Here is a 56,491-nt window from a genome sequence, read left to right as displayed (position 1 = left end):
GGTCGCTCAGCTGGGTAAGTTCTGTCAGCAGCTTGCGCAGGGATTTCAATGTCAGCAACCGCGCGAAATTCTGCTTCACAGTCTCTAGCAGGTGGGTTGCCAGTATTTCTGGCGGCGTCACGATCGTTGCCCCAATCAGCGCGGCCGTTTCCTGATCTCGCGGAGATATCCATCGTGCGGGTGCCCCATAGACCGGTTCGGTGACATCCGTTCCGTCAGGCAGTGTTACCTGATCGTCCTGCATCAACGCCAGCACAAGATCCGGGTGGAGCGTACCTCGAGTGTGTTCAACGCCCTGAACCTTGATCACATAGCATCCGCGTTCAAGTGCAGGTTCATCGGTCAGGCGGATCTCTGGGAGGATGACCCCATAAACCGAAGCGACATGTGTTCGCATGTTGTTGATCCGTGCATCCAGTCCGGTGCCAGGATCGAGGACCATGTTTACCAGATCCGGTGCGAACTGAATGTGAAGATCGTCGAGATCAAGAATATCCCCGAGTGGTTGTGACACTGGAAGCGCTGGATCGTCGCCAATTTCCGAAACGTCAGTTGTTGGGGCTTTTTTCCGCCGGCTAAGAAAATATGCTGCTGTGCCCAGAACGCCGCCCCCAAACATGAAGGGCAGGAAGGGCAAGCCCGGTACCAGTGCAAAGAGCACCATTAGAACGGCAACTGTTCCCAAGGCAGCAGGGTGTTTCCCAAGTTGATCGAATAGGGCATTGTCGGTCGATCCAGCGGCCCCGCCGCGCGCCAGAAGCAGTGCCGAAGCGATCGATATGATGACTGCAGGAAATTGAGAAACGAGTCCGTCGCCCACGGTTAAGATTGCATAGGTTTCGAAAGCTGATGCGGCAGGCATACCCTGAACGAAGATCCCCATAACCAACCCCATCACCAGATTCAGCAATGTGATGAGCAATCCGGCAACGGCGTCGCCTTTTACGAATTTTGATGCTCCGTCGAGGGATCCGAAGAATGTGGTTTCCAGCTGCTCCGTTTCTCTTCTTTCTTTGGCCTGATCATGGTCGATGGCGCCGGCCGACATGTCGCTGTCGATGGCAAGTTGTTTGCCCGGCATTCCATCGAGAGCGAAACGTGCTCCCACTTCGGCCATACGCGCGGCGCCTTTGGTGATCACCATGAAATTCACGATGAGCAACACGCCAAAAACCACGAGACCGAGGAACACTGATCCACCCATAATGAACTGGGCAAATCCCTCAATTACGTTACCCGCGGCATCTGTTCCGGAATGGCCTTGTCCAATTATGAGCTTGGTGGAGGAGACGTTCAGCGACAGCCGGAGCATCAACGAGGCAAGCAGGATGGTTGGAAAGGACGAGAAATCCAGTGGCCGTTCGATAAAGAGCGTGATCGTAAAGATTAGGATCGCCAGCGCAAAGGATGTAGCCAGCCCGACGTCAAGAACCCAGGCCGGCATGGGCAGAATCATCATGACAATGATCGCCATAAGCGCCAGAGCCAAAAGAACAGTTGGGCTGAACAGGCTCTCTGCTGACAATTTCGGCACGGTTCGGTTCCCTCAATTCAAAGCGATGAGCGAATTGCCGGGTGAGCTGTCCATCGGGACAAGGGAACCCAACGACGCGCTCGATCCTGTATTGGAGAACAGAGGTGCACGCGCGACCAGCAAGGGCTGGGGCGAGTGTCTGGGACTGTCAGACTCCTGCGCTGGTAGCGCGGGAAGGTCATTCAATCGACTGCGGATCCTATCAAATCTAGCAACGTATCGGTCGGCGTATTTCTTGGTCCGTGAATGGTAGGCGCCCGCCGCAGACGACCAATCACCGAGCTCTCTATGAAGATCACTCAGGAACCTTGCCGCATAGTCGGCGTTCTGTGCGGGATCGAACATTTCCTCGATCGAGCGGAAGGCTGAGCCGTGCCATTTGTAGTTGATCTGGAAGCAACCCACATCAAAGCTCCGTGCGCCGCGCTTGTAGTGGCGAAACACATAGGAACGCGCCTCATCCTCTGTTCCGAACCAGCGCCCGGTTCCCTCCATGTTGACTGTCCAGGGCCAGGGTTGAAGGCGACCGTCTTTGTTGCGCCCGGTTTCGGTGCGGGTGATTGCCCGCAGCACGTCCAGCGGTACCCCATACCGGGCAGCCGCATCCTGAGCCGCGCGATCGCAGACGTCCGAAGTCGAAGCATGTCCTTGAATTGCGGAGCCCAATCCGGCGCAGATTGCCAGCGTCAGTATTGCCCTTCGGCAGATAATCCCAATTCGCGGCATTCTGCCAGCACCCCAGAGTCGTCACGGTTCTCGACGAAACTACGGGCGGTCCATTTACAAAACGTTATGCGGGACCCTATTCTGCGGCCCTTTGTGTTTCGGGCGCGGGGCTGAGTACAAGAGTACCATCATCAAGCGTTGCGCTGGGCAGGATCTTGCGCTCTTTGTAATAGTCGACTTCAAAGGTCCAAGGTGCTCTGTCACCCTGCTTTGGAAGGAGATGGGCGCTGCGCTTAATGTATCCCGGATTGAACTCGTCCTCGGAGAATAGTGGCAGGCCGGGCATATCGTCATCTGTGGTTCGAAATGTAGGTGTCACCTGAATCGAAGAGTGGGAACGCACATGCCTCAAAATTCGAATCACATAGTCGGAAACCAGATCCACGCGCATGGTCCAGCTGGTTCTCAGATAGCCAAAAACGTAGAAAAAGTTGGGTACTCCGGAGAGCATAACCCCCCTATGCACTGTGGCTTTCGAAAAATCCACGGGCGCGCCGTCAATGTCAAAATGTATGCCGCCCATGACGCTGAGGTCGAACCCCGTGGCCGTGACGATGATATCGGCCTCCAGAACGTCACCTTGGCCGGTGACAACACCGGATTCCACAAATCGGTCGGTACAGTCGGTGACGATCGAGACATTGCCACCCCGGATAGAGGCAAACAGGTCGCCTTCGGGAAGAAAGGCCAGTCTTTGCTGCCAGGGCCGGTAGCTCGGTCCGAAATGCGTTTCCACGTCAAACCCTTCAGGAAGTCGGGCGCGTGCTTCGTCGAGGATACGCTTCCGGACTTTTTCGGGTGTATGGCGGGACTTGTCCTGAATCATGCGGGCGATCGTTAGATTGAACTTTCGCACCAGTTGGTGAACCCACATGTCTGGCAGTTTCAGGCCGCGCAGGATGTCTGCGAACAGGTTTCGGTTCGGAGCCGACCAGAAATAGGTTGGGGACCGCTGCAGCATGGTGACATGAGCGGCGGTCTCGGCAAGCTTTGGGATCAGTGTCGCGGCTGTGGCACCGGAACCGATGACGAGAACTCGTTTGTCGGCCACGTCCAGATCATTTGGCCAATTCTGGGGATGAACGATCCGGCCGCGAAAGGCTTCGAGTCCCTTGAATGTCGGAGTGTAGCCTTTGTCCTGCTTGTAATAGCCCGGACAATTCCACAGAAACCGCGTGGTGATTGTTTTGGGCTCTCTACCTGCATCGGTTTGCACCAGCAGGCGCCAAACCTGTAATTCATTTGACCATGATGCATTGACCAACCGGTGGTGGAATCGGATCTTTGACCGCAACCCGTCTTCGTCGACGACCTCGTTGAGGTATTCCAAAATAAGGTGAGCTTCTGCAATGGGCTTGTCGGTCCAAGGTTTGAAGCGGAAGCCGAACGTGTAGAGATCGCTGTCAGACCGGATACCAGGATAGGTGTGGATCCTCCAGGTGCCGCCTATCCCTTCGCTGGCCTCGAGAATGGCAAATCGCATGTCGGGCAATTGTTCCTGCAGGTGATGCGCTGCACCAATGCCGGACAATCCAGCGCCTACGATAACCATATCCAGATCAGGCTGCTTCATTTCAGTCCCTCCAGTGACGAGCATCTGTCGCCCCGGCGACGACTGTCAAACACTTCCACCAGAGTGGCGGTGTGAGAGACGACGGCAGGCCGGGTTACTGGGCAAGAGTTGAGTTTGTCTGCCAAACCTCATATCTCAGCACAAATCATTTCAATGGCTTTCCCAGAAAAGGACGATCACTTGGCCAATCACCTATACAAACACGACCTGCCCGATGGGCTGGATCTGGGGCCGGTGGTGGCCATTGATTGCGAGACCATGGGTCTGAATCCGCATCGCGACCGTTTGTGTGTCATTCAGATGTCCGGCGGTGACGGAAACGCACATATTGTGCAGGTTGCAAAAGACCAAACCGACGCGCCCAACCTGTGCGCCATGTTGGAGAATCCGGACGTTTTGAAACTGTTCCATTTCGGTCGTTTCGACATCGCTGCAATGTATCACACCTTTGGCACTCTGGCGGCGCCGGTATACTGCACAAAAATCGCAAGCCGACTGGTGCGAACCTATACTGATCGGCATGGACTGAAGAATCTGACGCAAGAACTGATCGGGGTCGATATCTCGAAACAGCAGCAAATGAGCGACTGGGGTGCTGAAACCCTTACCGAGGCGCAGTTGGAATACGCCGCCTCGGACGTCCTCCATCTGCACAGGCTGCGCGAGGCACTGAATGTTCGGCTTGCGCGAGAAGGCCGGACTGAAATGGCCCAAGCCTGCTTCGACTTCCTTCCGATGCGTGCAAAGCTGGATCTGGCCGGTTGGCCCGAGACTGACATTTTCGCGCATTCTTGACCGCTGAGGCCGATCTGGTTTCGGCCCGGTAACCGGAGACGCAGTTGGACTTCTACTCTCGCATGGTCGCTTTGCTCAAGGTGTTGCTGCCACTGGCGGCTTTGGCCTTGCTGTCGACGCTGTTTCTCCTGTCACGCGGAGTGGACCCGAACGCGACCATTCCGTTTGCGGAACAGGATATCGCAGAGCGGATGCGGGATCAGCAGGTGACTGCCCCGTTCTTTTCCGGAACCACACCCAAGGGCGAGGAAATCGTGGTCACAGCCACGATTGCACGACCGGGAGGGTACGGCGCCCCGGCCGAAGCGGAAGATCTCGATGCGCAGATTCGATTGGAAAACGGAGAGCGTATCAACCTCACCTCGGATACCGGTCAGGTGGCCGTAGACAGGGATCTGGCCACATTCGAAGGGAATGTCAGGATCATCACGTCTACGGGATACACCGTCGATACCGATCTGTTGGAAACGGCTCTGAGCGGAATTCGCGGGTTCTCGCCCGGGCCGGTTGAGGCAACCGGCCCTCTGGGAGATTTCACGGCAGGTCAGATGCAAATCGAGGCAAAAAAGGAAGGCGGGCCAATCCATATGCTTTTCAAAAACGACGTGAAGCTGATATACGTCCCGCAAGCCTCAGAAAGATAAACTGTGATCCCATTTCGTGCCCTCATTTTGAGCTTTTGTTTTGTTCTGGTGACAGAACAGGTGTCCGCTCAGGGGGCTCAGCTGGCGTTCGGGGCGATCAAGGCTGATCCAAAGCTGCCGGTCGAGGTGACATCGGATACGCTGGATGTAAATCAGGCAGATGGTTCGGCGGAGTTTCTCGGCAACGTTTTGGTAGCACAAGGTGAAATGCGCCTTTCTGCCAAGCGTGTTCTGGTGGTTTACAACGAACAGAAATCCGGAATCGAACGGATGGAGGCAACCGGCGATGTTGTCTTGGTCAATGGTCCGGATGCAGCCGAGGCTGACCGGGCCGATTACTCTATAGACACCGGAGTTATCGTGATGACCGGCAACGTCCTTTTGACGCAAGGTGCAAATGCTCTGACTTCCAATAAGATGACCGTGAACCTGACCACAGGTACGGCGCAGATGGTTGGGCGAGTAAAGACGATTCTCCAGGCGGACGAGGATTGATGCCGAAACCCGAACTCACTTTGACCGAAGGGTCGTCTGGTCTTCGGATCGAAAAGCTTCGCAAATCCTACCGGAAGAAGGTGGTGATTCGTGAAGTTACGATGGAGCTCGACCGGTCCGAGGTTGTGGCTCTTCTTGGCCCAAACGGTTCTGGCAAGACAACCACGTTCTACGCCGTAGCGGGGCTGGTGTTTCCAGAGGCGGGAAAAGTCACGATTGACGGGCAAAACGTCACGACGCTGCCGATGTATCGACGCGCTCGATTGGGTATTGGTTACCTGCCGCAGGAGATGTCGATTTTCCGCGGATTGAGTGTCGAGGACAACATTTCTGCGGTTCTCGACGTTGCCGTCCCGCACGCGCACAAGCGCAAGGAACGGCTTGAGGAATTGCTTTCGGATTTTTCTATCGAACATCTGCGGCGTGCGCCGGCTCTGGCATTGTCGGGTGGCGAACGGCGGCGCGTTGAAATTGCGCGCTGCCTCGCAGCAGATCCAAAGTATCTGTTACTGGATGAACCCTTTGCCGGCGTGGACCCCATCAGTGTTGGCGATATCCGGCACCTGGTTGCGGATCTCAAGAAACGTGGAATCGGCGTTCTGATAACCGACCACAATGTCAGAGAAACCCTTGAGATTGTGGATCGTGCCTACATCCTGCATGATGGTCAGGTCTTGATGTCCGGTACGCCGGAAGAGGTTGTCGAAAACGAGAATGTGCGCCGCGTCTATCTGGGTGAGAATTTCCGGATATCCTGACCTGCGGCGATTGAGCGCCGAAACTTTCGCCGGTTTTGGCAAGATTTTCTCGCCGCCGGAATTGACTCTCCGTTCATCTCGGTTCTCAATTGGCTCATGGCAAATGTGCGCTTCGATGCAGTTTTCGGTCAGGCCTTCTGTGAAGGGCCCGAACGAAATCAACCAGCCGCACTGCCAGTCCCAGCCACCCGCCAATAACCAAGATGCCGGATTTGCCGGCTGAAAAACCGGGTGCGAATTGTGAAGGAGAACACATGCGTTACCAAATCAGCGGAAAACAGATTGATATCGGTGAAGCTCTGCAGACCCATGTTCAAACGGAACTTGGAGAAGTTGTCGGCAAGTATGCCCAGCGTCCAACCGATGCAAATATCGTCTTTTCCCGTTCGGCGCATGAATATGTTTGCGAGGCCACAGTCCATCTGTCTACAGGACTGACCGCACAAGCAAAGGCGCATGCCACTGAAATATATGCAGCTTTCGAAGCATGTTGCGACAAGATGGAGACCCAGTTGCGCCGCTACAAACGGCGTCTGAAGGATCATCACAAAGACCGGAGCGAGCCAGTTGAACTCTTCGGAGCGTCGTCGTATATCCTCGCCTCGGAAGAGCAGCACGAAGATTCTGAACCGGAATCCTTGCAGCCGATGATCGTCGCAGAGATGGAAACCAAGATTCCGTCACTGTCGGTGGGTGAGGCCGTGATGCAGATGGAGCTGGCAGGGGCGCCGGTTCTGGTCTTCCGAAACGAAGGCAAAGACGGGTTGAATGTCGTGTATCGCCGAGATGACGGCAATATCGGCTGGATCGATCCGTAAGATATTAGGCAAGAGACATCTGTGCCCCTCCGGTTCTGCCGGGGGTGCATGAGCGGAGCAAACACCCATGGAGCTTTCCAGCATCCTCAAGCCTGAGGCGGTCAAGGTATTCTCGGCCGCTTCGAGCAAGAAACGCCTGTTTCAGGAGGTGGCTGACGTCGCTTTCGGGGCGTATGGGCTTGATGCCCAGTCCACCGTCGAGGCGCTTCTGGAGCGTGAGAGCCTTGGGCCGACCGGAGTTGGCCACGGTGTTGCATTGCCTCATGCAAGGATCGCGGATCTTGATTCGGTCGTTGGTGTGTTTGTTCTTTTGGAGAAGCCGATCGACTACGGAGCAGTAGACCGTCAGCCGGTGGACCTTGCCTTTACGCTTTTTGCGCCCGAGGAGGCAGGCGTGGAACACCTCAAGGCACTGGCGTTAGTTTCCCGCACCCTTCGGGAGCCGACGCTCTGCGCAAAGCTGCGTGCCAATCACGATGCCACGACACTGCACACGATTTTGACAGAAACGCATCCGGTGCAAGCAGCCTGAATTCGACTGTCAGAATAAAAAAGGGGCAGCCCAAGCTGCCCTTTGTACTGACCGGATCCAGTATTCCTGTTCAGGATCCCATATCCAGCGTCCACCAGATCTTGCCGCTTGATTCCTGATACCAGGCAAACCCCATGCTGGTTGCTTTCGGATCAAGAATGACGCTGCGAGATCCTGGATCATCCATCCAGGCAGCTAGGGTTTCCACTTCGGATTCGTAGGTTTCCGAAATCGCCTCGCCCAGCAAAGCTCCTGCAAATCCTGCGCGTTGTGCCCGGTCCAGGGGTGATGATCCGTCAGACCCAAAGTGCCAGGGGCGGTTCTGAACCGACATGTCGCGGGCATGTGTCGCTGCTGCGGCATTGAGCTGAGCATTGAGCTGAACAGGCTGCGCGCCTGACGCCGACCGGAGCGAGTTTACCGAATCAAGCATGCGAAATTGAATTTTCGACGTGTCGCTTTTGCGGATCTTGTAGGGCGTCGGCAGCGGTTTCCCGTCCGACCCCAAGGTTGTTGTCTGTGGCGTACAGGCGCTCAGCGCCACGAAAGCTGCAATCAACAAAGAAAAAATGCGCGTCATGTTCAGCCCTGATATGGTTTCCGACCTTGCAAATAGCGCGGCAAATCGTTGGGCGCAAATGGTAGTCGTCCGGGAATCGGAGCGATCTCGCCGGTTTGATTTGCGACTGCGGCTTTCGGGCCATATATTCCGGATGATTCACTGAAACCCTGAGACCAGAGCTGATCCGATGAGCAAATCGCCGTTTCAAACTCCAAATCGTCGTGGCTTCCTGATTGGCGGGGCCGCTCTGCTGAGCTCCCCGGCGTTGGCGCAATCGACTGATTCGACCGAAGAACAGGCCTACGACCCGCTACGACCCCCGCCGGAGCCGGAACCACCGGTCCGCCGGAACATTTCAAGCTTCAAGGCGCAAAGCTGGCAACCCTATTTCAGCAACACCAGAAACGGGGCGATTCTCGTGGATACTCAATCCCGGGTGCTGCACTACTGGAGTGAGGACCAATCGGTCTACAGACTGTTCCCTTCGTCAGTGCCGTTGACCGAGGATATGACACGCCGTGGCCGCACCAGCGTTATCCGCAAGGTTGAAGGTCCAAGTTGGTCGCCTACACCCTCGATGAAAAAGCGCAACCCAGAGTGGCCAGATCACATCCCTCCGGGTCCTGACAACCCGCTGGGATCCCACGCGCTCTACCTGAGTTGGAAGTACTATCGCATTCACGGAACTCACGATACGCGCAAGATCGGGCGTAAATCATCCAATGGATGCATCGGCCTTTACAACGAACATATTTCCGAACTGTTTTCGATGACGAAAATCGGCACTCAAGTGTTGCTAATTTGACGACATCTGCACCCGGAACTGTCAATTCAGGCAAACAAGCATTTGCAATCTATACGCAATGCTGCTTAGAAAAAGGCACGAGGTAAGTCTTGGGTGCATGGTTCATTTGGTGAACCGTGCGTATTCTGGAGGTTAATATGAAGAAACTCGTTCTCGCCGCTGCTCTGACCGCCGCTGCATCGACCGCTTCGGCGGGCAACCTGGCTGAGCCGGTTGTTGAAGCACCGGTAATTGTCGAAGAAACTCAGGGTTCGTCGAGCGGCATCTGGCTGCCGCTGATCCTGCTGGTTCTGGTCGGCGCAGCTGTCGCAGCTTCCTAAGCTTCGACTGGCACGACAAAAGAGAGGCGGTGGTTTTCCACCGCCTTTTCTTGTTTTAGGCACCTCAGTTCTTCGTTGCTCATCAACTGCAAGTAGCAGTCAGAGTGGACTGAGCCACCCTTTCAGGTTTTCTTCCACTACCGTCGACAAGGCCTGAATATGGGCCGCGTCGTCGTTGAGGCACGGGATGTAGGCGAACTCTTCTCCACCCGCTTCCTCAAAGCTCTCCCGAATCTCTTCGTTGATCTCTTCGAGTGTCTCGATGCAATCGGCTGAAAAGGCTGGCGCGATCACCGCGACGTTCTTTTTCCCTTCCTTCGCCAGCTCTGCGACGTGATCCACCGTGTAGGGTTTCAACCATTCTTCCGGGCCGAACCGCGATTGGAATGTTGAAGTGATCTCGCTTTCGTTCCAACCCAAACGTTCGCGCAGCAGGCGAGTCGTCTTGATACATTGGCAGTGGTACGGGTCGCCCTGCTGAAGGTAGCGTTCAGGCATGCCATGGTAAGAACAAACCAGAATGTCGGGACGGGTCCGGAACCCGCCATAGGCCCGCTCGACCGACTGAGCCAGCGCTTCGATATATGTCGGATGGTCGAAATAAGCCGGGACGGTGCGGCTTGCAGGTTGCCAGGTTTCTTCCATCAATGCGCGGAAGAACTGATCATTTGCCGTGGCCGATGTCGCGCCCGCATAGTGCGGATAGAGAGGAAAAAAGAGAATTCGATCGCAGCCGGCCTCTACCATTTGCCGTACTTTGGATTTGGTCGAAGGGTTGCCATAACGCATACAAAAATCGACCAGAACCTGGTCTCCGAATTTTTCCTTCAGAGCTTCGGTCATCTTGGCGGTCTGGTCTTTTGTGATCGTCATTAAAGGGCTTTCGCCCTTGTCGTGATTCCAGATGGACTTGTAAGCCGCGCCCGAACTGAATGGGCGTTTGGTGAGGATGATCAACTGCAGTAGCGGCTGCCACTTCCATGCCGGATAGTCGATTACCCGCTGGTCCGACAGAAATTCGTTCAGATAGCGCCGCATTGGCCAATAGCTGTAGTCATCCGGGGTGCCCAGATTGGCCAGAAGTACTCCGACCTTGCCCATCCGAATTCTTGGGTGATCTGCCGGCGCATTAGCGGGGCGTTGGGCTTGGGTGGTGGCGTCTAGCATGTCTGGCGTCCTGAAATGTGCTGGCTTGGCTGTGAAATGAACCGTTGGTGGGTCAGGGTCAATATTTGCGGCTAATCCCGCAACTTGGTTTCCTCGGTGTGAAGCGCGTCCGCCAACCGGGTCTTGGCAGAGCCCGGTCTTAGCGGTTGGGGCTGGGACTCGTCCGGTGCCCACCCTGTAAGGCACAAGAGTTCGAATGTAGCGGGCAAGCGATCGCCCTTGGCGAAATTCTGGCGGTACAGATCCTCTGCCCTTTCGAACACGGCACGGCGGGACGGGCGGCGCAGGCGGTCAGTCAACGCATTGTTTTCAGCCATCGCCCGCAAGTCATGCATCAAGTGGCGCAGGTCACGGTATTCCGCAGTCAGTTCGATGCTGTCCGCAACAGGCAAAGCCAGACCGGCGCGCTGTAACAGGCCGCCCATATCCCGGATTTCCGCCATCGGGGCGATTCGCGGAGAAAGGCCGCCGGTCTCTTCGATCTCGGCCTGACCAAGTACCGCGCGCAGCTGTCCAAGGGTTTGCCCACCGAGGCTAACCGCCAAAAGAAGCCCGTCGGGCCGCAGAGCGCGGCGGCATTGGATCAGTTGTCCGACCGGATCGTTTGCCCAATGCAGGGCCATTGCGTGAATGACGAGGTCGTGCGAGTCGGGAACCAGATCAAGAACGTCGTCGTCCACCACGCATCTAGCTTCGGGAAAGGCATTCCGCCACATATCAGCGAAGGGCGTCACCACGACCGGCGCGGTAAACTGTCTGTTAACCAACGACAGACGATCCTGCACCTCGGCAAGAGCGGCGCGATGCAAAAACAAGGCTTCGGGTTTCACACGCGCGCGGTGGGCCGTCAGGGCAGCTCTTTCGAACAGCTCGGGAGCAGATTGTTGTGGTGCAGGCATTTTCATGAGGCGCACATAGCTGATGTGGAGCGGAATTCAAACTGCGGTGGAGCTTATCTATCCTCCGCGCTGCCTCGGATGCGGTGATCTTGTCATATCCGATTTTGGTTTGTGTGGGGAATGCTGGCGAGAAGCGCCATTCATATCGGGAACCGTCTGCGAAAGCTGCGGAACGCCCCTGCCGGGCCAGCCGGATTCATTTCGTCTTGAATGCGATGAGTGCATGAAGTCCCCTCGGCCTTGGGCTGATGGGCGTTCGGCGCTGCTTTATTCCGGACAGGCAAGAAAGATGGTCCTTGCGCTCAAGCATGGTGACAGGATGGAACTGGCCCGCCCGGCTGCCCGCTGGATGGCGGCAGCGGGGAAGTCATTGCTGTCCGACAATATGCTAACTGCACCGGTTCCGCTTCACTGGTCCAGATTGCTGAAACGGCGTTACAATCAATCCGCCCTGCTGGCGCGTGCATTCGCCCGCGAGACGGGGCTGGTCTGCTGCCCGGATCTCCTCGTTCGCACGCGGCGCACGCCGATCTTGGACGGGTTAACTGCTGCAGAACGCACCGAAACGTTGCGTTCGGTTATCGAGGCTCATCCGAAACGTCGACACCGAATGGAAGGGCGCGATATCCTGTTGGTCGACGACGTGATGACCTCGGGTGCTACTTTAACGGCTTGCACCGAAACCTGCCTTGCCGGTGGAGCAAAACAAGTTTTCGTGCTGACACTGGCGCGCGTTGTCAAGAATGACTAGTTGCCCCTAGATTGTCGCGACTCCAAGGAGATCGGTATGAAACCAATTGAAATCTACACTTCGCCGCTTTGTGGGTTCTGCCACGCGGCGAAACGCCTGCTGACACAAAAAGGTGTTGGCTTCACCGAAATTGACGTGCTGCGCGATCCCGACCGCAAGCCTGAGATGATCCAACGTGCTGATGGGCGCCGGACGGTTCCACAGATTTTCATCGGTGAAACGCATGTCGGTGGTTGCGATGATCTCTTTGAGCTGGAGCGCTCGGGTAAACTCGATCCGCTGTTGGCGGCCTGATGCGAACGGCGTTGCTGCAACTCTCGTCGTCGGATGATCCGGCGGCGAATCTTGTGGTTGTGAAAGAGATGATCGCCAAGGCAGCCGGGCAGGGTGCTCAGTTCGTGCTGACCCCGGAAGTGACCAACTGTGTGTCGACCAGCACAACCCGGCAACGCGAGGTGTTGCAGCACGAAGAGGAAGACGCGACGCTTTATGGTTTGCGGCGGCAGGCCGCAGAACTGGGAATCTGGTTGCTGATCGGCTCTTTGGCCCTGAAAACGCACGATCCCGACGGACGCTTTGCCAATCGCTCGTTCATGATAGACCCAAATGGAAAAATCATCGCGCGCTACGACAAGATCCACATGTTCGATGTGCAGGTGACAGAAACCGAGACCTTCAGGGAATCCGCTAATTATCGGCCCGGGACAAAGGCGGTGATTGCTGACACTGACTTTGGAACAGTCGGTATGACGGTGTGTTACGATCTGCGTTTCGGGTATCTCTACAGTGCGTTGGCACAGGCCGGCGCAAGGATCCTGACGGTTCCAGCGGCGTTTTCACCGGTGACGGGGGCCGCGCATTGGGAATCCCTTTTGCGTGCCCGGGCCATCGAGACTGGCTGTTTTGTGCTGGCGCCCGGACAGACCGGAACGCACTCAAAAACCCGGGGGAAAACCCGCCACACCTATGGCCATAGCCTAGCCGTTTCACCTTGGGGAGAGGTGCTGATCGACGCAGGGACCGAACCCGGCATTCACATTTTGGAACTGGATGATAGTTCTGTGACCGAGGCCCGCCGCAAAATCCCTACCCTGACTCACGTCCGCCCTTTCGACGACCCCTGAGCTTGACCCGAACCCGGACCCGATATGACTGACGATACCAATGCCCTGGCGGTTTCACTGTTCAGTGAAATCCTGACCGCAGATCAATTGCTGCGCAACCGGCTGAGCCGTGTGCTGCCCAAGGGCATGGAAATCTCGCATTTTTCGGTGCTGAACCAATTGGTGTTCGTGGGCGGCGAGCGAAGCCCGGCGCAGTTGGCGTCAACGTTTCATGTCACACGGGGCGCTATGACCAATACGCTGGCCAAACTTGAGTTGGCAGGTTACATCCACGTCCGACCCGATTGGGATGATGCCCGCCGCAAGATGGTGGCGATCAGCCCGGCTGGCAAACAGGCGCGCGATCAGGCGATTTCGAATATTGCACCACTGATCAATCAAATCGTGGGTGAACTGGGAACTGAACGTGTCCGTTCGGTGCTGCCGGTCCTGCGGGATCTGAGGTTGCGTCTTGAAACCGGCAACTGAACCGGGTTCAACGGGTCAAAACGTAATTCAGAACAGGAAAAGCACATGATTGAACGCATGGATACCGGGGCCAGATCCTCGAAAATCGTCAAGCACAACGGTGTAGCCTATATCACCGGCCAGGTCGGCGAGGGTGACACAATTCAGGAGGCGGTCACAGCCTGTCTCGGGCGGCTCGAAGAACTGCTGATCAAGGCCGGTTCATCGCGCGAGAAGATGCTGCGCGCCACGATCTGGTTGACCGACATGCGCGATTTTCAGGGCTTGAACGAGGTCTGGAATGCATGGGTCCCCGAAGGGCATGCTCCGGCGCGTGCCTGTGGCGAAGCCCGATTGGCCCGGCCTGAACTGAAGGTCGAGATCATCGTCGACGCCGCCTACGACTGACGGCGCGCCTTATGTTCAACCCGGTTTCACGCTGGCAGTGACATAGTTCACGCTAAGATCGCGGGGCGATATGCGCCAGCTCCAGCTGACCGGGTTGAATACGAACCCCTTGCGGTCCACCGGGTTCAGGCCGGCCTTGGACAGCAGGTCATAGAGTTCGTCCGGTGTGATGAACTTGGACCACTCGTGGGTGCCGCGGGGCAGCCAGCGCATCACGACCTCGGCGCCGACGATCGCAACGGCAAAGGATTTCGGGTTGCGGTTGATTGTCGAACAGATTTGCAAGCCGCCCGGTTTGAGAAGCTGTCGGCAAGCCGTCAGATACGACAGCGGATCGGCCACGTGTTCCACAACTTCCATGTTGAGCACTGCGTCGAACTGCTCTCCGGCTTCGGCCAGCGCCTCGGCTGTAGTGTGGCGGTAGTCGATATCCAAACCGGATTGTTCGGCATGGATTCGCGCCACCGGCAGGTTGCCTTCGGCGGCGTCTGCACCAACGACTGCGGCGCCTAGCCGCGCCATGGGTTCGGAAAGCAGACCGCCGCCGCAGCCAATGTCGAGAATGCGCAACCCCTCAAATGGCAACGAATCGCGCAGATCTCGGTCGAATTCGCCAGCAATCTGCTGCGTAATGTAGTCCAGCCGGCAGGGATTGAGCATATGCAGCGGCTTGAACTTGCCGTTCGGATCCCACCATTCGGCTGCCATCGCCTCGAATTTCGCAATTTCCGAGGGGTCGACGGTGGATTGAGGCGCTTGCATTCCTGTCTCCGTGTGCTCTTTTACCGTTTGCGGACTATATAGGGCTGTAATGGACAAATACCCGGATCAAAAGCGCGCAGTGCAATACCTCTATCCACCGGTCGACCCGTTTGATCAGCGGATGGTGGATGTTGGGCAGGGCCACCGCATCTATGTCGAGCAATGCGGCAACCCGGATGGCGTTCCGGTGATTGTTCTGCATGGCGGTCCTGGCGGCGGGTGTAGTCCGGCCATGCGCCGTTATTTTGATCCCAGAGTCTATCGGGTTGTGCTGTTTGATCAGCGCGGCTGCGGCCGGTCGCGGCCTCATGCGTCGGTAGAGGACAACACGACCTGGCATCTGGTGGCAGATATCGAAGTGATTCGACGTCAACTGGGCATCGACAGCTGGATGGTATTCGGTGGAAGTTGGGGTGCGACGCTGGCGCTGGTGTATGCACAGACGCATCCCGAGCGCGTGCGACATTTGATCCTCCGCGGTGTGTTCCTGATGACGCAGTCCGAACTGGACTGGTTCTATGGTGGCGGGGCAGGAAAGTTCTGGCCCGAAACGTGGTCCAATTTTGCTTCCCTCGTTCCACCAAATGAACGCGATGATTTGATCCGGGCCTACAACAAGCGTTTGTTTTCCGGTGATCTGGCGGAAGAAATAAAGTTTGGCCGGGCTTGGTCTGCATGGGAAAACGCGCTGGCATCCATTCACTCTAATGGATCAACCGGAGACAGTCCCGGTGAGTATGCCCGCGCCTTTGCACGCTTGGAGAACCACTATTTCATAAATGGTGGGTTCTTGGAGTTCGATGGCCAGATCCTCGCGAATATGGGACGGATTTCTCATATCCCGGGCATAATCGTGCAGGGTCGTTATGACATGATCTGTCCGCCGACTTCGGCTTGGAAGCTGAGCGAATTGTGGCCCATGTCCGAACTCAAGATGGTGCGCGGCGCGGGCCACGCACTGTCCGAACCGGGCATATCGGCAGAATTGGTGCGAGCAATGGACAGAATTGCCGATAGGTTGCGCAAATGAGTCGTCTGGATCGCCGTGCCCTGTTTACGTCCGGTGCCGCTGCGGCTTTGTTGGCAGCGACCGGAGTTTCTCTCAACGCTGCTCCCAAGACCGGCGGCACATTGCGGCTCGCGGTTCCGCGGGAAGGCGATATGCTCGCGATTCTTGCGCGCGGGGCGGTTTTTGACACTCTGACAGAGATTGCCCCTGACGGAACCCTGCGTGGGGAACTGGCAACAGGCTGGCAAACAGATGCCGAGGCGCGTCTTTGGCAATTCGAATTGCGCGATGGAGTGCAGTTCCACGATGGCACCAATCTGACTGCAGAGGATGTCCTGTCCACGTTGCGGGCCAGCGGCATCTCACTGCGTCACGCGGACATCACAGGACCTTTTGCGTTGTTGCTTGAGTTGGAGGAAAGCCGTCCGGATCTGCCCTTGGTTCTGGCGCAGGACTCTTTTGGTATTTGTCCCCGGGACAAGTTGGACATGCCGTTTTCGGAAATCGTAGGAGCCGGGTGTTACCAAGTTGAACGCGCTCGGGAAGGGCGCCATTTCCGGGCTCGACGGGTTGCCGAACACTATCGGGCGGATCGTGCCGGATGGGCAAACGTAGTTGAGATTGCAGTTATTCCGGACCCCTCTGTTCGCGCTGAGGCTCTGAGAGATGGATTTGTGGATGTGGCCGTCTTGCCGGAACCAGAAGGGCTGATTGGACGCGGCAAGTATCGCTACCACCCGTCTGAACGAGATATGACCTTGGCAGTCGCGTCTTCGGTCGGCTTGCCCGGTCGGATTGGCGGTGCCGCTCTGGACGGCGGGCGATTGGCGGAACGTTGGTGGATGCTCTGACGTTCTGAAGTCCTGCCATTCAAATCTCGTGACTGGCGAAAATTCGACCTTTGGAATGGTCGGGGTTGCAGACTCGTTATCCAAGGCGTATATGGCGTTTCAACAGCGGCGCGTCGGGCCTCGGGCTCGAAGCTCCACCGGGAATATCAGACGGGCCGCGCGCCCGTTTTTTTGTGCTTGGACCTAATGACAAACGACTTGATAGCAAAAGCTGCCATCGACCGGCGCCTTGTCGAGATCATCACCCCGGTGATCGAGGACATGGGCTATGAGCTGGTGCGAATACGCCTGATGAGCGGCAAGCAGACAACTTTGCAGATCATGGCTGACAAGCCTGAGGGCGGCATTGAGGTCGATGATTGTGCCGAGATTTCGAATGCCGTGAGCGCGATTCTCGACGTGGAGGATCCGATCCTCGACGCATATGCGCTCGAAGTGTCCAGCCCGGGCATCGACCGCCCGCTGACACGTCTCAAGGACTTCGAGATGTTCGAAGGCTATGAGGCCAAGCTGGAGACTGCAGAATTGATTGATGGTCGCCGCCGCTTCAAAGGTGAATTGGCAGGGGTCGAAGGTGACGAAGTTCTGATCAATCTGGCTCAGGACGGAGAGGTCATAACAATCGGTCTGCAATTTGACTGGCTCAGCGATGCAAAGCTGGTCCTGACGGATGACCTGATCAAGGAAATGTTGCGCCAGCGCAAAGACGCCGGTGCCCTGAACGAAGACAAGTTCGACGAAATCGAGACCGAAGGGTCGGAAGAGGAGACGAAGTAATGGCAATCACCTCAGCCAACCAGCTGGAGCTGTTGCAAACCGCCGAAGCGGTTGCCCGCGAAAAGATGATCGACCCCGGACTGGTGGTCGAGGCTATGGAGGAAAGCCTCGCCCGTGCCGCCAAGAGCCGTTACGGATCCGAGATGGACATCCGGGTCTCGATCGACCGCAAGACCGGCAAGGCGACCTTTACGCGCGTTCGCACCGTGGTCGAGGATGAAGAGCTTGAGAACTACCAGGCCGAGATGACCGTCGAACAGGCGCGTCAGTATCTCGAAAGCCCTGCCATCGGGGATCAGTATGTCGAAGAGATCCCGCCGGTTGAAATGGGCCGGATTGCGGCTCAGTCGGCAAAGCAGGTGATTCTGCAGAAGGTCAGGGAAGCCGAGCGGGATCGCCAGTTCGAAGAATTCAAGGACCGCGCGGGAACCATCATCAATGGTGTCGTCAAGCGCGAGGAATACGGCAATGTTATCGTCGATGTAGGCGCTGGCGAAGCCATCCTGCGTCGTAACGAAAAGATCGGCCGGGAAAGCTATCGCCCGAATGACCGCATCCGTTGCTATATCAAGGATGTTCGCCGTGAAGTGCGCGGCCCGCAGATCTTCCTGAGCCGCACTGCCCCTGAGTTCATGGCGGAGCTGTTCAAGATGGAAGTTCCCGAGATTTACGATGGCATCATCGAGATCAAGGCCGTTGCTCGGGATCCGGGTTCGCGTGCCAAGATCGCCGTAATCTCATATGACGGTTCGATTGATCCTGTCGGTGCTTGTGTCGGTATGCGCGGCTCACGCGTTCAGGCCGTCGTGAACGAGCTTCAGGGCGAGAAGATCGACATTATCCCGTGGAACGAAGACCAACCGACCTTCCTTGTGAATGCCCTTCAGCCCGCTGAAGTGTCCAAGGTGGTTCTGGATGAAGAAGCTGGCAAGATCGAGGTCGTTGTTCCGGAAGAGCAGCTGAGCCTTGCCATCGGCCGTCGCGGCCAGAACGTGCGTCTGGCAAGCCAGCTGACCAATCTCGATATCGACATCATGACCGAGGAGGAGGAATCGGCCCGCCGCCAGAAAGAATTCGAGGCACGGACCAAGCTCTTTATCGAAACGCTGGATCTGGACGAGTTCTTTGCTCAGCTGCTGGTTTCCGAAGGGTTCACGAACCTTGAAGAAGTGGCGTATGTCGAGCTTGACGAACTTCTGGTCATTGATGGTGTTGACGAGGGAACTGCCGAAGAACTGCAGGCCCGCGCTCGCGACTATCTGGAAGCGCAGGCCAAGGCGGCGCTCGACAATGCCCGGTCCATGGGTGTCGAGGACAGCCTTATTGAATTCGAAGGCCTGACACCCCAGATGGTGGAAGCATTGGCCAAGGACGATGTAAAATCGCTGGAAGACTTTGCGACTTGTGCCGATTGGGAATTGGCCGGCGGCTGGACAACCGTTGATGGCGAGCGGGTCAAGGATGACGGCATCCTTGAGCCTTTTGGCGTTTCGCTGGAAGAGGCCCAAAACTTCGTTATGACGGCCCGGATCGTTCTGGGCTGGGTAGATCCCGAAGAGCTAATCAGCGAAGAAGAACCGGTTGAAGGTGAAGAACAGGAGGCCGAGGCCTGAACTCGTCGGGCCTCGCACATAAAACGATGAGTCGCGGTGGTAAACCAAAGGACCGCTCTGACGGACCTGAACGCAAATGCGTCGCCACGGGCGAGGCGCAGCCCAAACATGGGCTGATCCGTTTTGTGGCAGGGCCGGCCGGGCAAGTTGTTCCCGATGTGATGGGCAAACTGCCCGGGCGGGGGGTTTATGTCGCCGCGGATCGCGTTGCATTGAACAAAGCCGTGGAAAAGAAGCTGTTTTCCCGCGGCCTGAAAATGCAAACCACCGTGCCGGACGGCCTTGCCGATGAGGTCGAACGACAGCTGGTGGCCCGAGTGATTGAACTTGTCAGCCTGGCCCGCAAGTCCGGCGATGCGGTTGCAGGCTATGAAAAAGTTAAGAGTTGGCTCGACCGGGAAGAGGCCGAGATACTGATACAGGCCTCGGACGGATCGGGTCGTGGAAAGTCGAAACTGAGTACTCCGCATTTCGGCAGCTACATTGGTTGGCTGACCGCAGATGAATTGGGCATGGCATTTGGGCGCGAAACAGTGATACATGCGGCTCTGGCCTCTGGTGGACTCGCCAAACGTGTTGTAGAGGAAGCGCAGCGCTTGCGTGGCTTGCGCGAAACGGATGACGGCGGCAAGGGCCGCTCGGAAGGGTAAGTAGCTTTATGAGCGATAGTGACGGCAAAAAGACATTGGGTCTTCGTGGATCCCGCCCGGGGAACGTGAAACAGAGTTTCAGCCACGGACGGACCAAGAATGTCGTGGTGGAAACCAAACGCAAACGCGTTGTGGTTCCCAAGCCGGGTGCAGGCAAACCCAGCGCCTCAGGCGGCTCGCCTGCCGGCGACGCTTCGCGCCGTCCTGCAGGGATCTCGGATGCCGAGATGGCCCGCCGCCTGAAGGCGCTCCAGGCCGCCAAAGCCCGCGAGGCCGAGGAATCGGCGCGCCGTGAGGCTGAGGAAAAAGCACGCGAAGAAGAACGCGCCCGCCGCCGTGCCGAACAGGAAGCCAAGGAACGCGAACAGCGCGAAGCCGAAGAGCGTGCCCGCGCAAAGGCCGAAGAAGAAGACCGCAAGCGCAAGGAGGCCGAAGAGGCAGCCCGTCGTGCTGCCGCTGCGCCCAAGCCAGAGCCCAAGCCGGAAGCTTCGCGCCCTGCAAAGCCATCGCAGCCTGAAGGACAGCGCCGCGACGACCGCGAACAGCGCAACACACGCGGCAAGGGCCGCGACGACAACCGTCGTTCGGGTAAGCTGACACTCAGCCAGGCGACCGGCGGCGCCGGCGGTCGGCATCGATCGATGGCTGCGATGAAGCGCAAGCAGGAACGTGCCCGGCAGAAAGCCATGGGTGGCAGTGTCGAGCGCGAAAAGGTTGTGCGCGACGTTCAGTTGCCCGAAGCGATTGTTGTTTCGGAACTGGCGAATCGGATGGCCGAGCGGGTTGCGGATATCGTCAAATCGCTCATGAACATGGGTATGATGGTGACGCAGAACCAGACAATCGATGCTGACACCGCCGAACTCATCATCGAGGAATTCGGTCACAAGGTCGTTCGCGTGTCCGATGCCGATGTCGAGGACGTCATCAAGGAAGTCGAAGACAGCGAAGGCGATCTGCAACCGCGCCCGCCGGTTATCACCATCATGGGCCATGTCGACCACGGCAAGACCTCGCTGCTGGATGCGATCCGAGACGCCAAGGTGGTTTCCGGCGAAGCCGGTGGCATCACCCAGCATATCGGCGCCTACCAGGTGAAGACCGAAAGCGGTTCCGTGCTGTCCTTCCTCGACACGCCCGGCCACGCGGCCTTTACGTCAATGCGTTCGCGCGGTGCGCAGGTCACGGATATCGTGGTTCTGGTTGTTGCTGCTGATGACGCGGTGATGCCCCAGACCGTCGAGGCGATCAACCACGCAAAAGCGGCCGAAGTGCCGATGATCGTGGCAATCAACAAGATCGACAAACCCGAAGCCGATCCGGACAAGGTCCGCACCGACCTGCTGCAGCACGAAGTGATTGTGGAAAAGATGTCCGGTGAAGTGCAGGACGTAGAAGTCTCTGCCGTGACTGGCCAGGGTCTCGATGAATTGCTCGAAGCGATTGCGCTGCAGGCCGAAATTCTTGAACTGAAAGCCAATCCAGATCGCGCGGCCCAAGGTGCCGTGATCGAGGCACAGCTGGATGTCGGCCGTGGACCTGTCGCTACGGTTCTGGTTCAGAAAGGTACCCTGAAGCAGGGCGACATCTTCGTGGTTGGGGAGCAATACGGTAAAGTCCGCGCCCTGATCAACGATAAGGGTGACCGCGTTAAGGAAGCCGGACCTTCTGTTCCGGTCGAAGTTCTGGGCCTCAATGGTACGCCCGAAGCCGGTGACGTGCTGAACGTGACCGAAACCGAAGCACAGGCACGCGAGATCGCCGAATACCGTGCTCAGGTTGCCAAGGACAAACGGGCAGCGGCCGGCGCGGCGACCACTCTTGAACAGCTGATGCAGAAGGCCAAGGAAGACGAAAACGTCGCCGAATTGCCCATTCTCGTAAAAGCTGACGTGCAAGGCTCTGCCGAAGCGATCGTTCAAGCGATGGAAAAGATCGGAAACGATGAGGTTCGTGTCCGCGTTCTGCATTCCGGTGTGGGTGCCATCACCGAAACCGATATTGGTCTGGCCGAAGCTTCCGGAGCGCCGGTGATGGGCTTCAACGTCCGCGCCAACACGTCGGCCCGGAACACTGCGAACCAGAAAGGCGTCGAGATCCGGTACTATTCGGTGATCTACGATCTGGTCGACGATGTGAAAGCCGCGGCCTCGGGCCTGCTCAGCGCCGAGATTCGCGAAAACTTCATCGGATACGCCGAGATCAAGGAAGTCTTCAAGGTCACCGGCGTCGGCAAGGTTGCTGGTTGTCTGGTTACCGAAGGCGTTGCCCGCCGCTCGGCCGGTGTTCGACTGCTGCGAGATAACGTGGTGATACACGAAGGTACGCTCAAGACGCTGAAACGCTTCAAGGACGAAGTGCCCGAAGTCCAGTCCGGGCAGGAATGTGGTATGGCCTTCGAGAATTACGATGACATCCGCCCTGGTGATGTGATCGAGATCTTCGAGCGCGAAGAAGTGACCCGTACGCTCGACTGATGAATTCTTACCAAGATGAAAAAGCCCGCCAACCTGGCGGGCTTTTTTTATTCTGAGCGACCGTAGCATCGGCCGAGAGTTTCGGGGATGTCTACCAAATGAGCCTTTGGCTATAGGTCTGTATTCACAGCCAATCCCGCAGTATAGGTATCAGCGGAATATCTGCTGCCGGCATTGGATAGTCGCGCAAATTCTCTGGCTTCACCCACTTCAATGCCTGTCCCTCGCGGGACTGGGGGAAGCCTTCCCATTTCCGGCAGGCGAACAGCGGCATCAGCAGGTGAAAATCGTCGTAGCTGTGGCTGGCGAAGGTCAAGGGCGCCAGGCAGGATGCCCAAGTGTCGATGCCGAGTTCTTCGTGCAATTCCCGAATCAAGGCGGCTTCTGGCGTTTCGCCGGCTTCGATCTTGCCACCCGGAAACTCCCACAGGCCCGCCATGGATTTGCCTTCCGGGCGTTGCCCGAGCAGCACCCTGCCATCGACGTCAATCAATGCGACGGCGGAAACCAATACGGTCTTCAATGCCATGCCTCCTGATGAACCTCGGTTGTGCGGTCTGCCCGGGATCGGGTGCGGCTCACGACCGGTAATCCGCGTTGATGGTAATGTACTGATGCGTCAGATCGCAGGTCCAGACGGTGGCCTCACCATGACCAAGGCCCAGGTCGACATGAATAGTAACGTCCTGCTTCTTCATCTCTGCTGCCCCAAGGTCCTCTTGATAGTTTGGCGCAACCCAACCTTTTTCGGCGACGAGAACATCGCCGAACCGTATGCTCAGCAGGTCTCGGTCTGCCGCGGCTCCGGATTTACCGATGGCCATCACCACCCGACCCCAGTTGGGATCCTCACCCGCTATTGCAGTTTTCACCAATGGTGAATTTGCGATTGCAAGACCATGAACCTTGGCATCTTTGTTGGTGACGGCACCGGTTACCCGGATTTCCACAAACTTGCTTGCTCCTTCGCCATCACGAACCACTTGGTGCGCGAGGTCCAGCATCACCCGCCGCAACGCAGCCGAAAAAGACGGATTGCCTGTCGCATCGACACCCGAAGCTCCGGTCGCGCACAGCATGAGGCTGTCGGAAGTCGAGGTGTCGCTATCAACCGTGATACAGTTGAAACTGGTTTCGTTTTCGCCTGACAAAAGCTCTTGCAACGCGGTCTGATCGTATTCGGCATCGGTAAAGATATAGACCAGCATGGTGGCCATATCGGGGGCAATCATACCGGAGCCTTTGGCGATCCCGGCAATGGAGACAGTTTGCCCGTTGATTTCAAACTGAGCAGAGGCCGCTTTGGCGAATGTGTCCGTGGTCATGATCGCACGGGCGGCATCCTCCAGCCGGTCTTCGGAAAGACCTGCGGTCAACTCCGAGATCTTGGCGACAATCCGTTCATGCGGGAGCGGCTCGCCGATCACGCCTGTCGAAGCGGTGAACACACGATCGTTAGCCACACCAGTGGCGTCAGAAACGGCTTCGACAATCTCGGCCACCGAGGTTTGACCATAATGCCCGGTAAACGCATTCGAATTGCCCGAGTTCACCAGAATGGCGGCCCCGGATTCGGTGCTGCCGCCCAGTTTCGCCTGACAGTCCAGAACCGGAGCCGAGCGCGTGGCCGAACGGGTGAAGACCCCGGCCACGGATGTTCCGGGCGTCAATTGTGCCAGCATCACATCGGTGCGGCCTTGGTATTTGACTCCGGCCGAGGCCGATGCGAGGCGAACACCCTTGATCGCGGGCAGTTCGGGAAAAGTCTCGGGGGCCAGCGGAGATCGGGGCATCGACATTCCGATTACTCCATCACAAGATCGATCTGCTGAAGCAGTTCGGGGGTGAAACCTTCAATTTCAGGCCGTTCGATTTCTGCGGCTGTGGTCAGTTCGGCCACCCGATCGGCGATCGCGGTCTTTCGAAGATCCTCTTCAATCGTGCCACGAACTTCGTCCAGAGACGGTGCTTCGGCTTTTTTCTTGTCGTTCAGAATAATGATGTGCCAGCCGAACTGGGTTTTGACAGGGGCTGAAATCTGCCCGGTTTCCAGTTCCATCACGGCGGCCTGAAATTCGGGCACCATGCTGCCCTCGCCAAACCAGCCCAACTCACCTCCGGACGGGCCTGACGGGCCGGTCGACTTCTCTTTGGCGGTTTCGGCAAAGTCGGCGCCGTTCTCCAGGTCCGCTTGAATTGCTTTCGCTTCATCCTCAGTCTCTACAAGGATGTGCGACGCGTTGTATTCAAACCCTTCAACACCATCGGCGAATTTCTCGTTATAGGCCGCCTGAATGGCTTCGTCGGTCACGACTTCGGCAATGATGCCTTCCATTGCACTGGCAGCAAGCATCGACCGGCGTTCGTTTTCCAGCGTCAGTGCGATGTGGCGGGGTGCCTCATCGGGAAGGCTCTGCTTGAGGGCTGTTTGTTGGATCAGTTGGTCTAGAATGGCGTCATAAAGAACATCTGCCGGCAATTCCTGATACTGTTGCGGGAGCGAGGCCCGGGCCACGATAAGGTGACCCAATGTGATCTCGTCCCCGTTCACACGGGCCAACACCGTATCCGCGTTGGGCTTGTCTGCTGCGACGGCCGGCATGGCTACAGCCACGGCAAACGCCAGCGGAGCCAGAAAAGTGAGACCTTTGGGCATTGAATCATCCTATTCATAGGCCGCGACGGGGCGCGGCGTTGACACTGTTTCAGCCGCCCCTTACATCGCCTTGAGGCCTTGGACAGGACCGCCTTTCATCCCCCGTATGTATGGGTTGCAGAAGGGGCGGGCAAGCCTGTCTCAACCACGTAAAGTTTGGATCCGCTGGAGTAGATATGCTGGGACTCGGAACTCTCGCCAAAAAGGTGTTCGGAACGCCGAATGACCGCAAAATTAAGGCGACACGCCCGCTGATCGAGAAGATCAACGCACTTGAGCCGGAGTTCGAGAAACTCAGCGACGACGGCCTGAAGGAAAAGACCGAAGCACTGCGCAAGCGCGCGAATGAAGGTGAAAGCCTTGACGACCTATTGCCGGAAGCCTTCGCCAATGTACGCGAAGCAGCAAAACGGGCATTGGGTCTGCGCGCCTTTGACGTCCAGTTGATGGGTGGCGTCTTCCTGCATCAAGGCAACATCTCGGAAATGAAAACCGGTGAAGGTAAAACACTGGTTGCTACTTTCCCAGCCTATCTGAATGCGCTGACCGGCAAGGGCGTTCATGTTGTGACCGTCAACGAATACCTTGCCAAGCGGGACGCCGAATGGATGGGCAAGGTATTTGGCATGCTTGGCATGTCCACTGGCGTTATCTGGTCCGGGCAGGAAAACGACGCCAAAATGGCCGCCTATTCCAGCGATGTGACCTATGCAACCAACAACGAGCTTGGCTTCGACTATCTGCGCGACAACATGAAGTCGGACCTGCCCGAAGTTTTTCAGAAAGAGCATAACTTTGCCATCGTCGACGAAGTTGACTCGATTCTCATCGACGAAGCGCGCACACCGCTGATCATTTCTGGCCCCGCTCAGGATCGCTCCGAATTGTACAAGTCGATCGACGGTTTGATTCCGATGTTGGATGACAGCCATTTCGAACTGGACGAAAAAACGCGAAACGTGACCTTTACCGACGAAGGTAACGAATTCCTCGAAGCGCAGCTTTCAGCGCGGGACATGCTGGCCGAAGGCCAGACCCTTTATGACCCGGAAAGCACCACTGTCGTGCATCACATCAATCAGGGTCTGCGGGCACATAAGCTGTTTCAGAAAGACAAAGACTACATCGTCCGCGACGGTGAAGTGGTTCTGATTGACGAATTCACTGGCCGCATGATGCCGGGCCGGCGCCTTTCTGATGGTCTGCACCAGGCGATCGAAGCCAAGGAAGGCGTTTCGATCCAACCCGAGAACGTGACTCTGGCCTCGGTGACATTCCAGAATTACTTCCGCCTCTACGGAAAGCTCTCCGGCATGACCGGCACCGCGCTGACCGAGGCCGAGGAATTTGGCGAGATCTATGGGCTGGGTGTGGTCGAAGTGCCCACCAACAAGCCGGTGGCGCGGGTCGACGAAGACGACAAGGTCTATCGTACGGTGGCCGAAAAATACGCCGCAATGATCGAGGAAACCAAGAAGGCCCACGAAAAGGGTCAGCCGGTTCTGGTCGGAACGACCTCGATCGAGAAATCCGAACAGCTGAGCCAGCTGCTCGACAAGAAAAAGATCCCGCACAACGTGCTCAACGCGCGCCAGCATGAGAAAGAGGCGCAAATCGTCGCCGAGGCAGGCCGTCTGGGCGCGGTTACTATTGCCACCAACATGGCTGGCCGGGGTACCGACATTCAGCTTGGCGGTAATGTGGAAATGAAGGTTCTGGCCGCGTTGGCCGAGAATCCCGAAGCCGATCCCGCCGAGTTGCGCGCCGCCGAAGAGGCCAAGCACGCCGAAGAAAAGCAGAAGGTGCTGGATGCTGGAGGCCTTTATGTGATGGCGTCAGAACGCCACGAAAGCCGCCGGATCGACAACCAGTTGCGTGGCCGTTCCGGTCGTCAGGGTGATCCGGGCCGCACATCATTCTACTTGTCATTGGAAGATGACCTGATGCGGATCTTTGGGTCGGAACGGCTCGACAAGGTGCTGAAGACTCTGGGTATGAAAGAGGGCGAGGCCATCATCCACCCATGGGTAAACAAGTCTCTGGAACGCGCACAGGCCAAGGTGGAAGGGCGAAACTTCGATATCCGGAAACAGGTATTGAAATTCGATGACGTCATGAATGATCAGCGTAAGGTGATCTTCAATCAGCGACGTGAGATCATGGCCGCCGAAGACCTGAACGATGTCGTGTCCGATATGCGGTATCAGGTTATCGATGACCTGATCGATGAGTTCATGCCGCCCAAGACATATGCCGATCAGTGGAATGTCGAAGGGCTTTATGCGCAAACCATTGAAAAACTGGGTATTGATGCCCCGGTGATCGAATGGGCTGCGGAAGAAGGCGTGGATGACGAAGAAATCCGCGAGCGCCTGATCAAGGAAACCGACGAGGCGATGGCCAAGAAAGCTGTCGGTTTCGGGCCTGAAACCATGCGTAACATCGAAAAGCAGGTTCTGTTGCAGACCATTGACAGCAAATGGCGTGAACATCTGGTCACGCTGGAGCATTTGCGGTCGGTCGTCGGATTTCGTGGTTATGCACAGCGTGACCCGCTGAACGAATACAAGACAGAAAGCTTCCAGCTTTTCGAATCGCTTTTGGACGGATTGCGGGAAACCGTAACGCAACAGCTAGCGCATGTTCGGCCGTTGTCCGAAGAGGAGCAGCGTGAAATGCTGGCGCAGATTGCCGCGCAACAGGGTGGGCAACAAGGCGGGACACCGCCTTCAGCCGATGCGGAAGCTGCAGGAAGCCAGCCCGAGGCGCAAACCGAAGCCCAACCGGAAACTCCGCCAGCCGAGGGATTTGTCGAAGACGATCCGTCGACATGGGGTAACCCGGGGCGCAATGACAAATGCCCCTGTGGGAGCGGCAAGAAGTTCAAGCATTGCCACGGGCGTTTGGCCTGAGATCGCACGATGGGTGCCTGATCTCCCACCTGCTCTAGCGGTGTAGGGCGCTCCGAACGATCTGATCATGTCAGAATAACTCCCCAAGGCGGCCACATGTTGGCCGCCTTTTGTCGCCATCTATTGCTTGGGTCATCAGGTGATGGAGGGTGACATGTCCAGAAAGAATCTTCTTGTCTCGGTAGGCGGAACGGCTGCCTGCGCGCTCGGCATCGGCTTTTTTATGCAGAGCGGCAACGCATCAAACAGCCCGATTGTCATCCCGACGCCCGCACCGGTGCAACTGTCTGTGCAGAAGCCACGGGGCGCATCCGATGTTGATGACTACGGGATGCTGGCGGTCGAAGCCATCACGCTGACATCTGCGACACTGGACAAGGTCCAGCCGCGCCGATTGCCCGAACCCAGCCTCGAAGCAGTGGGTCCGTTGTCCGAACCGTTTGGCGATGCCACTTTGCCTCGTACACCCAACGATCCGGACATGCCGCAGCTGGGTTGCGACCTCAGTGCGACTGCGTCTGCCGCGCCCATGGCGATGGTGGATCTGTCGGTTTCCGCGCCATGTTTCGGAAACCAGCGCGTTACGGTTCACCACAACGGGATGATGTTCACCGATGCAACCGACAAGAACGGAGGTCTTTCCGTTCAGATCCCTGCCCTCGCAGAACGCGCCGTTTTCATCATCGCTCTGGATAGTGGTCAGGGTGCGGTTGCCAGCACTTTGGTTGAGGATCTAAAGGGTTATCGTCGGGTCGTTCTACAATGGTCGGGCCGTTCCGGTTTTCAGGTTCACGCCCGTGAGTTCGGTGCCAGCTATGGGGAAAGTGGACATGTCTGGTCGGGCTCACCGACAAATCAGGGTGGGAAAGGTATTCTCACTCAATTGGGTGAGCGCAATACGCTCGAACCCCAGTTGGCCGAGATTTATAGCCTGCCGGTTGACCAAAGCACACAGCCCGGTTCGGTGGCATTGAGCATCGAAACTGAAGTAGGGCGTGCAAACTGCGGTCGCGATATTGACGCCCAGTCACTGGAGCTTATGAAATCTGGGAGGTTGCGGACGCGTGATCTGACCATGTCGATGCCGGATTGTAGCGCAATTGGTGATTTTCTGGTGTTGAATAATCTGATCGAAGACCTGAAGATCGCCGCAAAATAACCCGCGGGAATTCAGGTAATCACATGACTTGGTTGCGTGCGGCGGTTTTCGCCGCACTTTTTCTTTTTTGCGCAGTTCGGATGGCTGTAGCACAGGACGTAACTCTTACGTCGCATGACGGGAAAGTAGAGATTTCCGGCACGCTGTTGGGTTTTGACGGTGAATTTTACAGGATCGAAACACAGTTTGGCGAGCTAACTGTGGACGGCTCGGGTGTGCTTTGTGACGGGCCGGGTTGTCCCAGTCTAACCAGTTATGTTGCAGAGATCCGGTTGTCCGGGTCTTCGACCATGGCTGATGTTCTGATGCCGGCATTGATCGAAGGCTTCGCCCTCCGCAACGGTTATAATACTGAGCGTCAGGAGACTGGCGGAAGCGGCTTTGAATACCGGCTGGTTGATGCCGGCAGCAAGGTCTCGGTGGCTCGATTCATTTTTCACATAGCTACCACGGACGAAGGTTTTGCCGATCTGCTTGCGGATGAGGCTGATATCGTCATGGCCTTGCGTGAGATCCGGCCTGCTGAACGTCAAAGGGCACGTGACCTTGGATTGGGCGATATGACCGGGATCAATCGCAGCCGCGTTCTGGCGCTCGATGCGATGGTGCCCGTGGTCGCACAAGGAAACCCCGTCCGAGCGGTTTCGGTGACAGATTTGATGCGTGCCTTTTCAGGTGAAATCAGTAATTGGCAAGAATTAGGGGGACCCGATGCGCCGATCTCCCTTCATCTCCCTGATGTCGGTTCAGGGCTGGCACAGGCCGTCGAAGACCGGCTCTTGGCGCCCGCGAAGGCAACGCTTTCGCAAAATGTCACCAGACATCGACGTAGCAGCAACCTGTCACGGGCCGTTTCGGCGGATCCGTTTGCCTTGGGAATCGCGAGTTTCTCCGAAGCTCGCCCTGCGCGCATGCTGACTCTGACCGGCGAATGTGGCTTCTCACTTTCAGCCAGCCGACGAACGATCAAAACCGAAGACTATCCCTTAACCTCGCCGATGTTCCTCTACCTGCCCGCCCGCCGGTTGCCAAAGATCGGCCGCGAGTTTTTGTCATATTCGCGGGGGCCGGCGGCTCAGGCGGTGATCCGGCGCGCCGGGTTTGTCGATCAGGCCGCCGAGCGTATTCCGGTCAACCGACAGGGAGACCGTTTGGCCAATGCGATTGCTGCCGCTGGCCCCGAGACCGGGCTGGACGAAATCCAGCGTTTGATGACTGTTTTGGCCCCGCTGGAGCGTTTGACGACGTCCTTTCGGTTCGAACCCGGATCGTCGCGCCCGGACGCGCAATCCCGTTTTAACATTGATCAACTGGCCCGGGCCCTTGAGGCAGGGGCGCATGATGCTGGTGAGTTTTTGTTTGTTGGCTTCAGCGACGGCGACGGACCTGCTGCAGGAAACAGAAAGATTGCGCTAAAGCGTGCAGAGTCAGTGCGTGACGCCGTCCTGTCGGCTGCGGAAACAGCAGGCCTCGACCGGGTGAAGATCGGTGTCGAGGCTTTTGGCGAAGCACTTCCGATGGCGTGTGACGACAGCGAATGGGGTCGACAGGTCAACCGACGTGTAGAAATCTGGGTGCGCTAAACGTGTTCAGAGATACCCCGCCGATCGAAAACTCAGTTCGCGGGATTTTCCGATAATCAGGTGATCGTGCAGGATGAGGCCCAGTGCGGAACAGGCGTCATTTACTTTGGCGGTCATCTCAATGTCGGAATGCGACGGCGTCGGATCGCCCGAAGGGTGATTGTGTACCAAAATCAGGGCCGAGGCATTGAGCTCCAGCGCCCGCTTGGCAACTTCGCGTGGATAGACGGGCACATGATCGACGGTTCCCTTGGCCTGTTCTTCATCAGCGATCAGGATGTTTTTTCGGTCCAGAAACAACACCCGGAATTGCTCGGTTTCCCTATGGGACATCGTCGTGTGGCAATAGTCCAAAATCGCATCCCAACTGGATATTACGTGGTGTTGGATCACCCGAGATCTGGCCAGGCGAGCCGCAGCAGCCTCGACGATCTTGAGTTCCACTATAACGGCTGGGCCAATGCCGGTCACAGCTTTTAGCCGTTCACGCGGAGCCGTTATGACACGATTAAAGTCTCCGAACTGGTCCAAGAGGTCACGGGCAAGTGGTTTGACGTCCCGCCTGGGGATGGCCCTAAACAAGATCAATTCCAACATTTCGTAATCCGGCAGCGCTGGCGCGCCGCCGGTCAGGAACCGCTCTCTCAGCCTTTGTCGGTGATCCTTAATGTAGGAGGGAAGTCTTCCAGTTGGCAGCGAAACTGCCTCGGCTTCATCCGTCCCGAACAGGGACGGTGCCTCATCGAACTCGTTTGGTCTGCTCATGGTGAACAGCTTCTGCTGTCATGGTGAACAGCAGGTTAACGGCAACAGGGTTCAAAGATCTGCTGCTGAGTAGCCAAACCTACCGTTCCGAATTTCATCCGCCAAAAAAATGGTGCCACCTGAATAGGTGGCACTATTGCAAAGAATTTTTTGACGATTCAGCCTTTCATGCCATCCCAGAAGGACTTTACCGACGAGAAAAAGCTGTTCGTTTCCGGATTGTTGTCTTCGCTGAGTTCGTCAAACTCGCTCAGCAGTTCCTTTTGTCTGCTGGTCAGGTTCACGGGAGTCTCGACGGCAAGCTCAATGAACATATCGCCGATACCGCCCCCGCGCAGGGCTGGCATACCTTTGCCGCGTAGGCGCATCTGGCGACCTGACTGACTTCCGGCCGGGACCTGTACTCGGCCGCGGCCACCATCGATGGTCGGGACCTCGATCGCACCGCCCAACGCCGCTTTGGCCATCGTAACGGGAACACGGCAGTACAGGTTGGTGCCATCGCGCTCAAAAAGCTCGTGCCGTTCCACCTCTACAAAGATATAGAGATCACCCGGCGGGCCGCCCCGCATCCCGGCTTCACCTTCTCCGGCCAGTCGGATCCGGGTGCCGGTTTCTACACCCGCAGGAATGTTCACGCTGAGCGCTCGGTCCTTTTCGATGCGCCCGTTTCCGCCACAGGCCTTGCACGGGTTCTTGATGATCTGACCCAGTCCCGAACAGGTGGGGCAGGTCCGTTCCACGGTAAAGAACCCTTGCTGTGCCCGTACCTTGCCCAAACCGGAACAGGTTGGACAAGCGGTTGGCTCGACACCGCCTTCTGACCCGGTGCCTTCGCAGGTAGAGCAGGATACCGCAGTTGGCACCTGTACGGTCTTCTGAAGGCCGGAAAATGCGTCCTCCAGCGTTACACGCAGGTTGTAGCGTAGATCGGAACCCCGTGAGGCCCGCCTCCCGCCACCGCCGCGCTGGCCGCCCATGAAGTCGCCAAAGAGATCATCGAATACGTCCGAAAATGCCGAGGAGAAATCGCCACTGCCAAACCCTTGACCGGGTCTGGGGCCACCGCCCATCCCACCGTCAAAGGCCGCATGACCAAAGCGGTCATAAGCCGCCTTTTTCTCTTCGTCCTTCAGGACTTCGTATGCTTCGTTGATTTCTTTAAACTGGGCTTCGGAGTCTGGATTGTCCTTGTTGCGGTCGGGATGCAATTCTTTGGCCTTCCGGCGGAAAGCCTTTTTGATCTCGTCCGGGGCAGCGCCCTTGGACACGCCGAGCACGTCGTAGTAGTCGCGTTTTGACATCGGTCTGATCCTTCTGCCTCAACGGAAGCGGGCCGGCCCGGGGTCCGGACCGGCCCGCCTTGGCCCGGTTGGTCCGTTAGTTGCGCTTGTCTTCGCCGAGATCTTCGAACTCGGCATCGACAATATCTTCGTCGCCCGGTTCAGCATCAGCGGCAGCCGGCTCGTCGCCGTCTTCCTGCTGTGCCTTGTAGATCGCTTCACCCAGCTTCATGGCTGCTTCGGTCACGTTCTGGATGCCAGACTTGATTTTGTCGGCATTGTCCGACTCCAGCTCATCCTTGAGCGCGGCGACGGCCAGTTCGATGGCTTCGACAGTCGAAGGATCGACCTTGTCGCTGTGCTCTTCGATCGATTTCTCGGTCGAGTGGATAAGCGATTCTGCCTGGTTTTTGGCTTCGACCAGATCCTTGCGCGCCTTGTCCGCCTCGGCGTTTTCCTCGGCGTCCTTGACCATCTTGTCGATATCATCGTCGCTGAGACCACCCGATGCCTGAATGGTGATCTTCTGCTCTTTGCCGGTGCCTTTGTCTTTGGCCGAAACCGAGACAATACCGTTGGCATCGATGTCGAATGTCACTTCGATCTGGGGCAGTCCGCGCGGAGCGGGGGGGATGTCCTCGAGGTTGAACTGGCCGAGGATTTTGTTGTCGGCGGCCATTTCGCGCTCACCCTGGAAGACCCGGATGGTCACGGCGTTCTGATTGTCCTCGGCGGTCGAGAAGACCTGCGACTTCTTGGTCGGGATCGTCGTGTTGCGGTCGATCAGGCGGGTGAACACACCACCCAGGGTTTCAATACCCAGCGACAGAGGCGTCACGTCGAGCAGAACCACGTCTTTCACGTCGCCCTGCAGAACGCCGGCCTGAATGGCTGCACCCATGGCAACCACTTCGTCGGGGTTCACACCCTTGTGCGGCTCTTTGCCAAAGAACTTGGTCACCTCTTCAGCCACTTTCGGCATACGGGTCATACCGCCAACGAGGACAACTTCATCGACGTCTGCTGCTGCGATGCCCGCGTCTTTGAGAGCTGCGGCACAGGGCTTCAGCGAGGCTTTGATCAGATCACCAACCAGCTGTTCCAGCTTGGCGCGGGTCAGTTTCATGACCATGTGCAGCGGCTGGCCGTCGGCGCCCATCGAGATGAACGGCTGGTTGATTTCGGTTTGCGAGGTCGACGAAAGTTCAATCTTCGCTTTTTCAGCGGCTTCTTTCAGGCGCTGCAGGGCCATCTTGTCTTTCGACAGATCGACTCCGTTTTCCTTTTTGAACTCGTCCGCCAGGTAGTTGACGATGCGCATGTCAAAGTCTTCACCACCCAGGAAGGTGTCGCCATTGGTCGATTTGACCTCGAACAGGCCATCGTCGATTTCCAGAATGGTCACGTCGAAGGTACCGCCGCCGAGGTCATAAACCGCGATGGTCTGGCTTTCTTCTTTGTCGAGGCCATAGGCCAGAGCGGCTGCTGTCGGTTCGTTGATGATCCGCAGAACTTCAAGGCCGGCAATCTTGCCTGCATCCTTGGTGGCCTGACGCTGTGCATCGTTGAAATAAGCCGGCACGGTGATCACGGCCTGAGTGACTTCTTCACCCAGATATGATTCGGCAGTTTCTTTCATCTTGCCAAGCGTGAAGGCGGAAATCTGGCTGGGAGAGTATTTCTCGCCGCGTGCTTCGACCCACGCGTCCCCGTTGCCACCATCGACGATGGCGAACGGCACCATTTTCTTGTCCTTCTCCACCTCTGCGTCGTCATACCGGCGGCCGATCAGGCGCTTGACGCCAAAGATCGTGTTGTCGGGGTTCGTCACGGCCTGACGCTTTGCAGGCTGGCCGACAAGTCTCTCGTCTTCGGTAAAGGCGACGATTGAGGGGGTGGTACGGGCGCCTTCCGCGTTCTCGATTACGCGGGGCTGCGAGCCGTCCATAATGGCAACACAGGAGTTGGTGGTGCCGAGGTCGATTCCGATTACTTTGCTCATTCTTTCGATCCCTTTCTATTCAAGGCGATGTCCCGAGGTCCGAACCCATTGCGGCATTCCAACCCCGAAGGTGAGGCGCGACGGCCCTACACCATCGCGCGTCCCGGCGTATATAGGAAGCTCTCAGGACGCCTGCAAGCACTGTGAACAGCGGGTTTTCATGATTCTTTGTGGAATCTGTCAAGCTTTTGGAAAGGAGGGTGCGATAAGTCATGGTTAGGCTCAATATTCGCGGTTTCGAAATCCACAAATGCTTCGTTCCGTCCGAGGAACAAGTATTGCTCGTTGAAGCGTTGCGCCCGGTTCTCAAGGCGGCGCCACTCTTCTCTCCGACAACAGCTTCCGGAAAGAATATGTCAGTGCGAATGACCTCTGCCGGCAGTTGCGGATGGGTCTCGGACAAGAACGGCTACCGGTATGAACCAAGGCATCCAAAGGGTAGGGCGTGGCCACCGATTCCGGGGGAAATTCTGCAGATCTGGTCGGATGTAACGGGGCTGGAACGAGAACCCGACAGCTGCCTGGTCAACTATTATGGCGAAGGGGCAAGGATGGGGATGCATCAAGACCGGGACGAGGCAGATTTTTCATGGCCTGTCTTGTCGGTTTCACTGGGTGACGACGGCCTTTTTCGGATCGGTAACACCGAGCGGGGCGGCAAAACGGAATCGGTCTGGCTGAGTTCGGGTGACGTCGTCGTGATGGGCGGGCCGGCGCGCCTGACATATCATGGGTTGGATCGGATCCGTTTCGGATCCTCCCGCCTGCTGCCGAAAGGTGGTCGGCTGAACCTTACCCTTCGATGCGTCACCTGAGGCGGTCACGGCAGGAGGCGACAGCACCCCGTCAGCAGTTGCCCATCCGGCATCACCAGATCCGCATCAATACCAAAAACCCGGTCGGACATTCCGTCAGTACAGATTTCTTGCCGAAGGATTGCGATCACATCATCGCCCAGTTGCAACAGAAAGCGGTGGGACCGGCCCTTGGCTGGCTGTAGTTCACCGGCGGGCAGGAACTGTGTCTTTCCGTCCGGTGTGTCAAATTGTGCTGCTTTGCCCTGTGCAATGCCCAGCGACCAGAAAGGCTCGGCACCCAGACATTGAAGTTTCTCGGCCAGTTGGAAGGAACTCGGCTCGATCTCCAGATATCGCGTGGATACCCAACCTGTACTTTCGCCGAACGCAACCTGACCCCACTTGCCGTCGTCTGACCGTTGGACAATTTCTACGCCGGTGGCATCGGGCGCAAGTTCCCCGAGGATACCCGAGCCCGCGTCTGGCTGCTGTCGAATGTTGAGAACATCGCCTGGATTCACTCCGGTCACGCTGAACATCGCCGGGAGATCCTGAGCCGTTGCCGGGCCGGACAGCAGGGCCAGGACCCACAGCCAGCGGATCATCGGCGTGCCCCCCAACTGAGAGAAACGTGCCGCCGGGTATAAAATTCGCCCATCAGCCCCAGCATGATCAGGACGATGGCCACCCAGGCGGCGTATTGCCAGCTGCTGTGCATCGGATTGTAGTTGATGAAAACGAAACCGCGCGACTGATCGATGCAGTGAAACAGCGGGTTCCAGTCAAACAGCGAAAGCATGAAGCTAGGCAGGCTGTTGGCAAGAAACATTTTGCCCGAGGCGATCATGTTTGCCCGCTGGTAAACTGTCGACATAACGCTTGTGGCAGATGGGAACCACGGCTTCAGAGCCATGAACACCAAACCGACCGCACAGCCAGTGAACCAGGCAAGCAGGACCATCCCGAAGGCCGATATCGGATCGTAGATGTAAATCGGTGTGACTGCGACATGGTATCCGAAAAGGATTACGAACATGGTCAGCAACTGGATGTACAGGACGCCCAGCGCGGCCGATACGATCGAGATCACGGTGTTCATCGGCGCATGCAGCATCATCGGGCTGTTTGCGCCGGCGGCCCCGGCCACAGCACCGACCGCCTTGATGTGGGACATGTAAAGAAAGATGCCCGACATCACATAGAGCAGGAAATCGCCGCGAACAGCAGAACGGCGCAGATCGAGCACCGAAAACATCACGTAGAATGCGGCGATGAACACCATCACCTGCAACATGTTCAGGCCTATGGCGACAAAGGCATTGTTGTGCTTGGAGCGCACCGATCGGACCACCGAGTGGAAGATGACCTCAGCCATCGTGACCGCGCCGCCGAACAGCGATTTGTGGTGTCTGTGCCTAAACATCCAGTGTTGATCCTGCCGACCTGCTCTTTTCTTGCACGGATTTCTTGCCGTTCCGTTGCCCTCACAGCATAAGAGGGCGCATCCGACATATCAACAAAACACAAAAACGGAGCATTTTTGTGACCTATGAGACTCTCATTCCGGTGATCCGGCGTCTGGCGCTGGAGGCGGGCGACAAGATCATGGAGATCTACAATTCCAACGATTTCGAGGTGAAGGCCAAATCCGACGAAAGCCCGGTCACTGCTGCTGATGAAGCCGCTGACGCCTTGATCTCGGCCGGGTTGCGCGCGGCTTTTCCCGAGATCCTGCTGGTTACCGAAGAACAGGCGGACTCGCATACCGAGCGCGGTGATACCTTTCTGATCGTCGACCCGCTGGACGGCACCAAGGAATTCATCCACCGCCGCGGTGATTTTACGGTCAACATCGCGTTGGTCGAAAATGGCACTCCGACGCGTGGCGTAGTTTATGCCCCGGCCAAGGGTCGGATGTTTTATACTCTGGCGGACGGTCAGTCAGTCGAAGAAACCGGAGCACTGGATAAAACTGACGTGGGACCAGTCGCGCCGATTTCCGTCTCCGGGCCGGACAACGGGGCGCTGATGGTGGTGGCCTCGAAATCCCACCGGGATCAGGCAACCGATGACTACATCAACAAGTATAAAGTAAAGGACAGCAAGAGCGCGGGATCCTCGCTCAAGTTCTGCCTTGTGGCGACGGGAGAGGCGGATTTGTATCCGCGTGTCGGGCGCACGATGGAGTGGGATACGGCTGCCGGCCACGCGGTTTTGCAGGGTGCAGGCGGTCGTGTTGTGCGGTTCGACGATCACACCCCCCTGACCTACGGAAAGCAAGGCTATGCCAACCCGTTCTTCATCGCTTACGCTCCCGGCGTGGAATTGAAGGAAGCCTGATGTCGGTTCTTGTCGCAATCCCCGCTCGCTACGCCTCGACACGATATCCTGGCAAGCCGCTGGTACCGCTGAAAGGCGCATCCGGACAAGCCCGGACCCTGATCGAGCGATCCTGGCGTGCTGCCATGTCCGTTTCCGGTGTGGATCGGGTGGTGGTTGCGACGGATGACGACCGGATCCGGGATGCTGCCAAAGCCTTTGGAGCCGAGGTGGTGATGACCTCGGAAAGCTGCGCCAACGGGACTGAGCGTTGCGCCGAAACATATTCGGAGCTGGGCGGCGGGTTCGAGATCGTTGTGAACCTGCAGGGTGATGCACCACTGACACCGCATTGGTTCATAGAGGATCTGGTTGCGGGATTGCGCGCCAATCCTCAGGCCGAGATTGCGACACCTGTGCTGCGTTGTGACGGGGCAACGCTTAACAGCCTCCTCGAAGATCGCAGGGCAGGCCGGGTTGGTGGAACGACCGCGGTGTTTGGCAAAGATCATGGCGGGCTCTACTTTTCCAAGGAGGTGATCCCGTTCACGTCCGAAACCTATGAAGCCAGCGATCCAACCCCCGTGTTCCACCATGTCGGTGTTTACGCTTATCGTCCGGATGCCTTGACGGCCTACCCGGGCTGGGACGTAGGTCCGCTGGAGCAACTGGAAGGGCTTGAGCAACTGCGGTTTCTCGAAAATGGCCGCAAAGTTCTTTGCGTCGAAGTCGAAGCCCGTGATCGCCAATTCTGGGAGTTGAACAATCCCGAGGATGTGCCGCGTCTAGAAGCTATGATGGCCGGAATGGGACTGGAATGAGTGAGAGGCTGACGGCAAGCTCCCCGACTGTCAGTGTCATAGTTGTCAGCAGGGATCGGCCCGAAGCCTTGCAACGCTGCCTGCTGGCAGTATCGCAGTTGATGTATGACCCCTTTGAAGTGGTTGTGGTCACAGACCCACAAAGCTTTGCGGTGCTGCAGTCACATCAGCTGGCGGATAAAATCAAGCTGCTGTCCTTTGACGATGAAAATATCTCTGCCGCACGCAATCATGGAATTCACGCGGCAGCTGGGGAAATCATTGCCTTCCTCGATGATGATGCCGTGCCTGAACCTACATGGCTGGTGGCACTGGTCGCGCCGTTTTCACGCGCCGATGTGGTCGCGTCAGGGGGCTTCGTCAGGGGGCGGAATGGCATTTCATGGCAGTCCACAGCGCAGGCAGTGGACCGAATGGGACGATCTGCTCCGCTCGACATTGCCTGCGACAAAACTACGGTTCTGTCGCCCGGAAAGAATCGCGGGATCAAGACCCAAGGAACCAACATGGCTGTGCGCCGTTCGGTGTTGGCTCGGCTTGGCGGGTTCGATCCGAGATACCGTTTCTTTCTGGATGAAACAGATCTGAACCTGCGACTTGCGGAATCGGGAGGAAAGACCGCATTCGTACCTCGGGCTCAGGTGCATCATGGTTATCAGGCCAGCAGGCGCCGCCGATCTGACCGGGTGCCGCTGGATCTGACCGAAATTGGGGCCAGTTGGGCGGTTTTTCTGAACAGCCACTGCCCAAAAACTCTTCACCGGGACCGGTGGCGGGAAATCAAACGGGCTGAACGCGCCCGGGCCTTGTATCATCTGGTTCGGGGTGGGTTGGAACCGCGCGATGTTCGCCGCCTCATGGCGAGTTTGCAAAACGGATACTCCCAAGGGCTTTCCCGACCCGCTTTAACCTTGCCGCCGGTCCCGGACCCGACAGAAGCGTTTCTTCCGTTTCCGAGCAGACGGGACACGCAAGCCATTCTCCTCTCCGGGCGTTCATGGTCGAGATCGCGGCTGCATCAGCAAGCAATTGATCTCGTCAAATCTGGAAAGGTCGCGACGGTTCTTCGGTTTTCTCCGACAGCGGTCTTCCATCGTGTGCGTTTTACGCAGGATGGTTACTGGGAGCAGACAGGCGGATTGTTCGGCCGGTCGCGCAGGTCCGACCCCTTGTTTTCGCTATGGCGGTTTTCGTCACGGGTGCGGGCGGAAACGGACCGGATTGCTAGGGTGCGCGGGTTGTGGAGTGATCCGTAAGTGCGGGTTGCCATTTCTGAATTTCCCAGGTGTCATTATCTCACTGAGCACTTAGGCTTGCAGTGACAAAATCCACTGCTTGGGAGGCAGTTCATGACAGGATTCTCGGATGACCTCCTGAACAAAGTGCGCGACCGCTTTGCTCAGGTCGAAGAATGCCCGGTTCAGGGCCCAAGGATTTTCTTTGAGAATGCAGGGGGCGCGTTGACGCTCAAGTCTGTCGTCGAAACGTCAACGCAATATGCGGCGATTCCCGACAATCAGGGCAGGGACAATCCAGGTAGCCATGAACTTGTCCGGGTCATATCAAAGGCCAGGGAAGACATGCGCCTTTTGATGAACGCGCCAAGCGGTCAGTTCTTTGTGGGTGAAAGCGGAACGGAGCTTTTGTTCCGTCTGATCATGAACAGTTGCCTTGGTACGGTGCCGGGTTTGGTGTTGGGATCGACGCTAGAACATCCCGCCACCCGATCGGCCTGTCATCGGTGGGCGAAAATTGCCCATCACCGGCATATTCTGGTTGAACACGATAACCAGATGGGAACGGTCCAGCCTGAGGAATACGCAGCGGCAGTAACACCGGAAACGGTCGTGGCAACGATCGTCCACACATCGCCCGTAACGGGTATCGGTGTTGATGTCTCCGCGATCGCCGCAGAGATTAGAAATGTATCGCCTCACTGTTTGATCCTAGTCGATGGAATCCAGCATGCGGCGCATGGTCAAATCGATATCGAGAGTTATGGCATCGATGCCTACGTGATTTCGCCATACAAGGCATTTTCCCGACACGGCTATGGATTGGCTTGGATATCGGATCGGATGACGCAGATACCGCATGACGGCTTGCTCGATGGGCCATCCGACAATTGGGAGATGGGCACCCGTGACACAGGAGCCTATGCCACGCTGACAGATGTTGCCGGATATCTTGAATGGCTCGGCGCACAAGTTTCTGATGCGAAAGACCGCCGAGAGCTTTTTGTCGCTGCGGGGCACGCGATCCGAGCGCAGGAGAAGGCTCTGACTGACGCTATGATAGATGGGGTTGGCAACCTGCCCGGGCTGCGAGAATTTGAGCGGGTCCAAATCATCGGTGGCGTCGAAAATCCGGCGCGGGAAGGCCTCGTGTCGCTGGTTGTCGATGGGTTTGAATCAGTTGATTTGGTTCGAATACTCAACGAGCAGGGGATTCGAACGCATTTGCGGAAAGATGATCACTATTCCGGAAACATTCTGACCCCACTTGGCCTCAAAAGCTGCATCCGTGTTTCCATGTGCCACTACAACAGCAAGCAGGAAGTTGCCCGGTTTCTCGCTGTTATGAAAGACATTGCCTCCTGACTGGAAACTCCAATGCGACAAGGAATGTCGCAATGGGGACACACGTCGCCAAGAACCTGTGCCTCAGTGTCAGCACTAGCACCGGGCAACGCGGCAACGCCGCCCTACGGCTGTCCGGACAAATCGCTATGGTGTGGCGTTTCTGGTCTGCAACCGCTGTGCCTGTTTTCTTGGCGGGCCAGGGATGTCGGCAATGAAAACCCACGCTCAGGTAGTGGTCATCGGTGGTGGATTGGTTGGATGCTCGATCCTGTACCACCTTGCGAAGCTCGGTTGGACCGATGTTGTGCTGCTGGAGCGCGATGAACTGACAAGCGGGTCCACGTGGCACGCCGCTGCGAACATTCATGGGCTGCACGACAACAACAACGTGACGCGCATCCAACACTACACGATGAATCTGTACAAGGAGCTGGAGCAGGAAACCGGGCAGGGTTGTGGTGTCTTCCAACCCGGATCGCTGTATCTGGCAAAAACCGAAGAACGCGAACACCAGTTGCGTCTGCAGGAAGCCAAGGCCAGGTATTATGGCCTCAACTTTCATGAGGTGAGCCGAGAGCAGGCCAAGGAACTGCATCCTTTGGCGCAATTCGACGACGTTCGCTGCATCATGTTTGAGCCCGACGGAGGCAATGTCGATCCATCGGGAGTCACCATGGCCTACGCGGCTGGCGCGCGGAAGCTTGGGGCGGAGATACATAGGTTTTGCCCGGTCCACGCCACAGAACAACAGGCGGACGGTTCATGGATCGTGCGAACAGCCAAAGGTGACATTCAAACACAATGGGTGGTGAATGCGGCCGGTCTCTGGGGGCGCGAAGTTGCGGCCATGGTTGGCCTCGAACTGCCATTGCAGCCAACCGAACACCAGTATTTCGTGACCGAGACCATCCCTGAGGTCGAGGCGCTGGGACGACGGTTGCCATCGATCGCAGATCGGGACGGAGAGTATTACTTTCGGCAAGAGGGCAATGGCTTCCTGATTGGGGCTTACGAACGAGACATGAAATTCTGGGCCGAGAATGGGACGCCACTGGATTTTGCCCACGATCTGTTTCCCGATGACCTCGACCGGATCATGGAGAATGTGATCCGCGCGACAGAGCGCGTGCCTTGCGCCGAAACGGCCGGCGTCAAACGTGTCATCAACGGGCCGATGATTTGGTCTCCTGACAGCAACGCACTTTGGGGGCCGGTTCCCGAACTCAGAAACTATTTCTGCTGCACGGGGATCATCCCGGGCTTTTCTCAGTCAGGTGGACTGGGACTGTTGGCTGCTCAGTGGATGATCGAAGGTGAACCACAGTATGACATGTTCGCATGGGATTTGGCGCGTTTCGGCGACTGGGCGGACAAGGCGTTCACAAAAGCCCGCGTCGAAGATCAATATGCCCATCGTTTCGCTATCCATTTTCCAAACGAAGAGCGAACGGCGGGTCGCCCCGCGCGGGTTCGCCCGGCCTATGACATGCAGGCAAAAATGGGAGCAGTTTTCGGGCTGAACTGCGGGTGGGAGCATCCGCTTTGGTTCGCCGGGCAACCCGGCGTGCAGGAAACCAACAGTTTTACGCGTCAGAACTGGTGGGAACCGGTGGGGCGCGAAGTGAACATGCTGCGCGAGAATGTCGGAGTGATCGACATCTCCAACTTTGCCAACTACGTGATCAAGGGGCCGGGGGCGCACGGCTGGTTGGATCAGCTTGTTGCCAACCGCGTTCCGACCGAAGTGGGTCGGTCCTGCCTGTCACCACTGATTTCAGCCCGGGGCGGCGTGGCTGGTGACTTCACAGTTACCAAGGTGGCTGACGACGAATACATGATGGTTGGGTCAGGAATGGCCGAACGCTATCATCAACGCTTTTTCAACATGATCCCCTTGCCGGAGGATACCGGGTTCGAAATTGCCACGGATCGCATCGCAGGATTTAACGTGGCGGGTCCAAAGTCGCGCGAAATGCTGCAACGGATGACCAATACAGATCTGGGCAACGATTTCTTCCGTTTCATGCGATCCCGGCAAATCGAAGTGGCGGGCGTGAAATGCCTTGCGATCCGGGTTTCGTTCACTGGTGATCTCGGATGGGAGTTGCACTGTGCCGAAGAAGATCAGGTTCGGCTCTATTCCGCCCTGTTGGACGTCGCGGAGGATTTCGGGGGCGGCCCGGTCGGCAGCCGCGCGCTGGGCAGCCTTCGGATCGAAAAGGGTTACGGGTCCTGGGGGCGCGAATACAGTCAGGAGTATTGGTTGCATGAAGTTGGGCTCGACCGCCTTGTCAAACTCGACAAGACCTTTCTGCACAAGGAGGCCTATTTAAAGGTCAAGAACAATCCGCACCGCGAATTGCTCTCAGTCCTAGAGGTCGAAGCCGCCAGAAATGCCGACGCAGCCGGGGGAGAACCGATTTTCACCCTGGATGGAAGACCGGCTGGCCGAGTAACGTCCGGGGCATACGGGTACTTTGTTGGCAAGTCTCTGGCGATGGCTTTTGTAGACCCTGAAATTACCCAACCGGGCGATGCCGTCGATGTATTTATTCTCGGGGTTCCTCACCGGGCCCGCATTCTGGAGCGCCCGCCCTTTGATCCAAACGGAGAGCGTTTGCGCGGGTGAGGATCCGCGCGGTCTTTCACCATTCGGGTAGCGAGTATCAGACTAGCCGCTGCGGGAAGGGGCTACCCTCACTTGAACGAGAATTACCTGGCTCCGCCAGAACACTGACCTAGCGCTTATTCAGAGCACCCTCTTGGGCTCAACGGGACAGGATGCGGACCATTTCGCGAAAATCCCGATCCTGGGCATGTTCCAGTGGCGTCACGCCGTCGAAATCCCCGATGCTGCGATCGGCGCCGGCCTCGACGAGCAGTTTCGCCACCGCTTGATGATCTGGCCCACCATCGCCAAGGACCACCGACTCCATGAGTGCCGTCCATCCGAGATTGTTCACATGATCCAATGGTGCGCCGGCTTTGATCAGGCGGCGGACAACTTCGACATGGCCCAGATGGGCGGCAGCGATAAGTGCCGTGCCGTCATAAGGGCTGGTGGTGAGCCCCGGATCATTGCCTAGTTCGATGGCCAGCGACATAAGCTCTGGATCATCGGCCACCGCGGCAATTGTCACCACGTCATAGGTCTGAAACTCCAGGGCGTTCATATCTGCACCGGCTTCGGCCAGCGCGCGCAGGGTTTCATCGTGAGAGGCATAGGCTGCTACATGAGCCGCCGTGCGATGGCGTTGGTCGCGGGAATTGATGTCCACACCCGTTGCGGCCAGTCGGGATACTTCGGCGGTGTTGCCGTTATGGGCTGCACGTAGCAGACCTTCGTATCCTGCGATTTCCGTCGGCGAGGGCGCGGTCTGGGCAAATGCAGATGGTGCAAGGCTCAGGAAGGCAGGAATCAGAAAACGTTTCAGCATGAAGATACTCCCGGATAGAAGTGCGATCCGCGCAAAGCGCGGACCGCCAGAGTCTTATTCGGCGCCGATTGCGTCAAGACCAGCCCGGGCGCAGTTGGCGTCGATGTCACCGCGCGGTGCGCCACCGACACCGATACCGCCAACCAGAGCGCCTTCGACTTTGATCGGCAGGCCGCCAGCTTGAATCACAAGGCGCGGGTCCATGTCGCGCAGGCCGTCATTTTGCGGGTTGCCACCGATGAAATCGGCGAGACCGGCGGTGTCGCGGCCCATCGATGCCGACGTAAAGGCTTTGCCTTGCGAGCTGCCGACGGTGTGGGGGCCGGAATTGTCGGCCTTCAGGTGGACCTTCAGGGAGCCATCGCGTGCAACAACGGCGACGCTGACATTGTAACCTTCTGCGGCGCAGGCTTCGAGTGCTGTCTGTGCTGCTTTGCTTGCCAGGTCGAGCGGCAAATAAGGGGCGGTCGGCAGCGACTGCGCCGATGCAGCGGCGGGAGCAGCCAGAAGGGCAGCGAGAGCGAGTTTGCGGATCATTTCTTGTCTCCTGTGGTTGATGCAGGCGGAACCTACCCGCAGAGACAGGTCCTGGACATTCGTAGGATTTGCGCAGAGTTCCGTAGTTCTACGGAGTGTTCCGCGCCTGCAGCCAGATCCGGGTCATTTCGGCCTGCGATGTCGTGCTCAGTTTTGCGCCAATCGCGGCCCGGTGGCTCTCGACTGTGCGCGGCGACAGTTTCAGGGCTTCGGCAATCTGCCGCGTGGTGAAACCCTCCGCGATATGACCCAGAACCTCGTTTTCACGAGAGGTCAGCTGCGCCAGAAGATCGCGCACTTCAGACAACTCGGCCGCGGCTTGTAGTTGCTTCTCGAGCAATTCGCTTCCTCTTTGAATCGCGTCGATCAGATCCTGTTCATCGACGGGCTTCGAGAGAAAGTCGACTGCTCCGAAACGGAAGGCCTGACGGCAGGCCTCGATATCGCCATGTCCCGAAATAACGACAATGGGCCAGTCCAGACCCTGCTCTCTCAGTTGCTGTTGCAACTTCAACCCGGAGATCACCGGCATTCGGATGTCCAGAATCAGGCAACCCGGTGGCAGATGGTCAATTTGCCCCAGAAAGCTCCGGGGATCAGCAAAACTAGTTACTTTGAACCCTACTGTCGACAAAAGGAGGCTCAGCGCCCGGCGCACGGCGTCGTCGTCATCGACGAGATAGACAGGATGGTTCATGTCTTTGGTTCCGCTGGAAAGTTCGCGATTGGGAGGACCACCCTGAAGACCGCACCCCGATCGCCAGTTGGGGACGGCTGTAGGCCGGAATGCGGACGATTATCTGCCAAAATGATCTCGCCACCCGATTTTTCGACCAGCCGCTGGCTCAGGGCCAACCCAAGCCCGCTGCCATCTTCGCGGGTGGTGACAAAGGGGGTAAACAGGTTGGGAACAAGATCTTCGGGAACACCCGGTCCATTGTCAGCGATCTCGATAACAACCTGATCGCCATTCATATCGGCACTGACGCGCACCTCGCCGTCCGACTGACCATCCAGCGCTTCGAGCGCGTTTCGGATGAGGTTGTGGAGAACCTGCTCCAACTCAACCAGGTCCGCTTTTACTTCGACGGGATGGGCCGGACTTGTCACAGACAGGGACAGCCCCCGCTGATTTGCTTCGGGTGTCAGTAGTTCGGTCACATTCGCCAGCGCAAGCCGCAAGTCGGCCGGCCCTTGGGTGGAGGTGCTGGGACGTGTCCAGTTGCGAAGGCGCTCAAGGATCGCGGATGCGCGCCGGGCTTGGGCAACAGTGTTGTCCAAAGTCGGCTCCAAGGTTTCGAGGTCACCGTTCTTAAGCAAATGTCTTCCTGCCTGCGCCTGAGCAAGAATGGCAGTCAATGGCTGGGTCAACTCATGTGCCATGCCGCTTGCCATTTCTCCCATGACGTTCACCCGCGATGCATGGGCCAGTTGCGCTTCAACTCGGCTCAGTGCAGCCTCGCGTTCCGCCAAACGGGTCCGGGCCCTCTGTCGCAGGCCGGACAGGACGATGAAGTAGACCGCGCTCACCAGAATGATCGCGCCAAGCGCCCGAAGCGGGGAAACAAGATCTGCGAACTCAATACGTATACCCGTTCGAAGCAATAGCGGTTGCGATGGGCTCGCCAAAGGTTTGGTGACTGTGTTGGCGCCTGGGTCGGAGCTCGAGTGCAGGAGTGACCCATCTTCAAAGAGCAATTGGCGACCGGAGGATGTGCTGAGCCAGAATTCGGACTCGCTTTCGATCAGTTGTGCCGCATCTATGGAGAGCATGAGCGCATAAATGGCTGCTTCGGTGTTCGGGCTTCGCTTTACCAGCATGTATTGTGCATTCTGGTCCGGATGTCCCACGATTTCAGGAACTCCTGTCGAACGCAAAGCTGCCTCGCGGATTTTCGCGGCAGTTTCAGGCGACAGCGATCGGGTGCCGATGATCTCCCCTGCCGGATTCAGAGGAACAAGCTGAACTTCGGTAATTCTGGGATAAAATCTGGAGATTGTGGCCGCTACGCCCAAGAACAGATCAGGACGTTGCATGTCTCCGGCAGTTGCGATTGCGGACAAGGATGTCAGATGAGCGTCGTGCTGGCCGACACGTTGGGACACCAACCGGTGAAGAATTGCACTTTCCTGCTCAAGGCTGCTCAGCATTGTGTTTCTGTGAAACAGCCCCAAAGCGGCGATAGCGACAAAGGCCGTCAGGACCCAGCCCGCAACCAGTCGCTTGCCTGTGTATCTTGCTTTAGCCTGGGCCAATCGCTTCTCTCGCAGTTGTCAATTCGTGTGCTCCCGTCTGGTCAAAGGCAGAGGCATCTGCATTGATTCTAGAATTGATACCAGATGACTTGGGGACCCCAGAGAAATTATGCCGCGTAAACAGAAACCGGAGTTTGATGCGACGGCTCCGAAACTTGGGTAACCCCCAGCAGAAAGGCAAGAATTACGGACAGAAAGTCGCGGGATTGTTCCGACAATTTTGAAACTTCTTTCGGCTCAGCGGTGAGTGGAACTACCATTTTTTGAATGACCCCCGCAGCGATAATATCGTACACGACGGTATACAGAATTCGACCGCGCCCTTCCGCGGCCATTCAGCCTGAAGGAATACAAATGCCAAAGCAACCTACAGAATCGACCTATTGCGATCGCGAAGGCCTCTCGGTGGCAGTGGAACTGGTGCAGTTCATCGAGGACAAGGCACTGCCAGGAACCGATATAACTGCTGATCAGTTTTGGACCGGACTTTCCGAGCTGGTGAGAGACTACACTCCTCGGAACCGGGAATTGCTGCAAAAAAGAGAAGACCTGCAGGACAAGATCGACGCGTGGCACATTGCCAACCGCGACAAGCCGCATGATCCCGATGCATACAAAGCGTTTCTGGAAGAGATCGGGTATCTGGTTCCCGAGGGTGAAGATTTCAGTATCGAGACCAGAAATGTCGACCCCGAGATCGCTCTGGTGCCCGGGCCGCAGCTGGTTGTTCCGTCCACAAATGCCCGCTTTGTTCTGAACGCTGCCAATGCGCGGTGGGGCAGCCTGTACGACTGCCTTTATGGCACCGATGCAATGGGAAGCCTCCCGCCCGCGGGTGGCTTTGATGACGGTCGCGGTGCCCGTGTTGTCGCGCGTTCCAGTGTGTTCCTCGACGAGGTATTTCCGCTGACATCGACCAGCTTTGACGGCGCAAAGTCCTTCAGCATCGTTAACGGTGCCCTGATTGTGGACGGGTCGACCCTGATTCAGCCCGAAGCATTCGTGGGCTACACCGGCGACGCGGCCAAGCCCGATTCCATTGTACTGCGCAATAACGGCCTGCATGTGGAAATGGTCTTTGATTCCACGAAACCGATCGCCAAACGGAGCCCGTCCGGTTTGGCTGATATCCGGCTCGAATCGGCCATGTCAGCGATCATCGATTGCGAGGATTCGGTCGCCTGCGTTGATGCCGAAGAAAAGGTTCTTGCCTATTCAAACTGGCTGGGGCTCATGCGGGGCGACCTGTCCGAGACCTTTTCGAAGGGTGGAAACACCATCACTCGCAGCCTGAACCCGGATCGTGAATTTCTTGCGCCCGATGGGTCACCCCTCTCTCTGAAGGGACGTGCGTTGTTGCTGGTTCGGAACGTCGGGCATCTGATGACGAACCCGGCAATCCACGACGCAGATGGCAACGAGGTCTTTGAAGGCCTTATGGATGCGATGGTCACGACTCTGATCTCGATCCATGACCTGAAAAAGGCGGACGGGAACCGGAACTCGGTCCAGGGCTCGGTCTATGTGGTGAAGCCCAAGATGCACGGACCCGAAGAAGTCGCATTTGCCGATGACATCTTTACCCATGTCGAGAACGCTCTTGGCCTGCCGCGGCATACGGTGAAGCTGGGCGTCATGGATGAAGAGCGCAGAACCAGCGTCAATCTCAAGGAATGTATCCGTTCTTCAAAGAACCGAGTTTGTTTCATCAATACCGGCTTCCTTGATCGGACCGGCGACGAGATCCACACCTCGATGGAGGCAGGGCCGTTCAGCCGCAAGGATTTCATCAAGCGCAAAAGCTGGATCACTGCCTACGAAAATCAGAATGTCGATATCGGCCTTGAATGCGGGCTGTCCGGCAAGGCCCAGATCGGCAAAGGCATGTGGGCCGTACCGGATCGCATGGCAGCATTGCTGGAGCAGAAGATTGAACACCCGCGCGCCGGCGCGAACTGTGCATGGGTGCCCAGCCCAACGGCGGCAACACTCCACGTGACCCACTATCACAAGGTTGACGTGATGGCCGTTCAGGCCGAGTTGGCCAAAGGCGGACGTCGGGCCTATGTGGATGCACTGCTGGATATTCCGCTTGCGGCTTACCGCAAATGGACCCCGTCGCAGATCAATCGCGAAGTCGAAAACAACGCGCAGGGTATCCTGGGATATGTTGTTCGTTGGATCGATCAGGGTGTCGGTTGTTCGAAAGTGCCCGACATCAATGATGTTGGTCTGATGGAAGACCGTGCCACCTGCCGTATCTCGGCCCAACACATAGCCAACTGGTTGCATCACGGTATCGTATCCGAATCCGAAACCATGGAAATCATGAAGCAGATGGCCCAGGTCGTCGACCGCCAGAATGCCGGTGATCCGGCCTATCTGCCGATGGCGCCCGGCTATGACGGTTATGCGTTCAAGGCAGCCTGCGATCTTGTTTTTCAAGGTCGCGAGCAACCGTCAGGATATACCGAGCCGGTTCTCCACAAGCGCCGGCTAGAGCTTAAGGCGCAGAGGTAAACGAACAAGTGAGAACGGCGAGCAGAATGCTCGCCGTTTTCTTCTTAAGCTTTCAGAAGGTTGCATTGAATTATCAAGTATCTCTGAAAGGAGCTGTCGGCGCTTTGAGGGTTTTTGAGTTCCGGCCCGAGGGCCATAGTGTTGCAAAACGCTGCCCCTAGGAGCATTTATGACCGCAAATTACTTCGCCCCGCATGGAGGCCATCCCGGCCAGGAACAGTTGTTGACCGACCGTGCCGTTTTTACGGATGCCTATGCGGTGATTCCAAAAGGAACGATGCGAGACATCGTTACTTCATTTCTGCCATTCTGGAATGACTCCCGGTTTTGGGTAATAGCCCGACCTCTGTCCGGATTTGCAGAGACTTTTTCCCACTATATCGCCGAAGTAGGCCCCGGTGGCGGTAGCGACCGGCCGGAACTGGATATGCAGGCCGAAGCCGTGCTGTTCATTGTCGAAGGTGGCGTGCATCTGACGATCGACGGCGTTGCTCACGACATGGAAGAAGGCGGGTACGCTTATCTGCCCGCGGGCTGCAACTGGACTCTGAAGAACAAAGGCAAAGTCGCGGCGCGGTTCCACTGGATCCGTAAGGCATATGAGCCGGTGGACGGGCTCGATGCACCCGAGGCCTTCGTCACCAATGAACGTGATATCGAACCTGCATGGATGCCGGGTACGAACGAACATTGGGGCACAACGCGCTTTGTGGATCAGACAGACCTGCGCCATGACATGCACGTCACGATTGTCACTTTCAAACCCGGTGGCGTGATTCCGTTCGCAGAAACGCACGTAATGGAGCACGGTCTCTATGTGCTTGAGGGAAAAGCTGTCTATCGCTTGAATCAGGATTGGGTCGAAGTCGAGGCTGGCGACTATATGTGGTTGCGGGCCTTCTGCCCCCAGGCCTGCTATGCCGGGGGGCCAGGCAATTTCCGCTATCTGCTCTATAAAGACGTCAACCGTCATATGGCACTAAAGCCGCACGCGACGATCCCTGCGCAGTCGCAACAACTCAAACCTGCGGCCGAGTAGTCAAACCTCCGATCGCAAGTGTGAGTTCCTGAGCCGCTTCCATCACGGGGCGGCTCAATTTTTCGATCAGGTCCGAACTGACTCGGCTGGTGGGCCCGGAAACGGAAATCCCTGCAACGGCCTCGCCATTCACGTCAAAGACCGGGGCCGCGATGCATCGCATGCCAAGGTTCTTTTCCTCGTCGTCAATGGAAAACCCCCGTTTGCGAACCGCTACCATGTCGTTCTTGAGGTTCTCGAGATCGGTGATCGTCTTAGCGGTAAAGGCCTCGAGATCTGCGGACCTGATCAACCGTTCCAACCTTTCATCCGACATCTCGGACAACAGTGCCTTGCCAATTCCCGAAGCGTGCATCGGGGAGAGAGATCCCGGCGGGAAGAAGGCGCGGATGCTTGCATGCGTTTCCACTTGGCTCAAAAACAACACAGCGTCTTCCTTCTGAACACCAAGGTTGGCGGTTTCGCCTGTGGTTTCCATCAATTTCCTCAGGATCGGGCGCGCCCTGTCTACAAGGCTGGTCCGCCGGAGGAAACGCGCTCCGATAACGAAGGCACGCGGACCGATATGCCAAAGCTGTTCTTCGGTATTGAACTCCACCAAACCTCTGCCTTCCAGAGTGACGAGGATGCGGTAAACGGTTGCCGGGGATTGGCCCGTTTCCGAAGAAATCGAGGTCAGCGCCTTGCCTTGGGTTTCGCTGAGAAATTCGAACACCCGCATCGCACGATCCAGAGACTTGATCGTATTCTGCTCGGTTTTATCGTCCCAGTCCCTCGGTCGCCCGCGGGCCTTTCGCGGCTCTCTTTCGGCATTATCTTGAATCGACATAAAATCCCTTCGTTTGTAAGTGAAAGCTGAAATCACTGTATGAAAAACATAACCCTTTGTCAAAATTAGAAATTACTAGACAATGCAGTTTTTGAAATCAGCTTTCAAAAAAATTTGGGCGACTCAGGGTATACAATATTGTCAATCCAACGACGGAAGGAGACACCCATGAGCTTTCAGAATCCCGTATTTATCCCTGGTCCAACGAACATGCCGGAGGAGATCCGCAAGTCGATTTACATGCCGACGATTGACCACCGTTCTCCCTTGTTTGGAGAGATTCTTCATCCTGCGCTTTCGGGTGTAAAGAAGGTTTTGAAGAGCGAGACGGCTGAGATTTTCATTTTCCCGTCGACTGGGACGGGCGGCTGGGAGACGGCTTTGACGAACACGCTGAGCGCTGGCGACAAGGTTCTTGCTGCGCGCAACGGGATGTTCAGTCACCGCTGGATCGACATGTGCCAGCGTCATGGTCTTGATGTTCAGGTTGTCGAGGCGACCTGGGGCACGGGTCTTCCTGCGGATCGTTACGAAGAGATCCTGAAGGCGGATACGAACCACGAGATCAAGGTTGTTCTGGCCACGCATAACGAGACCGCCACCGGCGTGAAGTCGGATATTGGCGCGGTGCGCAAGGCGCTGGACGCGGCCGGTCACCCGGCGATGCTGTTTGTTGACGGTGTGTCCTCGATTGCCTCGATGGATTTCCGCATGGACGAATGGGGTGTGGACATTGCCGTGACCGGTTCGCAGAAAGGCTTCATGCTGCCCGCGGGTCTGGCCATTGTGGGCTTCTCGCCCAAGGCGATGGCTGCGGTTGAGGGCGCGACCCTGCCGCGCACGTTCTTCGACATTCGTGACATGCAGAAGGGTTATGCCGCCAATGCCTATCCGTACACCCCCGCTGTCGGCCTGATGAATGGTCTGAAGCTGGCGACCGAGATGCTGCTGGACGAGGGCCTAGAGAATGTCTTTGCCCGTCACCACCGCATTGCCGAGGGCGTGCGCCTGGCGGTGAATGCCTGGGGTCTGGAGCTCTGCGCGCAGTCGTCGGATGTCTATTCCGACACGGTCAGCGCGATCAAGACGCCGGAAGGTTTTAATGCGACGGATATCGTGACCCATGCGGCCAGCAAGTACGGCGTCGCCTATGGCGTTGGTCTTGGCGAGGTTGCCGGCAAGGTGTTCCGGATCGGTCACCTGGGTCAGCTGACCGACGTTCTGGCGCTGTCCGGTATTGCCACCGCCGAAATGGTGATGGCCGACCTCGGCCTGGACATCAAGTTGGGTTCGGGCGTTGCCGCGGCCCAGGACTACTATCGCAACTCCACGGTCGCCTCGCAAAAAGCGGCCGCTTGATGAAGGACGGTCTCGACATGGAAATCCCTACCCTGGCGGACATGCTTGTTGCCCATGAGCGCATCAAGCCGCATATCCGGCGCACGCCGGTCCGCACCTCGAACTATCTCAACGAGCTGACCGGCGCGGAGATCTTCTTCAAGTGCGAGAACTTCCAGGAGCCGGGCGCCTTCAAGGTGCGCGGTGCCACCAACGCGGTGTTCGGGCTGGACGAGGAGCAGGCGAAAAAGGGTGTGGCCACCCATTCTTCGGGCAACCATGCGTCGTGCCTGAGCTACGCGGCGATGCTGCGCGGCATTCCATGCAACGTGGTGATGCCGCATACGGCACCGCAGGCCAAGAAGGACACGGTCCGTCGCTATGGCGGCAAGATCACCGAATGCGAGCCCTCGACCACGTCGCGGGAAGAGACCTTTGCCAAGGTGCAGGCCGCGACCGGCGGCGACTTCGTGCACCCCTATAATGACCCGCGGGTGATCGCGGGGCAGGGGACCTGTTCGAAGGAGCTTCTGGAGCAGACCGGCGGGCTGGACATGGTTGTCGCGCCGATTGGCGGCGGCGGCATGATCTCGGGCACCTGCCTGACGCTGTCGAACCTTGCTCCCGAGACCAGGATCATCGCGGCCGAGCCGGAGCAGGCTGACGATGCCTATCGCAGCTTCAAGGCGGGTCACATCATTGCTGATGACGCGCCCAAGACGATTGCGGACGGGCTGCTGGTGCCGCTGAAGGACCTGACCTGGCATTTTGTGTCGAACCATGTGTCGGAGATCTACACGGCCTCCGAGCAGGAGATCATCGACGCGATGAAACTGACGTGGAAGCACCTGCGGGTTGTCATGGAACCGTCCAGCGCGGTGCCGCTGGCGACGATTTTGAAGAACCCCGACGCCTTCAAGGGCAAGCGCGTGGGCGTGATCATCACCGGCGGCAATGTCGATCTCGACAAGCTGCCGTGGACATTGTGAAGGGAGCAACGACAATGAACAAACCGGTAAATCTCGACGGCCTCGAAGTTGGCTTTGACGTTCCCGCCCTGCCGGGCATGGACGAAGCCGACATCCAGACCCCCTGCCTTGTGCTGGATCTGGACGCGCTTGAGCGCAACATCAAGAAGATGGGTGACTATGCCAAGGATCACGGCATGCGTCACCGCACCCACGGCAAGATGCACAAGTCGGTGGACGTGCAGAAGCTGCAGGAAGAACTGGGCGGCGCCTGCGGCGTTTGCTGTCAGAAAGTTTCCGAAGCGGAAGTTTTTGCGCGTGGCGGCATCAAGGACGTTCTGGTCTCCAACCAGGTCCGTGAAGCGGCCAAGATCGATCGTCTGGCGCGTCTGCCCAAGCTTGGCGCCCGCACGATCTGCTGCGTGGACGACATCGCGAACGTGGCCGACCTGTCTGCCGCGGCGCAAAAGCACGGCACTCAGATCGAATGTCTCGTCGAGATCGATTGTGGCGCGGGCCGCTGCGGTGTGACGACGACGCCGGAAGTTGTCGAAATCGCCAAGGCGATCGACGCGGCAGAAGGCCTCAAGTTCTCGGGCATCCAGGCCTATCAGGGCGCGATGCAGCACATGGACGACTACAACGACCGCAAAGAGAAGATCGACATCGCGGTTGCCATGGTGAAAGACGCAGTCGACACGCTGAAGACCGAGGGTCTTGAGTGTGACATCGTCGGCGGCGGCGGCACCGGCTCCTACTACTTCGAGAGCGACTCGGGCGTCTACAACGAGCTGCAGTGCGGTTCCTACGCGTTCATGGATGCCGATTACGGCCGTATTCTCGATCAAGACGGCAACCGCATCGACCAGGGCGAGTGGGAGAATGCGTTCTTCATCCTCACCTCGGTGATGAGCCACGCCAAGGCCGACAAGGCCATCGTGGATGCCGGTCTCAAGGCGCAGTCGGTCGACAGCGGTCTGCCGACGGTCTTTGGTCGCGATGATGTCGAATACATCAAGTGCTCGGACGAACATGGCGTTGTCGCCGATCCCGGCGGAGTGCTGAAAGTGAACGACAAGCTGAAGCTGGTGCCCGGTCACTGCGACCCCACCGCCAATGTTCACGATTGGTATGTCGGCGTCCGCAACGGCAAGGTCGAAACCGTCTGGCCGGTCTCGGCCCGCGGCAAGGCCTACTGATCCGGCCGGACCTGACGAAAACCTCTCCCCGGGCCACGATGGTGGCCAGTTCCTTGGGGGGTCGGGTGTGCCGACCCCCGCTTTTTTGAAGGAATCACAATGCTGATTGTCCCTGAAAAAGAAATCGCCGACCTGATGACCCGCGATGCGGCCTTTGATGCCGTCGAGAAGGTCTTTGCCGCCATGGCGTCGGGCGATGCCTACAACTTTCCGGTCGTTCGCGAGGCGATCGGCCACGAAGACGCGCTTTACGGCTTCAAGGGCGGCTTTGACCGCGCCGGCCTGACGCTCGGCCTGAAGGCCGGCGGCTACTGGCCGAACAATCTGGAAAAGCGCGGGCTGATCAACCACCAGTCCACCGTGTTCCTGTTCGATCCCGACACCGGCAAGGCCAAGGCGATGGTGGGCGGCAACCTGCTGACCGCGCTGCGCACCGCAGCCGCGTCCTCGGTGTCGATCAAGCATCTGGCGCGTGAAGACGCCAAGGTGATCGGCATGGTCGGCGCCGGCCACCAGGCCACGTTCCAGCTGCGTGCCGCGCTTGAGCAGCGCAACTTCGAGAAGGTGATCGGTTGGAACTACCACCCGGAAATGCTGCCCAATATCGAAAAGGTCGCGGCCGAGGCCGGCGTGCCGTTCGAAGCGGTCGACCTGCCGGGCATGACCGAAGCCGATGTCATCATCTCGATCACCTCTGCCTTCGCGCCGTCGCTGATGGCCGATCACGTCGCCCCCGGCACCCATGTCGCCTGCATGGGAACCGACACCAAGGGCAAGCAGGAAGTCGAAGCGGCCCTGCTGGCACGCGCGTCGGTCTTTACCGACGAAGTGGCCCAGTCGATCTCGATCGGCGAAGCCCAGCACGCCATCGCCGAAGGCCTGATCAAGGAAAACGACATCGCCCAGGTCGGAGCCGTCATCAACGGAACCAATCCGGGACGCACAAGCGATGACCAGATCACCCTCTTCGACGGAACAGGCGTCGGGCTGCA

General features: G+C 57.5%; 54 protein-coding genes (1 of these 54 cut by a window edge). 34 read left to right on the top strand and 20 right to left on the bottom strand.

The window, feature by feature from the left end:
• From flhA to ACP15U_RS20645, 3 genes are all read right to left on the bottom strand, one after another.
• Positions 1-1,474 carry the 5' portion of a flagellar biosynthesis protein FlhA gene (gene flhA / locus ACP15U_RS20655; RefSeq protein WP_425046912.1) on the bottom strand. It extends 554 nt beyond the left edge of the window, so the window shows 1,474 of its 2,028 coding nt (coding positions 1-1,474); it begins with the start codon at positions 1,472-1,474; the stop codon falls past the left edge of the window.
• Between the two features lie 72 nt (positions 1,475-1,546).
• Positions 1,547-2,260 (bottom strand): lytic transglycosylase domain-containing protein, encoded by a 714-nt coding sequence (locus ACP15U_RS20650; RefSeq protein WP_425046897.1) that lies wholly within the window; start codon positions 2,258-2,260, stop codon positions 1,547-1,549.
• Positions 2,261-2,336: 76 nt separating this feature from the next.
• Positions 2,337-3,833: a flavin-containing monooxygenase gene (locus tag ACP15U_RS20645; RefSeq protein ID WP_425046896.1), complete on the bottom strand. Its 1,497-nt coding sequence runs from the start codon at positions 3,831-3,833 to the stop codon at positions 2,337-2,339.
• 180 nt (positions 3,834-4,013) lie between these two features.
• Here ACP15U_RS20645 and ACP15U_RS20640 point away from each other — a divergent pair, with 180 nt between their 5' ends.
• From ACP15U_RS20640 to ACP15U_RS20615, 6 genes are all read left to right on the top strand, one after another.
• Complete coding sequence (locus ACP15U_RS20640) at positions 4,014-4,628, top strand: ribonuclease D (RefSeq protein WP_425046895.1); 615 nt, start codon at positions 4,014-4,016, stop codon at positions 4,626-4,628.
• A gap of 44 nt (positions 4,629-4,672) precedes the next feature.
• Positions 4,673-5,272, top strand: coding sequence for a hypothetical protein (locus ACP15U_RS20635; RefSeq protein ID WP_425046894.1), 600 nt, complete (start codon positions 4,673-4,675; stop codon positions 5,270-5,272).
• A 3-nt stretch (positions 5,273-5,275) separates the two neighbouring features.
• Positions 5,276-5,767: an LptA/OstA family protein gene (locus tag ACP15U_RS20630; RefSeq protein ID WP_425046893.1), complete on the top strand. Its 492-nt coding sequence runs from the start codon at positions 5,276-5,278 to the stop codon at positions 5,765-5,767.
• Positions 5,767-6,525 (top strand): LPS export ABC transporter ATP-binding protein, encoded by a 759-nt coding sequence (gene lptB, locus ACP15U_RS20625; protein WP_425046892.1) that lies wholly within the window; start codon positions 5,767-5,769, stop codon positions 6,523-6,525. Before ACP15U_RS20630 ends, lptB begins: the two co-directional genes overlap by 1 nt.
• Before the next feature lie 254 nt (positions 6,526-6,779).
• Entirely contained in the window at positions 6,780-7,343 is a 564-nt protein-coding gene (gene hpf / locus ACP15U_RS20620) for a ribosome hibernation-promoting factor, HPF/YfiA family (protein ID WP_425046891.1), read from the top strand.
• Positions 7,344-7,410: 67 nt separating this feature from the next.
• A complete protein-coding gene (locus ACP15U_RS20615; RefSeq protein WP_425046890.1) occupies positions 7,411-7,875 on the top strand; it encodes a PTS sugar transporter subunit IIA in 465 nt (154 codons plus the stop codon).
• Between the two features lie 70 nt (positions 7,876-7,945).
• Here the strand turns inward: ACP15U_RS20615 and ACP15U_RS20610 are convergent, their stop codons facing one another.
• A complete protein-coding gene (locus ACP15U_RS20610) occupies positions 7,946-8,455 on the bottom strand; it encodes a CAP domain-containing protein (RefSeq protein ID WP_425046889.1) in 510 nt (169 codons plus the stop codon).
• 169 nt (positions 8,456-8,624) lie between these two features.
• Here ACP15U_RS20610 and ACP15U_RS20605 point away from each other — a divergent pair, with 169 nt between their 5' ends.
• Positions 8,625-9,242: a L,D-transpeptidase gene (locus ACP15U_RS20605; protein ID WP_425046888.1), complete on the top strand. Its 618-nt coding sequence runs from the start codon at positions 8,625-8,627 to the stop codon at positions 9,240-9,242.
• 137 nt (positions 9,243-9,379) lie between these two features.
• A complete protein-coding gene (locus tag ACP15U_RS20600) occupies positions 9,380-9,562 on the top strand; it encodes a hypothetical protein (RefSeq protein WP_425046887.1) in 183 nt (60 codons plus the stop codon).
• Between the two features lie 99 nt (positions 9,563-9,661).
• On the opposite strand, the gene hemH is transcribed toward ACP15U_RS20600, so the two are convergent.
• Together hemH and ACP15U_RS20590 are read right to left on the bottom strand one after the other, a co-directional pair.
• Positions 9,662-10,729, bottom strand: a complete 1,068-nt coding sequence (hemH, locus tag ACP15U_RS20595) for a ferrochelatase (protein WP_425046886.1) — start codon at positions 10,727-10,729, stop codon at positions 9,662-9,664.
• Between the two features lie 71 nt (positions 10,730-10,800).
• Positions 10,801-11,628: a methyltransferase domain-containing protein gene (locus tag ACP15U_RS20590; protein ID WP_425046911.1), complete on the bottom strand. Its 828-nt coding sequence runs from the start codon at positions 11,626-11,628 to the stop codon at positions 10,801-10,803.
• 22 nt (positions 11,629-11,650) lie between these two features.
• Between ACP15U_RS20590 and ACP15U_RS20585 the strand changes: the two genes are divergently transcribed.
• From ACP15U_RS20585 to ACP15U_RS20565, 5 genes are read left to right on the top strand one after another with little or no spacing between them, the layout of a single operon-like run.
• Positions 11,651-12,379 carry a ComF family protein gene (locus tag ACP15U_RS20585; protein ID WP_425046885.1) on the top strand — a complete coding sequence of 243 codons (729 nt, stop codon included), beginning with the start codon at positions 11,651-11,653 and terminating at the stop codon, positions 12,377-12,379.
• Between the two features lie 36 nt (positions 12,380-12,415).
• A complete protein-coding gene (gene grxC, locus ACP15U_RS20580) occupies positions 12,416-12,673 on the top strand; it encodes a glutaredoxin 3 (RefSeq protein ID WP_425046884.1) in 258 nt (85 codons plus the stop codon).
• Positions 12,673-13,503, top strand: a complete 831-nt coding sequence (locus ACP15U_RS20575) for a carbon-nitrogen hydrolase family protein (protein ID WP_425046883.1) — start codon at positions 12,673-12,675, stop codon at positions 13,501-13,503. The genes grxC and ACP15U_RS20575 overlap by 1 nt, the downstream gene beginning before the upstream one ends.
• Before the next feature lie 24 nt (positions 13,504-13,527).
• Entirely contained in the window at positions 13,528-13,971 is a 444-nt protein-coding gene (locus tag ACP15U_RS20570) for a MarR family winged helix-turn-helix transcriptional regulator (protein WP_425046882.1), read from the top strand.
• 45 nt (positions 13,972-14,016) lie between these two features.
• Entirely contained in the window at positions 14,017-14,358 is a 342-nt protein-coding gene (locus ACP15U_RS20565; protein ID WP_425046881.1) for a RidA family protein, read from the top strand.
• Between the two features lie 15 nt (positions 14,359-14,373).
• Here ACP15U_RS20565 and ubiG read toward each other — a convergent pair whose 3' ends face one another.
• Positions 14,374-15,120 (bottom strand): bifunctional 2-polyprenyl-6-hydroxyphenol methylase/3-demethylubiquinol 3-O-methyltransferase UbiG, encoded by a 747-nt coding sequence (ubiG, locus tag ACP15U_RS20560; RefSeq protein ID WP_425046880.1) that lies wholly within the window; start codon positions 15,118-15,120, stop codon positions 14,374-14,376.
• A gap of 49 nt (positions 15,121-15,169) precedes the next feature.
• On the opposite strand from ubiG, the gene pip reads away from it, so the two are divergent.
• The 6 genes from pip (at position 15,170) to infB (ending at position 22,497) form a co-directional block, all read left to right on the top strand.
• Entirely contained in the window at positions 15,170-16,150 is a 981-nt protein-coding gene (gene pip / locus ACP15U_RS20555) for a prolyl aminopeptidase (RefSeq protein ID WP_425046879.1), read from the top strand.
• Complete coding sequence (locus ACP15U_RS20550; RefSeq protein WP_425046878.1) at positions 16,147-16,980, top strand: ABC transporter substrate-binding protein; 834 nt, start codon at positions 16,147-16,149, stop codon at positions 16,978-16,980. The genes pip and ACP15U_RS20550 overlap by 4 nt, the downstream gene beginning before the upstream one ends.
• Positions 16,981-17,166: 186 nt before the next feature.
• Complete coding sequence (gene rimP / locus ACP15U_RS20545) at positions 17,167-17,757, top strand: ribosome maturation factor RimP (protein ID WP_425046877.1); 591 nt, start codon at positions 17,167-17,169, stop codon at positions 17,755-17,757.
• On the top strand, positions 17,757-19,370 hold the full coding sequence (nusA, locus tag ACP15U_RS20540) for a transcription termination factor NusA (RefSeq protein ID WP_425046876.1): 1,614 nt from the start codon (positions 17,757-17,759) through the stop codon (positions 19,368-19,370). The genes rimP and nusA overlap by 1 nt, the downstream gene beginning before the upstream one ends.
• Positions 19,371-19,396: 26 nt before the next feature.
• Positions 19,397-20,020 (top strand): RNA-binding protein, encoded by a 624-nt coding sequence (locus ACP15U_RS20535; protein WP_425046875.1) that lies wholly within the window; start codon positions 19,397-19,399, stop codon positions 20,018-20,020.
• Between the two features lie 8 nt (positions 20,021-20,028).
• Complete coding sequence (infB, locus tag ACP15U_RS20530) at positions 20,029-22,497, top strand: translation initiation factor IF-2 (RefSeq protein ID WP_425046874.1); 2,469 nt, start codon at positions 20,029-20,031, stop codon at positions 22,495-22,497.
• 124 nt (positions 22,498-22,621) lie between these two features.
• On the opposite strand, the gene ACP15U_RS20525 is transcribed toward infB, so the two are convergent.
• Genes ACP15U_RS20525 through ACP15U_RS20515 form a run of 3 tightly spaced genes read right to left on the bottom strand, consistent with a single transcriptional unit; the run spans position 22,622 to position 25,153 of the window.
• On the bottom strand, positions 22,622-23,020 hold the full coding sequence (locus ACP15U_RS20525; protein ID WP_425046910.1) for a (deoxy)nucleoside triphosphate pyrophosphohydrolase: 399 nt from the start codon (positions 23,018-23,020) through the stop codon (positions 22,622-22,624).
• A 55-nt stretch (positions 23,021-23,075) separates the two neighbouring features.
• On the bottom strand, positions 23,076-24,296 hold the full coding sequence (gene argJ, locus ACP15U_RS20520) for a bifunctional glutamate N-acetyltransferase/amino-acid acetyltransferase ArgJ (RefSeq protein WP_425046873.1): 1,221 nt from the start codon (positions 24,294-24,296) through the stop codon (positions 23,076-23,078).
• A gap of 5 nt (positions 24,297-24,301) precedes the next feature.
• A complete protein-coding gene (locus ACP15U_RS20515) occupies positions 24,302-25,153 on the bottom strand; it encodes a peptidylprolyl isomerase (RefSeq protein WP_425046872.1) in 852 nt (283 codons plus the stop codon).
• A gap of 176 nt (positions 25,154-25,329) precedes the next feature.
• Between ACP15U_RS20515 and secA the strand changes: the two genes are divergently transcribed.
• The 3 genes from secA to ACP15U_RS20500 all read left to right on the top strand — a co-directional run bounded on the left by secA (position 25,330) and on the right by ACP15U_RS20500 (position 30,807).
• Positions 25,330-28,065, top strand: a complete 2,736-nt coding sequence (secA, locus tag ACP15U_RS20510) for a preprotein translocase subunit SecA (RefSeq protein WP_425046871.1) — start codon at positions 25,330-25,332, stop codon at positions 28,063-28,065.
• 154 nt (positions 28,066-28,219) lie between these two features.
• Entirely contained in the window at positions 28,220-29,224 is a 1,005-nt protein-coding gene (locus tag ACP15U_RS20505) for a hypothetical protein (protein WP_425046870.1), read from the top strand.
• A 23-nt stretch (positions 29,225-29,247) separates the two neighbouring features.
• Positions 29,248-30,807, top strand: coding sequence for a substrate-binding domain-containing protein (locus ACP15U_RS20500; RefSeq protein WP_425046869.1), 1,560 nt, complete (start codon positions 29,248-29,250; stop codon positions 30,805-30,807).
• Between the two features lie 6 nt (positions 30,808-30,813).
• On the opposite strand, the gene radC is transcribed toward ACP15U_RS20500, so the two are convergent.
• From radC to dnaK, 3 genes are all read right to left on the bottom strand, one after another.
• The gene (gene radC, locus ACP15U_RS20495; protein ID WP_425046868.1) at positions 30,814-31,572 is read right to left on the bottom strand and encodes a RadC family protein; all 759 of its coding nucleotides are present in this window, start codon (positions 31,570-31,572) and stop codon (positions 30,814-30,816) included.
• A gap of 158 nt (positions 31,573-31,730) precedes the next feature.
• Positions 31,731-32,876 carry a molecular chaperone DnaJ gene (gene dnaJ / locus ACP15U_RS20490; RefSeq protein WP_425046867.1) on the bottom strand — a complete coding sequence of 382 codons (1,146 nt, stop codon included), beginning with the start codon at positions 32,874-32,876 and terminating at the stop codon, positions 31,731-31,733.
• A 76-nt stretch (positions 32,877-32,952) separates the two neighbouring features.
• Complete coding sequence (dnaK, locus tag ACP15U_RS20485; protein WP_425046866.1) at positions 32,953-34,857, bottom strand: molecular chaperone DnaK; 1,905 nt, start codon at positions 34,855-34,857, stop codon at positions 32,953-32,955.
• Between the two features lie 212 nt (positions 34,858-35,069).
• Here dnaK and ACP15U_RS20480 point away from each other — a divergent pair, with 212 nt between their 5' ends.
• Complete coding sequence (locus tag ACP15U_RS20480) at positions 35,070-35,672, top strand: alpha-ketoglutarate-dependent dioxygenase AlkB family protein (protein ID WP_425046865.1); 603 nt, start codon at positions 35,070-35,072, stop codon at positions 35,670-35,672.
• A 5-nt stretch (positions 35,673-35,677) separates the two neighbouring features.
• On the opposite strand, the gene ACP15U_RS20475 is transcribed toward ACP15U_RS20480, so the two are convergent.
• Both ACP15U_RS20475 and ACP15U_RS20470 read right to left on the bottom strand, forming a co-directional pair.
• Complete coding sequence (locus ACP15U_RS20475; protein WP_425046864.1) at positions 35,678-36,259, bottom strand: SH3 domain-containing protein; 582 nt, start codon at positions 36,257-36,259, stop codon at positions 35,678-35,680.
• Positions 36,256-37,077: an ABC transporter permease gene (locus ACP15U_RS20470; RefSeq protein WP_425046863.1), complete on the bottom strand. Its 822-nt coding sequence runs from the start codon at positions 37,075-37,077 to the stop codon at positions 36,256-36,258. Before ACP15U_RS20470 ends, ACP15U_RS20475 begins: the two co-directional genes overlap by 4 nt.
• A gap of 119 nt (positions 37,078-37,196) precedes the next feature.
• On the opposite strand from ACP15U_RS20470, the gene cysQ reads away from it, so the two are divergent.
• The 5 genes from cysQ (at position 37,197) to ACP15U_RS20445 (ending at position 44,005) form a co-directional block, all read left to right on the top strand.
• Entirely contained in the window at positions 37,197-37,994 is a 798-nt protein-coding gene (gene cysQ / locus ACP15U_RS20465) for a 3'(2'),5'-bisphosphate nucleotidase CysQ (protein ID WP_425046862.1), read from the top strand.
• Positions 37,994-38,794, top strand: a complete 801-nt coding sequence (locus ACP15U_RS20460) for a 3-deoxy-manno-octulosonate cytidylyltransferase family protein (protein WP_425046861.1) — start codon at positions 37,994-37,996, stop codon at positions 38,792-38,794. The genes cysQ and ACP15U_RS20460 overlap by 1 nt, the downstream gene beginning before the upstream one ends.
• Positions 38,791-40,050, top strand: a complete 1,260-nt coding sequence (locus tag ACP15U_RS20455) for a glycosyltransferase family 2 protein (protein ID WP_425046860.1) — start codon at positions 38,791-38,793, stop codon at positions 40,048-40,050. Before ACP15U_RS20460 ends, ACP15U_RS20455 begins: the two co-directional genes overlap by 4 nt.
• Before the next feature lie 93 nt (positions 40,051-40,143).
• Positions 40,144-41,394 carry an aminotransferase class V-fold PLP-dependent enzyme gene (locus tag ACP15U_RS20450; protein ID WP_425046859.1) on the top strand — a complete coding sequence of 417 codons (1,251 nt, stop codon included), beginning with the start codon at positions 40,144-40,146 and terminating at the stop codon, positions 41,392-41,394.
• A 193-nt stretch (positions 41,395-41,587) separates the two neighbouring features.
• A complete protein-coding gene (locus ACP15U_RS20445; protein ID WP_425046858.1) occupies positions 41,588-44,005 on the top strand; it encodes a GcvT family protein in 2,418 nt (805 codons plus the stop codon).
• Between the two features lie 139 nt (positions 44,006-44,144).
• Here ACP15U_RS20445 and ACP15U_RS20440 read toward each other — a convergent pair whose 3' ends face one another.
• The 4 genes from ACP15U_RS20440 to ACP15U_RS20425 all read right to left on the bottom strand — a co-directional run bounded on the left by ACP15U_RS20440 (position 44,145) and on the right by ACP15U_RS20425 (position 47,606).
• Positions 44,145-44,813, bottom strand: coding sequence for an ankyrin repeat domain-containing protein (locus tag ACP15U_RS20440; RefSeq protein WP_425046857.1), 669 nt, complete (start codon positions 44,811-44,813; stop codon positions 44,145-44,147).
• 54 nt (positions 44,814-44,867) lie between these two features.
• A complete protein-coding gene (locus ACP15U_RS20435) occupies positions 44,868-45,350 on the bottom strand; it encodes a GlcG/HbpS family heme-binding protein (RefSeq protein ID WP_425046856.1) in 483 nt (160 codons plus the stop codon).
• 88 nt (positions 45,351-45,438) lie between these two features.
• Complete coding sequence (locus ACP15U_RS20430; RefSeq protein WP_425046855.1) at positions 45,439-46,047, bottom strand: response regulator transcription factor; 609 nt, start codon at positions 46,045-46,047, stop codon at positions 45,439-45,441.
• The gene (locus tag ACP15U_RS20425; protein ID WP_425046854.1) at positions 46,044-47,606 is read right to left on the bottom strand and encodes a sensor histidine kinase; all 1,563 of its coding nucleotides are present in this window, start codon (positions 47,604-47,606) and stop codon (positions 46,044-46,046) included. Before ACP15U_RS20425 ends, ACP15U_RS20430 begins: the two co-directional genes overlap by 4 nt.
• Before the next feature lie 354 nt (positions 47,607-47,960).
• On the opposite strand from ACP15U_RS20425, the gene ACP15U_RS20420 reads away from it, so the two are divergent.
• Together ACP15U_RS20420 and ACP15U_RS20415 are read left to right on the top strand one after the other, a co-directional pair.
• Entirely contained in the window at positions 47,961-50,126 is a 2,166-nt protein-coding gene (locus ACP15U_RS20420) for a malate synthase G (protein WP_425046853.1), read from the top strand.
• A gap of 169 nt (positions 50,127-50,295) precedes the next feature.
• The gene (locus ACP15U_RS20415; protein WP_425046852.1) at positions 50,296-51,165 is read left to right on the top strand and encodes a bifunctional allantoicase/(S)-ureidoglycine aminohydrolase; all 870 of its coding nucleotides are present in this window, start codon (positions 50,296-50,298) and stop codon (positions 51,163-51,165) included.
• Here the strand turns inward: ACP15U_RS20415 and bhcR are convergent.
• Positions 51,146-51,994 (bottom strand): HTH-type transcriptional regulator BhcR, encoded by an 849-nt coding sequence (bhcR, locus tag ACP15U_RS20410; protein ID WP_425046851.1) that lies wholly within the window; start codon positions 51,992-51,994, stop codon positions 51,146-51,148. The genes ACP15U_RS20415 and bhcR overlap by 20 nt on opposite strands.
• Positions 51,995-52,162: 168 nt before the next feature.
• On the opposite strand from bhcR, the gene bhcA reads away from it, so the two are divergent.
• The 4 genes from bhcA to bhcD form a co-directional block, all read left to right on the top strand.
• Positions 52,163-53,353 carry an L-aspartate--glyoxylate aminotransferase BhcA gene (gene bhcA / locus ACP15U_RS20405; RefSeq protein WP_425045544.1) on the top strand — a complete coding sequence of 397 codons (1,191 nt, stop codon included), beginning with the start codon at positions 52,163-52,165 and terminating at the stop codon, positions 53,351-53,353.
• Positions 53,353-54,321 carry a beta-hydroxyaspartate dehydratase BhcB gene (gene bhcB / locus ACP15U_RS20400; RefSeq protein ID WP_425045545.1) on the top strand — a complete coding sequence of 323 codons (969 nt, stop codon included), beginning with the start codon at positions 53,353-53,355 and terminating at the stop codon, positions 54,319-54,321. Before bhcA ends, bhcB begins: the two co-directional genes overlap by 1 nt.
• Positions 54,322-54,335: 14 nt before the next feature.
• Positions 54,336-55,499, top strand: coding sequence for a 3-hydroxy-D-aspartate aldolase BhcC (gene bhcC / locus ACP15U_RS20395; RefSeq protein ID WP_425045546.1), 1,164 nt, complete (start codon positions 54,336-54,338; stop codon positions 55,497-55,499).
• A 99-nt stretch (positions 55,500-55,598) separates the two neighbouring features.
• Positions 55,599-56,491: iminosuccinate reductase BhcD (bhcD, locus tag ACP15U_RS20390; protein ID WP_425045547.1), on the top strand; the 893-nt coding region annotated here is incomplete at its 3' end.

Origin of the sequence: Primorskyibacter sp. S87 (assembly GCF_049801055.1) — a bacterium.
Lineage (GTDB): Bacteria > Pseudomonadota > Alphaproteobacteria > Rhodobacterales > Rhodobacteraceae > JBNAGF01.
The sequence above is the reverse complement of the archived record's forward strand: the minus strand, read 5'-3'. Positions and strand labels throughout refer to the sequence as shown.

Bases quoted from the DNA above. Each gene is read 5' to 3' on its own strand.
- ACP15U_RS20450 (WP_425046859.1), top strand. From the start codon at position 40,144: ATGACAGGATTCTCGGATGACCTCCTGAACAAAGTGCGCGACCGCTTT.
- ACP15U_RS20475 (WP_425046864.1), bottom strand. From the start codon at position 36,259: ATGATCCGCTGGCTGTGGGTCCTGGCCCTGCTGTCCGGCCCGGCAACG.
- hemH (WP_425046886.1), bottom strand. From the start codon at position 10,729: ATGCTAGACGCCACCACCCAAGCCCAACGCCCCGCTAATGCGCCGGCA.
- hpf (WP_425046891.1), top strand. From the start codon at position 6,780: ATGCGTTACCAAATCAGCGGAAAACAGATTGATATCGGTGAAGCTCTG.
- dnaK (WP_425046866.1), bottom strand. From the start codon at position 34,857: ATGAGCAAAGTAATCGGAATCGACCTCGGCACCACCAACTCCTGTGTT.
- ACP15U_RS20565 (WP_425046881.1), top strand. From the start codon at position 14,017: ATGATTGAACGCATGGATACCGGGGCCAGATCCTCGAAAATCGTCAAG.
- pip (WP_425046879.1), top strand. From the start codon at position 15,170: ATGGACAAATACCCGGATCAAAAGCGCGCAGTGCAATACCTCTATCCA.
- ACP15U_RS20645 (WP_425046896.1), bottom strand. From the start codon at position 3,833: ATGAAGCAGCCTGATCTGGATATGGTTATCGTAGGCGCTGGATTGTCC.
- rimP (WP_425046877.1), top strand. From the start codon at position 17,167: ATGACAAACGACTTGATAGCAAAAGCTGCCATCGACCGGCGCCTTGTC.
- ACP15U_RS20590 (WP_425046911.1), bottom strand. From the start codon at position 11,628: ATGCCTGCACCACAACAATCTGCTCCCGAGCTGTTCGAAAGAGCTGCC.
- ACP15U_RS20420 (WP_425046853.1), top strand. From the start codon at position 47,961: ATGCCAAAGCAACCTACAGAATCGACCTATTGCGATCGCGAAGGCCTC.
- ACP15U_RS20435 (WP_425046856.1), bottom strand. From the start codon at position 45,350: ATGATCCGCAAACTCGCTCTCGCTGCCCTTCTGGCTGCTCCCGCCGCT.
- ACP15U_RS20455 (WP_425046860.1), top strand. From the start codon at position 38,791: ATGAGTGAGAGGCTGACGGCAAGCTCCCCGACTGTCAGTGTCATAGTT.
- ACP15U_RS20610 (WP_425046889.1), bottom strand. From the start codon at position 8,455: ATGACGCGCATTTTTTCTTTGTTGATTGCAGCTTTCGTGGCGCTGAGC.
- bhcA (WP_425045544.1), top strand. From the start codon at position 52,163: ATGAGCTTTCAGAATCCCGTATTTATCCCTGGTCCAACGAACATGCCG.
- argJ (WP_425046873.1), bottom strand. From the start codon at position 24,296: ATGTCGATGCCCCGATCTCCGCTGGCCCCCGAGACTTTTCCCGAACTG.
- ACP15U_RS20515 (WP_425046872.1), bottom strand. From the start codon at position 25,153: ATGCCCAAAGGTCTCACTTTTCTGGCTCCGCTGGCGTTTGCCGTGGCT.
- ACP15U_RS20615 (WP_425046890.1), top strand. From the start codon at position 7,411: ATGGAGCTTTCCAGCATCCTCAAGCCTGAGGCGGTCAAGGTATTCTCG.
- ACP15U_RS20430 (WP_425046855.1), bottom strand. From the start codon at position 46,047: ATGAACCATCCTGTCTATCTCGTCGATGACGACGACGCCGTGCGCCGG.
- ACP15U_RS20650 (WP_425046897.1), bottom strand. From the start codon at position 2,260: ATGCCGCGAATTGGGATTATCTGCCGAAGGGCAATACTGACGCTGGCA.
- nusA (WP_425046876.1), top strand. From the start codon at position 17,757: ATGGCAATCACCTCAGCCAACCAGCTGGAGCTGTTGCAAACCGCCGAA.
- ACP15U_RS20440 (WP_425046857.1), bottom strand. From the start codon at position 44,813: ATGCTGAAACGTTTTCTGATTCCTGCCTTCCTGAGCCTTGCACCATCT.
- ACP15U_RS20415 (WP_425046852.1), top strand. From the start codon at position 50,296: ATGACCGCAAATTACTTCGCCCCGCATGGAGGCCATCCCGGCCAGGAA.
- ACP15U_RS20470 (WP_425046863.1), bottom strand. From the start codon at position 37,077: ATGTTTAGGCACAGACACCACAAATCGCTGTTCGGCGGCGCGGTCACG.
- lptB (WP_425046892.1), top strand. From the start codon at position 5,767: ATGCCGAAACCCGAACTCACTTTGACCGAAGGGTCGTCTGGTCTTCGG.
- dnaJ (WP_425046867.1), bottom strand. From the start codon at position 32,876: ATGTCAAAACGCGACTACTACGACGTGCTCGGCGTGTCCAAGGGCGCT.
- ubiG (WP_425046880.1), bottom strand. From the start codon at position 15,120: ATGCAAGCGCCTCAATCCACCGTCGACCCCTCGGAAATTGCGAAATTC.
- ACP15U_RS20500 (WP_425046869.1), top strand. From the start codon at position 29,248: ATGACTTGGTTGCGTGCGGCGGTTTTCGCCGCACTTTTTCTTTTTTGC.
- secA (WP_425046871.1), top strand. From the start codon at position 25,330: ATGCTGGGACTCGGAACTCTCGCCAAAAAGGTGTTCGGAACGCCGAAT.
- ACP15U_RS20600 (WP_425046887.1), top strand. From the start codon at position 9,380: ATGAAGAAACTCGTTCTCGCCGCTGCTCTGACCGCCGCTGCATCGACC.
- grxC (WP_425046884.1), top strand. From the start codon at position 12,416: ATGAAACCAATTGAAATCTACACTTCGCCGCTTTGTGGGTTCTGCCAC.
- bhcC (WP_425045546.1), top strand. From the start codon at position 54,336: ATGAACAAACCGGTAAATCTCGACGGCCTCGAAGTTGGCTTTGACGTT.
- ACP15U_RS20585 (WP_425046885.1), top strand. From the start codon at position 11,651: ATGTGGAGCGGAATTCAAACTGCGGTGGAGCTTATCTATCCTCCGCGC.
- ACP15U_RS20535 (WP_425046875.1), top strand. From the start codon at position 19,397: ATGAGTCGCGGTGGTAAACCAAAGGACCGCTCTGACGGACCTGAACGC.
- ACP15U_RS20445 (WP_425046858.1), top strand. From the start codon at position 41,588: ATGAAAACCCACGCTCAGGTAGTGGTCATCGGTGGTGGATTGGTTGGA.
- bhcR (WP_425046851.1), bottom strand. From the start codon at position 51,994: ATGTCGATTCAAGATAATGCCGAAAGAGAGCCGCGAAAGGCCCGCGGG.
- bhcB (WP_425045545.1), top strand. From the start codon at position 53,353: ATGAAGGACGGTCTCGACATGGAAATCCCTACCCTGGCGGACATGCTT.
- infB (WP_425046874.1), top strand. From the start codon at position 20,029: ATGAGCGATAGTGACGGCAAAAAGACATTGGGTCTTCGTGGATCCCGC.
- ACP15U_RS20605 (WP_425046888.1), top strand. From the start codon at position 8,625: ATGAGCAAATCGCCGTTTCAAACTCCAAATCGTCGTGGCTTCCTGATT.
- ACP15U_RS20460 (WP_425046861.1), top strand. From the start codon at position 37,994: ATGTCGGTTCTTGTCGCAATCCCCGCTCGCTACGCCTCGACACGATAT.
- radC (WP_425046868.1), bottom strand. From the start codon at position 31,572: ATGAGCAGACCAAACGAGTTCGATGAGGCACCGTCCCTGTTCGGGACG.
- ACP15U_RS20480 (WP_425046865.1), top strand. From the start codon at position 35,070: ATGGTTAGGCTCAATATTCGCGGTTTCGAAATCCACAAATGCTTCGTT.
- ACP15U_RS20575 (WP_425046883.1), top strand. From the start codon at position 12,673: ATGCGAACGGCGTTGCTGCAACTCTCGTCGTCGGATGATCCGGCGGCG.
- ACP15U_RS20505 (WP_425046870.1), top strand. From the start codon at position 28,220: ATGTCCAGAAAGAATCTTCTTGTCTCGGTAGGCGGAACGGCTGCCTGC.
- ACP15U_RS20550 (WP_425046878.1), top strand. From the start codon at position 16,147: ATGAGTCGTCTGGATCGCCGTGCCCTGTTTACGTCCGGTGCCGCTGCG.
- ACP15U_RS20570 (WP_425046882.1), top strand. From the start codon at position 13,528: ATGACTGACGATACCAATGCCCTGGCGGTTTCACTGTTCAGTGAAATC.